Origin of the sequence: Nonomuraea sp. NPDC048882, assembly GCF_040649755.1 — a bacterium.
GTDB lineage: Bacteria > Actinomycetota > Actinomycetes > Streptosporangiales > Streptosporangiaceae > Nonomuraea > Nonomuraea maheshkhaliensis.
The window spans coordinates 57,672-109,101 of record NZ_JBEZGB010000030.1 but is presented as its reverse complement, the minus strand read 5'-3'; the positions used below and the strand labels follow the sequence as shown (position 1 = coordinate 109,101).

The window sequence follows — 51,430 nt, the reverse complement described above, 5'->3', positions numbered from 1 at the left end:
GTGCCCTTGAGGAAGCCGGTCGTCGGGCTGCCGCCCGCGACCCAGGCACGCTCCGCGGGGGTGGCGAAGCCCCAGCCGAAGGTCTTGTCCAGGAATGCCCAGAGGAAGGTCCAGCCGAGCGCGATCCGGGCGAGGGCCCAGACGTAGCCGGCGGCGGGGCGGGGCGTCGCGGTGGTGGCGTTCACGACGGGGCTGTTGATGGTGGCGGCCATGACGGCCCCCTTTCAAGGGGTGATCTACCGTTTCGCTGTCACCCCAAGCACACCGTCTTCGCGGTTCGCGCGGCAGTGCCGGACAGCCCGCACAGCCCGGGACCTTCGTCACTTCACCGGCATCGGGCCCTCTTGGGGACGATCTCCGCCGAGTGGTGTGGCCGACGGCCGCGTTTTGCCTGCTCTTGGTGGCCGTCCTGCCACCGTGGAGTATGCGAACCTCGAGGGAAGATCGGTGGCTCAGCGCCCTTCGCAACCACGCCGCCCAGCTCGCGTTCCCGGACTGGACACCCCAGAGCGGCGACTGGGCACACCTGTACACGGGCTTCGTGGACGACGGCACGCCGTACACGGAGGTGTCCGTCTACCGGGCGGGTGACGGCGGGGGCCATGTCCGCATCCACTATCAGCGGTACATCGGCGACGAGCTGACGGCGTTCTGGACGCACTTGGTCGACGAGATCGCCGAATGAGCGGGTGGGTTCGTGGGTGGCGCCGATCAGCGGGTGTGCGGCGAGGGCGCGCCGCGGTCCGCGGCGAAGACGTAGAGGTACGGGTGGCGTGAGCGCAGCTCGCCGCGGGCGGCGGCTCTGGCCAGGGCGAGCGCCCCGTCCACCGAGGTGCCCAGCGGCGGCGTGGGACGGGCCTCGGGCAGCAGGGCCCGTACGGCGGCCAGGAACGGCTCCATCAGCAGGTCACCCGCGTCGAAGAGGCGTCCGCCCCAGGAGATGACCGGCTCGACCCCGGTCGCGGCGGCGACGGCGGCCTGGCCGAGCTGCCGGCCGGCCTCGTCCCAGATGGCCCGCGCGACCTGGTCCCCCTCGTGGGCCGCGTCGGCCACGGACGGGGCGAACGAGGCCAGGTGGTGGGCGGGCGAGGCCGACTCGTAGACGAGCGCCACCAGGTCCAGGGGGTGGCCGAAACGGGCGGTCAGGCGTTCCAGCAGGGCGGGCGACCCGCCGCCGCGGCCGTCGTGGGCGCGCAGGGCGGCCTGGAGCCCGTACATGCCGATCCACGCGCCGCTGCCGTGGTCGCCGAGCAGGTGGCCCCAGCCGTCCGACTGGTTCCAGACGCGGTCGAGGTCGGTGCCCAGCGTGATGACGCCGGTCCCGGCGGCGACGACGACTCCCGGCCGGAACCCGAGCGCGCCGACGTGCGTGGTCACCGTGTCGCCCGCGACCGCGAGCGCGCCCAGCTCGAAGCGTTCGCGCAGGGCGTGCCACAGCGGCTCCGGCTCCCTGACCAGGCCGGGCATTCCGGTCACCCCGATGGCCATCCCGGCCAGCCGCCCCGGCCCCCGGCCCGTTCCCGCCTGCCCGCCGGCGCGGGTGGCGTTCTCGATGACCGTGGTGATGCCGGCGGCCAGCCGGTCGAGGTCCACCCGGCCCCCGGCGCGCGGCGCCGGGGAGGTGTCCTCGCCGTGAGCGGCCCCCTCGCCGCTCTCGACGCGGGCCCTGATGCCGCCGCCGCCGACGTCCACGCCCGCGAAGCCGAGCCCGCTCATCCGGCCTGCCCGCCCAGGGCGGCGACGGCCGCGCGGACGCCGGGATGCGCGGCGAGCGCGGCACGCGCCCGGTCGGGCGGGCAGCCCGTGAGCAGCCGGACGAGCGCCTCCGGGATCCGCCCGCCGGCCTCGGCCAGGGCGTCCCGGCAGACCGCCGCGTCCTCCCCCGTCGCCTCCACGAGCAGGCTCACGGCCCGCGTCCGCAGCTTGGCGTTGGTGGCCACGAGCCCGACCATGAGGTTCGAGTACGTACGTCCCGCCTTGATCATGAGTGCCGTCGAGAACGCGTTGAGCAGGACCTTGGTGGCCGTGCCCGCCTTCAGCCGGGTGGACCCGGTGAGCGCCTCCTCGCCGGTGTCGGCGACGACGACGATCTCGGCCGACTCGCGCAGCGGCGCGCCGGGATCGCAGGTGATCAGCACGGTGAGCGCGCCCGCCGCGCGGGCCGCCCGCAACGCCCCGGCCACGTACGGGGTGGTCCCCGACGCGGTGATGCCGATGGCCACGCTGTTCTCGCCGAGCTCGGCGCCGGCCGCGTCGGCGGCACCGAGCTCCTCGGCGTCCTCCCGGTCGACGGACGCGTCGGTGAGCGCGCCGGGCCCGCCGGCGAAGTGGGCCGTGAACAGGCCGGGGGCCACTCCGAACGTCGGCGTGATCTCGGTGGCGTCGAGCACCGCCAGCCGCCCCGACGCGCCGGCGCCGAAGTAGTGCACGCCGCCGCCGCGGGCCAGCCGTACATGCGTCTCCTCCACCGCCCGGGCGAGCGGCCCGGTGGCGGCGCGGGCGGCCTCGACGGCTCTGGCGTCCTCGTCGAGCAGCAGCCGGAGGGCGGCTTCAGGATCCAGGGTGTCGATCCCGGTGGTGCGCGGGTTGCGGCGTTCTGTCGGCGGGGCCGGCTGGGGCATCGTGCTCCTGCTCCTCATCAGTCGTGGTCCGTGGACTGGGCGTTCGAGCCGGTCTGGGCCGGCGGGCGGGTCTGGGCGAGCGGGCCGGTCCGGCCCGCGTACGCGGTGAGGAGTCGGCGCGACTCCGTGGCCAGGTCGCCCAGGTCACGCGGGGCCGGCGGCGGGCCCTCCCGCAGGAAGAGCTCGGCGCGTTCGCGCAGCCGTTCCCGCAGCTCGGCCTCCACGCCATCGCCGGGTCCTGAGAGCGCGCGATCGGCGCCGCGGTCAGGAGTGTGATCGAGGGCACGGTCGAGGCCGCTCGCCCACAACGCCCAGCGGTCGCGGTAGTAGCCGCCGACGAGCCCGCTCCAGTGCCGGCCGGCGTAGTCGTCGAGCAGCGGGCTGTCCGACGTGCCCCATACCGTGATCATGCGGCGGGCATTGTCGGCCAGGATCTCGCGCTCCGCGGCGTCGGCGGCGTGCGCCAGCGCCTTCGACTCCCAGTGCAGGAAGGTGTACTCGGGGCGGCAGGCCAGCATCCGGTCCAGGTCGTCGAAGACCCGCAGGAACCGTTCGAGCTCGGGCCCGGCGGCGGCGCCGAGCCGGATCGAGCGTTCGACGGCGTCGAGGTGGCAGCGGTCGGCGACCCTGGCCATGTAGGCCACGCCCACCTCGGCGAGGTCGTGCCCGAGCGGTCCCGCCAGCAGGTCGCGGTCGTGCTCGGCCACCTCGATCAGCCGTTCCCAGGCCCGCGCCAGCACGTCAGGCCGGTACCAGAGGACACGGACGGCGTCGGCACGGAGCTCGGCCAGGCCGCCGGGGATCCGCGCGTAGGAGGGGGCGGCGGTGATGACGCCCTTGAACTGGTCGGGGGCGATCCGTACGCCCCGCGCGTCGTAGACGGTGCCGAGCAGCCCCCGCCAGGCCGCCCGCAGCTCGTCCGCCCACCTGCCCCCGGTGCCGTAGCGCTGGGAGACGAAGGCGTCGAGCCAGGCGTCGAGGTCGGGCACCTCGTTCCAGATCTGGTCGGCGACGAGCTCGAAGAAGACGGGGTTGTTGCGGGTAGCCTCCATGGACAGGCCGATCCCCGCGGGCGGGCTCGGCGCCGCCAGGGCCGCGTCCATCCCGGCCGGGACGCCGCGCAGGTCGGCGCCGGGATCGGTGCGCCCGCCGAAGTTGAGCAGCGCGCACCAGAGCCAGGGCTTGCCGGAGAACTCGCGGAAGCGGCCCCACAGCGGGTCGTGCTCCGCCCACAGGTCGGCCACGAGCATCCGGTCGTCCGGGATCGCGTCGAGGAAGGCGTTGACGCGCTCCTCGGTCCAGAAGTCCCGTTGGTAGGAGAACGGCCACGCCTGCATGAGCCAGACCGCGTCCGGGTCGGCGGCCTGGAGGGCGGCCAGCGTCGCCGCCGCGACGGCGCCGGGGAAGGCGGGGTCGGCGTCGATGGGGATCATCTCGATGAACGGGTCGGCGGCGTACAGGTGGTCGGTGCCGAAGAGCGTGATCTGCGTGCGGGCGATCTCGGCGCCGATCCGCTCGTACAGGGGGTCGGCCGGGTCGAGGACCCAGGTCTCGAACCCCTGCCAGGTGCGGCGGCCGGCCCGTGCCGTGGCCGCGACCTCGGGCGGGACGTGCCCGGTGAAGGCCGGGAGCACGGGCGTCATGCCGAAGGCGCGCTCACGGCCGATGATGCGCGCCCCGAGATCGCGGTGGCCGTCGAGCCAGGACGCGGGCAGCGGGCCGGCGAAGCCGTCCAGGCATCCCATGAACTGGAACGGCAGGTAGCCTGGGCCGCCCAGGAAGGCGCGGATCCGCTGGTCGTCGAGGCCGAGCGCGGAGTAGGCGGCGTGCAGCACGGCCTCGTGCCCGGTGATGGCGAGCGGCATGGTGATGCCGTGCAGGGCCATCCAGTCGATCTCGCGTTCCCAGTCGGCCCAGTCCCAGTAGGGCATCGTGTAGCTGAAGGTGCAGAAGTTGAAGTAGTAGCCCTCCCTGACCCGGGCCGTGCCCTCGCGCGGCGGGGCGTCGGGCAGGGACGTCAGGCCGAGGGGCAGCGCCGTGTCCCAGCCGACGGAGGCGCCGCAGCGCTCGCGGAGGTAGTGGTGCAGCGCCACCGAGGCGCTCACCCCGTCCGTGGCGGCGATGGTCAGCACGCCGCCGGCCGCCTCGTAGGTGTACGCGCGCTCGTCACCGTCGCGGGCGGCGAACCGTACCGAATCGGCCGCGGGCCCGAGCACGCGGTGGGCCAGGCCACCGACGGTGTCCGCCCACGGCGGGCCATCACCGGACGACATCTGCAGGTCACACCCCTCGACTAATTAGTTCCGTACAGTACATAATTATTATGCTAGCGTACCGGCAACCGAACGCGAGGAGGCAGAGCATGGAGCAGGTCGTGGCCGCCGGCACGCAGTTCATGCGCGAGGTCAACTCCGTCGCCGTCGTGCGCAGACTGCGGACCGAGGGCAGGATGAGCGTCTCCGCGCTGGCCAAGGCGGTGGGGCTGTCCCGCCAGGCGGTCACCCGCTCGCTCAACGCGCTCGCCGCCGAGGGCCTGGTCGAGTTCGGCCCCGTCGATCGCGACTCCACCCGGGCCGGGCGGCCGGCGCAGCTCGTGCGGTTCAGGGCCGAGGCCGGCCACGTGCTGGGCGTGTCCATCAGCCCGCAGGACGTGCGCGTGGCGGTCGCGGACCTGGCCGGCGCGGTCACGGCCGCCGACGCGGTGCAGCTCGGCGCCCGTCTCGGCGGTGAGGAAGTGGTGGAGACGCTCCTGTCCACAGTGGACGGCACGCTGCGCACTGCTGGGATCGCTGCGGGGACCACTGCGGGGACCACAGCGGAGACCACGGCAGGCGGCCTATGGTTCGCCTCGGTCGGCACCCCCGGTATCGTCGACCCGGCGGCCGGGGTCATCAAGCTCATCCCGAGCATGCCCGGCCTGGCCGGCGACCTCCTCGTCCGCCGGCTGACCCAGGCGCTCGGCTGCCCCGTCTACCTGGACAACGACGTCAAGCTGGCCACGCAGGGCGAGCGGCGGCGCGACGCGGACCGGCGCGAGGACTCCCTGGTGATGATCCACTGGGGCGAGCGGGTCGGCGCCGGGATCGTGCTGAACGGCGAGCTCTACCGCGGCGCGTCCAACGACTCCGGCGACGTCGGGTTCCTCGACCTGCTCGGCGCCGGCCCGGCCGAGGAGACCCGGTCCTCGCGGGGTCTGGGCCCGTTCGAGGATCGGGTCGGCGGCGCGGAGATCGTGCGCCAGGCCGCCGCGGCGGCGGAACGCGCCGGCGAGACGGAGCTGCTGTCCCGGATCGAGGCCATGGGCGAGCACGCCCTCGAAGCCGTGCTCGACGCCGTCGTGGCCGGCAGCCCGGCGGCGCTGGAGGCGATCGACGTGGTGGCCTGCCGCTTCGCCAAGGGCATCGCCGCGATCAGAGCGGTCCTCGACCCGCGGCTCGTGGTCATCGGCGGGCCCCTGGCCAGGTGCGGCGAGCCGCTGCTCGCGGCACTGCGGCGGCATCTGGCGGGCGAGCCGCTGGAGCAGCCGGCGCTGGAGGTCTCGGCGCTCCAGCAGGACGCCGTCGTCCACGGCGCGCTGCTCCACTCGCTGGACGAGATCGAACGGACCAGGTTCGGCCTGGTGAGACCGGGCTCGGCCTGGTGAGGAACGGTCGTCATGAGCACCCGTCGCGCGAACGACGCGCCCCCTGATTGAGGAGACCGGAATGAGGAGACAAGCCATGCCCGGGATGACGAGACCGGCCAGGCGTGCGGCGGCCGTGGCGCTCAGCGTCACGACGGCGTTCGCGCTCACGTCCTGTGCGGGCGCGAGCAGCTCGGGAGGAGGTACGGCGCCCAAGATCGAGGTGTCGACCACCATCCCCCAGGACCCGGTGACGCTCACCCTGGCCTACAGCAACGACCCGCCCACCAAGACGCTCATCGACGGCTTCACCAAGAAGCATCCGAACGTCACCATCAAGCCCCAGATGACGCCGTTCAACGACTACATCAAGTCCATCAAGCTCGCGATGTCGTCCGGCTCGGCGCCGGACATCGCCCAGTACAACCCGGGCGCGATGAACTCCCTGGTCCCGGCCGGTCTCATCCTCGACCTGAGCCCGTGGTCCAAGGCGTACGGCTGGGCCGGGAAGTTCCCGCCGGCCAGCCTGGAGGTGCTCAGCTCCGACAAGTCGGCCAAGCAGTTCGGCACCGGCAGCCTGTACGCCGTGCCCGGCGGGCTGTCGGTGCTCGGCGTCTTCTACAACAAGAAGATCGTCACCGAGGTGCCGAAGACGCTGGCCGACTTCGAGGCCGCGATGGCGAAGGCCAAGGCCGCCGGCCGGACCCCGCTGAGCATGGGCGCGCTGCAGGTCGGCGGCTTCCAGCTGTGGAACGCGCTGCTCAACGTGACCGGCGACGTCGCCGACTACCGGTCGTGGGTGTACGGCAAGCCGGGCGGGACGATCGAGAACCCGGCCGCCCGGCAGGCCGCCCAGACCATCATCGACTGGGCGAAGAAGGGGTACATCCCCAGCGGGGCGAGCGCCACGTCGGACCCCGACGCGCTGGCGAGCTTCGCCAAGGGCGACACCGCGTTCGTGATCACCGGCAACTGGGCCGCCCAGACGCTGGAGACGGAGATGAAGGAGGACGTGGGCTTCTTCCTGATGCCCGGGCCGTCGGCGGACAAGCCGGCCCAGGTCGCCTCGGGCGCGAGCGTGGCGTACGCGATCTCGTCGAAGTCGAAGCACCCGAACGTCGCGGCGGCGTTCCTCGACTACCTGAGCTCGCCGGAGGCGGCGAAGATCGAGTTCGACGGCGGGTTCATGCCGGTCGACACCAAGGCCGAGCTCGGGGCGACGGGGCTGCGCGGCGAGATCGCGAGCGTCTTCGCGCCGGTGGCGCAGGGCAACGGGATCGTGCCGTTCCCCGACTACGCCTCCCCCGGCATGATCGACAAGCTGACTCCCGGCATCCAGGGCCTGATCAACAGCAAGCTGACGCCCGACGCCTTCCTGCGGTCCCTCCAGGAATCGTGGGACGCGCACCATGGCTCGTGAGCCGAGCGCGGCCGTCTCCCCACCGCGGGCCGCTCCCGCCCGCGGCGGGGAGACGGGCGGCGGGCCCGCCCGGCCGCCGCGGCGGCCGGGACGGCGGGCGCGGGGCTGGCTCTACGTGCTGCCCGCGCTCGCGGTCTACCTCGGCTTCGCCATCTGGCCGGCGCTGAACACGCTCCGCCTGTCGCTCCTGACCTGGGACGGCATCCTGCCGCCGGCCTGGGCAGGCTTCTCCAACTACGTCAAGATTTTTCGTGATCCGGCGCTGTACGAGGCGATTCTGCACAGCCTCGCGCTGATCGTCTTCTTCTCGGGCATCCCCATCGGCGTCGGGCTGCTCATGACGGCGCTGCTGATGGGCAAGGTGCGCCGGGGCATGACGTTCTTCCGTGTCGTCTTCTTCCTCCCCCAGGTGCTGCCGCTCGTCGCCGTCGGCATCACCTGGCGCTGGCTCTACAGCGAGAACGGCGCCGTCAACCAGCTTCTCGACGCGGTCGGGCTGGCCTCGATCACCCGCGCCTGGCTGGGCGACTACGGTCTGGCCCTGATCGCGCTCGGCCTCATCGGGACCTGGGTCATGAGCGGGCTGTGCATGATGCTCTTCCTGGCCGGCGCGCAGAAGATCGACCCGTCCCTGTACGAGGCGGCCCGGCTCGACGGCGCGGGCGCGCTGCGGCAGTTCCGGCACGTCACCGTGCCCGGGGTGCGCAGGGAGATCACGGTCGCCGGCGTCATCACCACGATCGCCGCCCTGGCCAGCTTCGACCTCGTCTTCGTCACGACCAACGGCGGCCCGGCGGGGCAGACCAACGTGCCCGGCCTGCTCGTCTACCGGCTGGCCTTCAACGAGGGCGACATCGGCGGCGCCAGCGCCCTGGCGGTCGTGCTGACCGTCATCGTGATCGCCGTCGTCTCCGCCGTCCGGCACTTCACCAGGGATGAGGAGAGTTGAGCATGCGCGGCGGTGTCAGTCTCCGGTACGGCGTCCTCGTCCTGCTGGCGGTCATGGTCCTGGTGCCCTTCGCGGGCATCGTGCTGGCCGCCCTGCATCCCTCGGGCGCGCAGCTCGACGGGCTGAGCATCCCCGACCGATGGTCGTGGGAGACCTTCGCACTGGCCTGGGAGCGGGGCAACTTCACCAACCTCATGCGGTCCAGCGTGCTGATCGCGGTCTGCGTGGTGCCGCTCTCCGTGGTGCTGGCCACGCTGGCCGGGTACGGGCTGGCGGTGCTCAGGGTGTGGGGGCACCGGACGTTGTCGTTCGCGTTCGTGATGGGGCTCACGCTGCCGATCGAGGTGATCGTGGTGGCCCTCTACTTCAACCTGCGCGAGGTCGGCCTCACCGACTCGTACGTGGGCGTCATCCTGGCCGAGGCGGCGCTGTTCATGCCGTTCGGGGTGTACTGGATGCAGACGCACTTCTCGAACGTGCCCGAGGAACTGGTCGAGGCGGCGCGCATCGACGGCGCCAGGGACCTCGTGGTGCTGGCGCGGGTGCTGCTGCCGATCTCATGGCCCGCGGTCACCACGCTGTCCGTTCTGTACTTCATGTGGTCGTGGAACCAGTTCATGCTGGTGCTGGTCATGATGCAGGACCCCGACCGGCGTACGGCACCGAGCGGGCTCGGGCTCTTCGTCGGCCAGTACACGACGGACATCCCGCTGCTCGCGGCGGCCTGTCTGATCGTCATCGCGCCCATCGTCGTCGTGTACCTCCTCTTCCAGCGCAGCTTCGTCAGCGGCATCACCCAGGGCGCCATCAAGGGCTGAGAGGACCCGGCGGAGGCGGCCCGCGCGTGGTCCCCGCGTCAGCGGAGGGGGTCGAAGTCGGTCAGGGCGGCGGGCTGCTTGCCGGTGGTGATCTGCTCGGCCAGCAGCCGGCCCGTGATCGGGCCGTGGGCCATGCCCCACATGCCGTGCCCGCCCGCGACGTACACGGTGGGGGCGCTGGTCGCGCCGACGAGCGGCCGGCCGTCAGGGGTGACGGGGCGGGGGCCCACCCAGACGTCGGTACGCTCCTCCCAGCGCACCCCGCGCAGCAGCGGCCTGGCGGAGGCGATGATGGCGTCCAGCCGGGCGGGCACCTGCGGGGCGTCCGGGTCGCGGAACTCCATGGTGCCCGCCACCCGCAGCCCGTCGCGGTAAGGCGTGCACGCGACGCGCACGTCGGGCAGGTAGATCGGCCCGGGCACGGGATGATCGACCGGCACCGTGAAAGAGTAGCCACGCCCCGCCCGCACCGGCACGCGTACGCCCCACTGCCTGGCCAGGCGCGGCAGCCAGGCGCCGGTGGCCAGCACCACCGCGTCGGCCGACAGCACGGTTCCGTTGGCGGAGCGGACGACCGCCTTGCCGCCTTCGGCGCGCACGTCGTCGACCTCGACGGCGTACACGGTCGCGCCGCGCTTCATGACGGCCTGGCCCAGGGCGTGCACGAATGCGCCCGGGTCCACGTAGCGCTGCCCGTCGAGACGTACGCCGGCCGTCAGCGCCGCGCCGGCCAGCGGAACCTGCTCGGCCAGCCGGTCCCGGTCGAGCACGGTGTGCTCGACCCGCTGCCCGGCCTCCTGGAGCCGGCGCAGCTCGGCCAGCAGGCTCCCGGCCTGGCGCCGCGTGCGGAACGCGGCGGTGATGGGCGCCGCGACGACCGGCGCGGACACGCCGTTGGCGGCCAGCACCTCGTACGCCTCGACGGCCTCGTCGTTCAGCGGCAGGTTGGCCCGCGCCGCGCGGGTCCACGACGACCAGCGGCTGTTGGCGGCGAACCTGGCCAGGAACGCCCACAGGCCCGGGTCGAGGCTCGCGGGCACGTGCAGCGGCGCCGCCGGGTTGAGCAGCGAGCGCAGGCCGTACCGCAGCACGGCGGGCTCGTTGAGCGGGACGGCCAGGCCCGGCGCGATCCAGCCGGCGTTGCCCCAGGACGCGCCGGCCGCCACGCCTCCGCGATCGACCACGTCCACCCGCACGCCACGTTCCTGCAGGAACCACGCGGTCGACAGGCCCACAATGCCCGCGCCCACCACGACCACCGACCGCGGCTCGTTGCCGCTCATGCCGACCTCCAACGCTCTGCCTGTTTCCGCTGTCGTGCACAGCATCGCCCCAGCGTGGGCCGGCCGCGTTGTGGGCGGACGACAATCGCGGCGCCGCCGTTGTGGACGGGCTACAACCGGAGTTCGTCCTCCATGGCCGCCAGCATGATCGTCATCGCCAGCCGCTGGCGGGCGTCGTCGAGGTCCAGCGGGGTGAGCTCGCCCATCTTGCGCAGCCGGTTGCGTACGGTGTTGGGATGCACCTGGAGGCGTTCGGCCGCCAGCGTGAGATCTCCCTGGGATTCCAGCCAGGCCCGCAGCGTGGGGACAAAACGGGTGCCATGCCGCGTGTCGTACCGCAGCAGCGTGCTCACCGGGCCGCGGGCAGGCGTCCTGCCCGTCCGAGCGGCCGCGCGGAGCCGGCGCAGCAGCAGGTCGTCCCAGGACTCGTCATAGGCGGGCGGGACGGAGCCGGGTGCGGCGCTCTCGTGCAGCGCCAGGCACTCGTCCGCCTCCTGGCGGCCCGCGGGCAGCTCCGCCACCTCGGCGGGCGCGCCGATCCCGGCCGCGACCCGCACCCGTGCGGGCAGCTCGGCATGCAGAGCCGTGATCCACCGCCGGGCCGCGCCGGGCTCCTCGGCGCGCAGGACGGTGTAGAGCGTGTCGCCGAGCAGCGCGCTGCGTCCCGGACGCGACCAGCCGAAACCGGTGGTGGCCTGCTCGAAGGCGAGCAGCAGCGCGGCGTGACGGTCGTCGGCGGTGTCGGCGCGTACGGCGATCACCCGCAGATCGTGCGGCGCCAGGCCCAGCCGGCTGGCCGTCGTCGCGGCGTCGGCGCTGCCTTCCAGCAGCCGGATGACCAGGTCCGACTCCACCTGCCGTTCGAGGTCGGCGCTGGCGCGGGAGCGCAGCAGGTGCAGCGCGACGGTACGCGCGCCGTCGGCCAGGGCGCGGCGGTGGTCGCCGGTCAGCGGGGCGGCACAGCTGATCCACACCGAGCCCAGCAGCTCGCGGCCGGCCCGCACCGCCACCACCATCCGCCCGGTCAGACCGTTCGCGGCGTCGGCGGGCACGAACAGGGGCTCGTCCGTCGCTGCCAGGTGCGCGAACACACCCCGCCGCTGCAGCAGCTCGCGCAGCCGGTCGGGGACGCGCCGGCCGAGGATGGTCTCCAGCCTGGCCGGGTCGCCTGCCTGCTGGGAGCGGGAGTAGGCGAGCACCCGCGAGTGCCGGTCCTCGATGGTGACCGCGCCTCCGACCACGTCGGCCAGGTTGTCGGCGAGCGCGAACAGGTCGGTCGGGCCCCGGCCGGAGGCCGTCTCGCGGCTCTCCAGGACCAGCCCGTACACCATGCCGGCCAGCTGGCTCCAGGAGACGGCGGGGTCGGCCAGCAGCACGGCCACGCCATACCGGTCGCCGAGCGCGGCGGCCCGTCGTTCGAGGTCGGCGGGCTCCGCGGGGGCGCGAGACTCGCCGGCTTCGGGCTCCTCGGGGAGGCGAGGCTCATCGGCTTCGGGCTCCTCAAGGCGTACCAGGACCGCTGTGGCCTGGGCGGCGGCCGCCCACCGTACGGCGTCGTCCAGGCCGGCGGCACCGACGGCCAGCAGCAGGTCACCGGCGGCGTGCCGGTCGGCGGTCTCGGGCATCGCCACGCCGCGCAGCCACATCGTGCGCGCCTCGGGACGGCCGCACAGCCGCACGCCGTACCCGCCGAGCACGTTCACCAGGCGGTCCAATGTGATCATCATCAGCTCCGGGTCGCCGGAAGGGGGCGGGACTCCCCGCCCCCTTCCGCGTTGTCAGGCGGCTTCGTGCCGCCGCTGGCAGTCGATGCAGGTACGCGCCAGCGGCCGGACCTTGAGCCGCTCGAACGGGATGGCCTCCGCGCAGTGGGCGCAGCGGCCGTACTCGCCGTTCGTCAGCCTGGCGAAGGCCTGGGACAGCTCGGCGATGGCCCGCTCGGCGGTGGTGATCGAGACGATCAGCTCCTGCCAGGTGCCGTCGGCGCCGCTGCCGTCCTGCTCCTGGACGCGAAGGCTGCTCAACTGCCGTGTGCGCTGCTCCAGCTGCTCCTCCAGATCCTGTCGGAGCGCCTGGAGCTGGACGCTGCTGAGGTGTGGCGTCGGGTGACTGTCGGTCATGACCAGGTGGTCCTTTCTGCGAAGGGTATGCGTCACGTACGTGCGGGGCGAGGAGGCCCGCACGAGAAGGTGGCCCGCGTCGCGACCGGTGGCCGCGTGCGGTGATATAGGCCGGTCAGCGAGCGTGATGCCGGTCGGCGCTCGCGGCCGGTCAGCGGGTGGACAAGGCCTGGCTGGAGGCCAGCTCAGGTTGCAGGCACAGCCGCATCAGGCCGCGGATGGTGGCGTGCTGCGGCTGGGGCGCCGCGCTGACCGGTAGCCGCAGCGCGCCGCGTAGCCGGCGCAGCAGCAGTTCCTGCTGTGCACCACCGCCGGTCACCAGCAGCCCCCTGGCGCGCGCGGCCGGGCGGACGTCCTCGGGCAGGCGACGTTGCAAGCTCGCCGTCATGTCGACGACGCTCTCCAGCGCGTACGAGGCCAGCCCCGCTCCGGTCGTGGCACTGAGCTGAAGGGCAGCCGCGTCGATCACGACTCCCGCACGGATCGCCACGGCCTCGACGATGCCCGCCCCGACATCCAGCAGCAGACACGGACGCGGATCGAGCACGTCGATGCCGACACCGACGGCCGCGGCCAGCGGCTCCTCCACCAGCCGCACCTCACATCCGGCGACCTCGGCCACAGCGGCCCGGACCGCCGCCCGATCGCTGGGCGAGGCCGCCACCGGCACCCCGGCCAGCACCAGCTCCAGCGGCCGGATGTCGTAGTGGCGAGTGTCCTGCACCGCCATCCGCACCAGCCGAAGGCACGCGCCGGGATCGGCCACCATGCCATGCCGAATGGGCGAGGCGACGTCCGTCCGGCCGGGACCGGGCAAGCACCGCACGATGGCCGACGGCCGGTCAGCGATGGCATGCCCGCCGACGGCCAGCGACCGCGTACGGGCGGTGCCCAGATCAAGCGCCAGAAAACGCCGAGCCGGGCTCATCTCGCCCTCCCCCGCGTCCGCGCGAGCTCCGGCCACGGATGGGCGTGGACATCAACGACAACTGCCATGACGATGATCGGCTCCTAACAACGTCAGCGGAACGGCGGCAGACCGGAGCGACCCCATGCCAAGGGGCGCTGGACGCAGGGACAGACCTGCCCGTTTCTCCTGCCGGATTGACGACCGCGAGACGTCTTCAGCGCGTGGCGACACACCTGGGACGGACACCGTTCAAGGCATCAGATGAGCGTGCGTGAGCGCAACGCGCGTCACCGGACTCCGCGGCACGGTTCGGCGGCGGAGTCCGGTGCGGGAAGACGTCGGCTACGCCTGCGGCGGGCTGCGCGATCCCGCGGTGCGATGCGCCAGTTGCTGGGGATCGCGACGCGTGTCCGCGTCGGACCCGAGCGACGGCAACAGAACCAGATGGGCGAGATCGGCCTGGCGCTCACCGCGCAGGGGCGGCCAGAACGACAGCACGTGATGCTCGCGAGCGCTGCCCGCCTGCGGCGGCAGACTGGACAGATCGGCGCCGGATCCACCCGCACTCCACACGGGCCCGGACTGCGCGGCTCCCGGAACGGCGTTGCTCGCCGGGCCGGTGGCACTGGCCACGACCAGGGACAGCAGGACCAGGACCATCGCGCCGAGGTACGCGATGGACCCTTGTGGTGTTCTCCACGGTCCCGTCATACGGCCGACCATAGCCCAGACCTCAGGAAAAGGCATTTCCGTTACTGACCGGCGACGAAAACCCGCTCCGGCCAGGACCAAAAGCAGCATGGCCAGGCCCGGAGCCGGTGCGAGCGGGGCCGCCAATCACGGCCGCGCCGACGTACCCGATGCGCTGGAGACCACCTCGTACGCTCAGCCTGTGCTGACCTTCGCGCTGGTGAGGCCGGGCACGATTTCACTCCTCTACGAGCCGGGCCGCCCCGCCGCCCGGCTCGTCGAGGTGTGCGGTTCGTCGGTTCAGGCGAGCGCCGGTTCTCCGGAGGGCGGGCGGGGTGTGGTCGCCGGTGCCTCGTGGAGTGGCTGCGGGGCGGCGTTGAGGATCTCCTCGTCGATCCGGCCCTCGCCCCTGGCGACGAGGACCGGCACCACGATCTGCCCGGCGACGTTGGTGGCGGTGCGGATCATGTCGAGGATCGGGTCGATGGCCAGCAGCAGGCCGACGCCTTCCAGGGGCAGTCCCAGGGTGCTCAACGTGAGGGTGAGCATGACGGTCGCGCCGGTCAGGCCCGCTGTGGCGGCTGAGCCGACCACCGAGACGAACGCGATCAGCAGGTAGTCGCCGACCCCGAGTTGAACTCCGAAGACCTGGGCCACGAAGATGGCCGCCAGCGCCGGATAGACGGAGGCGCAGCCGTCCATCTTGGTGGTCGCGCCGAACGGGACGGCGAAGGCGGCGTAGTCGCGGTCGACTCCCAGGCGCTCGATCGTGACCTTCTGGGTCACCGGCAGCGTCCCGACCGAGGAGCGGGAGACGAAGGCCAGCTCGATCGCGGGCCAGGCGTTGCGGAAGAACGTGATCGGGTTGACCCGGCCGACCAGCGACAGCAGCGCCGGGTAGACGGCCAGCAGGACGATGAAGCAGCCCACGTAGACGCCGGCGCTGAACTTGGCCAGCGGGGCGAGCAGGTCCCACCCGTACGTGGCGACGGACTTGCCGATCAGGCCGGCGGTGCCGATGGGGGCCAGGCGGATGACCCACCACAGCGCCTTCTGTACCAGTTCGAGCACGGAACGGGAGAGACCGAGGAACGGCTCGGCCTTGTCGCCGAGTGCGATGGCCGCCGCGCCGAGGACGACCCCCAGGAAGACGATCTGGAGGACGTTGAGCTCGGTGAAGGCGGTGACGATGTTCGTCGGGACGATGCCGGTGAGGAAGTCGACCCAGGTCCCGACGTGCTCGGGCGCCTTGGCTCCCTCCGTGCTCAGGGTGACGCCCTGGCCGGGGTTGATGACCAGGCCGAGGGCGATGCCGACGATGACGGCGATCAGTCCTGTGGCCAGGAACCAGAACAGCGTCTTGCCCGCCAGCCTGGCGGCGCCGTTCACGTTGCGCAGGTTGGCGACGCTGACCACGACGGCCGCGAACACCAGCGGCGGCACCGCCAGCTTGAGCAGCTGAACGAAGATCGATCCGACTTCGGTGAGGGTGTCGGCCAGCCAGGCGAGGCCCCAGACGCGGGCGGCGAAGCCGAGGGCGACGCCCACGACCAGGCCCAGCAGCAACTGCAGGGAGAAAGAGAAGTTCTTCACGGTGAGGAACGCTCCGGAAGGGGGGCATGCCGGTCCTGGCATGCCGGAGGGAGGGGGTGAGTGGTAGGAGATCACGGGTCGTCCTCTATTGTCCATAAAACCTATTGGTTGTATAGGTATGTGGGACACAGAAAGGACCACGATCATGACCACGGCCGCCGCCCTGCCGAGCACGGACGCGACGGCGCACCCGCTCGACGACGCGACCCGCCTCTCCCTGACCGGGCCGCACGCCCATTTCGCCGAACGGCGCGGCGACGTGCTGCGTTATCCGCCCGACGTGGCGTCGTTCGCGGCTCTTCCCCCGGATCCGGCCGAAAGCGACTGGGCCGACGTCGCCGCGCTGGCGGGGCCGGGCGGGCAGGTCGCGTACACGGGCGACGGCGTCCTGCCGCCGGACGGATGGGAGGTGGTGGCGCGGGGCCCGGGCGTGCAGATGGTCGATGACGGCGTGGCCGCGGCTCCCGACCCGGAGGCGGTCAGGCTCACCGCCGCCGACGTCCCCGAGATGCTCGCCCTGGTCGGGCTGACCAGCCCGGGGCCGTTCCTGCCGCGTACCGTCGAACTGGGCGTCTACCTCGGCATCCGCCACCGCGGCGAGCTGGTCGCGATGGCGGGCGAGCGCCTGCACCCGCCCGGCTGGACCGAGATCAGCGCCGTCTGCACCCATCCCGCCCACCGCGGGCAGGGCCTGGCCACGCGCCTCGTGCTCGCCGTCGCGGCCGGCATCCGGGCTCGCGGCGAGACGCCGTTCCTGCACGCCGCCGCGAGCAACACGAACGCGATCAGCCTGTACGAACGCCTTGGCTTCCGATTGCGCCGCACTACGACGTTCCAGTTCGTCCGGGCACCCGGCGGCTGACCCCACCCAAGTTCGTCCAGGCACCCCGCGGCTGAACCCACCCCAGGGCTTCCGGGCGCCCGGCCGGCCCCGCGCCGGGACTTCCGGGTTCCCGGACGGCCCGGCGCCGGACGGGCGGCCTCAGTCGGTGCCGCGTAGCTCGTTCAGCCGTTCCTCGGCGAACGAGCGGATCTCGTCCTCCTCGACCATGACCGCGTGCTCCAGCAGGTTCGTGTCCTGCTCGTCGGACAGGCTCGCGGCGGCCGCCGTCGCGAACAGCCGGGTCACCGCGTCGCCGTCCTCCAATCGCTGGACGATCCCCGTCAGATCGGGCTCTTCGCCGTCCTGGAGGATCAGCCACTCGGTCAGGTCCTTGAGCTGACCGGGCGGCAGGCAGGCCGCTCCCGCCTCAAGCTGCTCGATCGAAGCCTCGGTCAGGAATTCGAGCGCCTTCCAGCGGACGCCGCTCTCAGGATCGCGGCTCAGCTCGATCACCTTGGCGATGAGGGGCCCGTGCCGCTCGTCGGCGATCACCAGCGCCGCCGCGATGGCATCGTACCGGGTGCTGCGGACCGGGTGGGACAGCAGCGGCGGCAACTCGTCGACCAGCGGCGCGGCGAGGTCGGTGAGCTCGGACAGCAGCCAGGCGGCCGTCGGCAGGATCCGGTCGTCGCCGCTGTGCAGCAGCCTGCGCAGGTTCTCGACCGGGAATCCCGCGTACAGCTCGCTGAGCAGGTCGTTGGCCGCCGGGCCGACGAGGTCGGCGTCGCCCGGGTGCGCGAGGATGCGCTCGATCAGGTCCTCGCCCGTCTGCGTCTGCACCGGCTCTCCTACCTCCTGTTGCTCTTCTGCTGCTCTCACTGACCGTACTGCCGTTTGATGTCCTCTTTCAGCTGGCGCAGCGCTGCTTCCTCGCGCCTGAGCCGCTCGGCGTGCCCGGCCTCCCAGCCCTTCCTCTCCTCCTCCGCCTTCCTGGCCTTGATGCTCTTCTCCAGCATCTCCTGGGCCTTCTTGGCCTCCGCCTCGCTCATGCCCCTGGCGCTGGTGGGCGGATCGCCGTGGACTCTTCCGTCGTGGCGCGAGCCCTGGTTCGAGTTGCGGGAGAAGAAGCCGCCGCCGCCGCGCCCGCCGCCACTCCCCCGGCCGCCGCTGTTGCCCCGGCCGCCGCGCCGGTTGCCGCGGGCCATCTGCATCATGCCGTCCTTGACGGACCGGGGCCCAGTCGGGTTGCGCAGGCCGGACGGCCGCAGCGGGACTCCGCCGCGAGGGCCGGCCATGGCCAGGCGTGGCCCGGGGGGCCGCAGGTCGTCCAGGATGCGGCGCATCGGCTCGGTGACCCGGCGGCGCACGATGGGGGCGATCACCTTGCCGGTGCCCTCGCTGCCCTCGCGCAGGATCTTCCTGACCGCCTGGCGCGAGGCCAGGATCCGGGCCGTCGCGACGGTCGCCCCGACCGCCCCGCCGAACGCCAGCGCCTTGGCCACCCCGACCGCGGTGAACACCGCCTGCGTGCCCGCCGCCACCTTGACCGCCGACACCACGGTGGCGGTGCCGTCCAGGGCCGCCGGCATCACCCGCATCGCCGCGTTCGCCTGCGCGACGTGGCCGCCCTGGGCGCCGGTCCTGTTCCAGTGGGTCTCCATGCCGGCGGCGGACTGGCCGCGGTAGACCTGCTGCGTGTTGCGTACGGCGGCGTCGGCGCCGCCCGCGGCGGGGGCCGTACCGGCCTGGGCCACCCGCGCGGCGTTGCCCTCGGCCCTGACCTCGTCCTCGTTCATGTTCGGCCAGGGGCCGAGCAGCTGCATGATCCCGGCCGCCGCCGGGGGAAGCACTACAGCCATGAGCGATCGAGCTTCTGGACGCTCTCGGTGCTCGCGGCCTCGCCCTCCTGCGTGTTCCTGATCACCGCGTGCAGGTTGTCGCCGGTGCCGGCGATCGTCCCTGACAACCCGTCGAGCGCGGCCATCGACACGGCGCGGCACTCGGCGTACATGCTGGTGAACATGCCGAACAGACCGTCGTCCCCGAACGAGGACACCCCGTCGCCGCGCTCCTTCAGCGGGGAGAGCGCGGCGTTGTAGTCCTCACCGTGGGCCCTGACCCGGGTGGCTTGCTGCCCCACCGCCCCCAAGGCGATCTCAAGTCCCGTCATGGCGCAGCACAATATCGTCACTTGTCAGGATCTTCGTGATGTTTGTCGTTCATGAGACGTGAATCTCCGTGTCATGAAACACGGCCGGATGTGTCTAAACTGGTCGGCCGTCCGCTCTCCTCACCGCCGGAGGTCCTACATGCGGCCACCCACACCCGACAACGACGACGAATACCTCCACGAATACTTCGCCCAGGGCCAGCGGGTCATCCGCGACCTTCAGCAGGCGCAGGACGCCATGCGGCGGGTGGAGGGTGTGGCCAGGAGCAAGGACGGGCTGATCGAGGCGGCCGCCGTCGGCGAGGGCGAGCCGACCCGGTTGCGCATCGACCCGAGGGCGCTACGACTCGAAGAGGCGGCACTCGCCCGTGAGGTGACCGCCGTGCTCCGGGCGGCCCAGGACGAGGCGGCGCGCAAGGCGCAGGAGATCGCGGACGCGGCCGAGGGCGCCGCCGCCCTGCCCCAGCCGCTCGACGAGACGTTCGTCCGCGGCCGGGTCGAGCAGGTCGCCCGCGACCTGCTCGGATGACCCGCGCCCGGACGACCCGCCCCATCGCGGCTCGGACGACCCGCCCCATCGCGGCTCGGATGACCCGCCCCATCGCGGCTCGGATGACCCGCCCCATCTCGTACGGCCCGCTCACCCAGGACAGCCCGCCCCTGTTGGACGGCTCGCTGATCAGGCACGGAGGAAGCAGCGTGCACCACCACCCCCAGTTCGACCCCGCCGACATCACCGAGCAGCACATCGAGGAGATCGCCCGCGAGGGCGAGCGGGTGCTGGCCTGGCTGGAGACGGCACAGGAGGACCTCGACCAGATCGTGGGAGCGGGCGAGACGGCGGGAGGCCAGGTCAAGGCGACCACGGACGTGAACGGCCGCGTCCTCGCCGTCACCTACGGCCCCCGCGCGAAGCGGATGAACAGCCAGGAACTGGCCGATCAGACCCTCGCGGCGGTACGGGCGGCCCGCGCCGACGCCCAGGACCAGACGCACGAGCTCATGCGCGCGGCCATGCCGGACTTCGACCCGATCCAGGCGAACGAGCAGTTCCAGCGCCTGCTGTCCGCCTGGCAGTGACCCGCCCGCACCCCGCCCGATCTCGGGGCGTACGGGAGCGTCAGAGGAGGGTTCCGCCGGAGGCGTCCAGCCAGTGGCCGGTCACCCAGCGGCTGTCGTCGCGGGCCAGGAAGGCCACCGCGCCGGCCACGTCCTCGGGGGTGCCCACTCGGCCCATGGGGGACAGCGACGACACCCAGGCCAGCGCGTCCCCGACGAGTCTGCCCTGGTGCATGTCGGTGTCGATGACGCCGGGCGCCACGGTGTTGACGGTGATCGCGCGCGGGCCGAGCTGCTTGGCGAGGGTCGAGGTGAGCACGTCGAGCGCGCCCTTGGACATGGCGTAGCTGATGGACTGCGGCATGAACGCGCCCCGGGTCAGCATCGTGGAGATGTTGACGATCCGGCCGCCGTCGCGCAGCCGGGGCAGGGCGAGCTGGGTGACGAAGAACGGGGCAGTGGCGTTGACCGCGAAGATCCGCTCGAACTGCCCCCTGGTGACGTGCTCGATTCCGGGCTCGTCGTTGAGGATGCCGGCGTTGTTGACCAGGATGTCCAGTTCGGCGGCGTGTTCGTCGAAGGCGGCCCACAGGCGGTCGGCGTCGCCGGGCGTGCCCAGTTCGGCGCGCAGGGCGAAGGCCTGCCCGCCGGCCGCCTCGATGGCGGCGACGGTTTCCGCGGCGGCCCGCTCGTCGCCGCCGTAGTGGACGGCGACGCGGGCGCCGTCACCGGCCAGGCGCTGGGCGATGGCCCGGCCGATGCCCCTGCTCGCGCCGGTGACGAGAGCGGTCTTGCCATGGAGAGTACGCATGGTGTCTTCCTGCTGGGGGTGAGGTGGAGAAGAGCCTTCGGAAGGACGGCGGGCGCGGTCGTACGCGCGTCCGGCATCTAGGCGCCGGAGCGTCATCCACGCAGGAGGGTCAGGCGCGCGGGTCGTTCTGGAGGAAGTCCATGCTGGCCAGTTCGTCCACGGTCGCCTGGAGCCGATCGATCCGGGAACGTCCCATCCGGATGAGTTCCTCACCCGCGCCGACCCACAGACCGAGATCGCCGGAGAGGGGCGGGATGCCGGCGAGGATCTCGGCGCTCTCCTTGAGCGTGATGCCGACCCGTTGCGCGGCGAGGGCGAGCCTGATGCGGCAGATCGCGTCGACGGTGAAGCGGCGGGCGTTGCCGCCGTTGCGGTGGGCGTTGATCACGCCGTAGCGCTCGTAGAAGCGGACGGCGTTGGCCGTGACCCCGGCGGCCTTGGCCACCTGCCCGACCGTCAGCTCGGTGACGGTCATGTCCCACCTCTCGCCTTCGTCGCGGCCGGCTCTCGCCGCTCCAGTATCGCCGACGCCCGCTCCGGGGAGCGCAACCGTACGACCAGGGCCAGCGCCATCAGGACGAGGGCCGCCACCTGGGCCCAGCGCAGCGCGTCGGTGACGGCGACCGCCTGGGCGGCGCGCTCCGCCGTCCCCGGGCCGGCCAGGGCCGCGAGCGAGGCGCCGCCGGTCATGGCGCCCGTCAGCGCGGTGAACAGCGTGCTGATCAGTACGGTGCCCATGCCGTTGGCGATCGTGCTCACCAGCGACAGCAGTGCGGAGCCCGAGGCCAGGTCGGGGCCGTGCAGATTACGGCTGGAACTGGACATCGTCGGCATCATGATCGCGCCGGTGCTGGCTCCCTGGACGAATCCGAGCAGGCCGAGCAGCGGGTACGGGGTGTCCGGCCGCAGGATGATCACCTGGACGAGCCCGGACGTGATCGCGAGGCCGAGCCCGGTGCCGACGACCAGGCGGGCGCCGAGCCGTTCCAGCAGCCTGGCCGCGACCTGGAGGCTGAGGCCCATGCCGGCCGCGCCGGGGATCATCAGCGCGGCCGTGACCGAGGCGCTGTCGAGCCGCAGCGTCTGTACGTACGTCGGCATCAGCAGGGCCGAGCCGAAGTACGGGGCCGCGTACAGGGCGAGCACCGCGACGCCCCTGCCGAACGCCGGATCGCCGAACAGGCGGATCCGCAGCAGCGGCTCCGGACGGGTCAGCGCCCGGACCGAGAACGCCGCGACCAGCGCCGCGCCGGCGGCCACCGTGGCGATCCGTGCCCAGGCGGCGCTGTCGTTCGCGCCGATCCCGTACGCCACCGCGACGATGCCCGGCACCAGCAGCAGCGCCCCGGGCAGGTCGAGCCGGACCCGCTGCCGCCGTGCGGGATCGGCCGGCAGCCAGGCCAGCGTGCCGACGGCCCCCACCAGCGCCAGCGGCACGGTGAGGAAGAACAGCGCCCGCCACGACCCGGCGCCCAGGAGCGCCGCGCCGAGCACCGGGCCCAGGATCGGCCCGATCAGCAGCGGCAGGCCGCTGACCGCCGCCATCCGGCCGCGTCGTTCCGGCGCGACCGCGCCGAACCCGATCGCCATCCCCAGCGGCGTCATCAGCCCGCCGCCGAGCCCCTGCGCCGCCCGCGCGGCGATCAGCCAGCCCAGGTCGCCGGCCGCCCCGGCGACGGCCGAGGCGACCGCGAAGCCGGCCAGCGCCACCAGGTAGACGCGCCGGGCGCCCCAGCGGGCGGCGAGCCCGGGGGCGAGCGGCATCGTCGCCACCATGCCCAGCGTGTACGCGGTGATGATCCACTGGACGGAGGTCAGCGACGTGCCGAACGCCGCCATCAGCCGCGGCAGCGCCACCACGACGATCGTGGCGTCCAGCACCGCCATCAGCCCGCCGAACGCCAGCACGACCGCGGCGCGCAGTTCGGGCCTGGTCAGCTTGTTCACTGCCGGCCGGCCAGGTCGGGGATCCGGACGGAACGCAACGCACTCGCCCAGGTCCGCAGCTCGCCCATCGTCACGTGCAGCGCCTGCGCGGTGCCGGGCGGCGGGACGAACCGGCCGTCGGCGTCCAGGTGCTCCCACGCCATCGGGATCAGCACCGCCTCCCGGATCGTGGTGGCCCGCAGTTCGGGCATGACGCCGCGCAACTGCTCCACGGCCCTGATGCCGCCGGAGGCGCCGTATCCGATGAAAGCGACCGGCTTGTACGCCCATTCGGTGAAATGCCAGTTGTCGGTCATGGCGACGACGCTAGAAGTTCGCCTATGGGCGAACTCAAGCCACCGGACGACCGCCGTGGATCAGACCGCTCGCAGCCAGTGGTCGAGGGCGATGAAGTCGTCGTCGGTGAGGCCCCGGGGCGACAGGACGTGATGGAGGAGGGCCCGGCCGGGATGGTGTGCGGACACCCAGTCGCGATCGGCGTCGGTGATCGCGTCGTCGACCCAGACGAACGAGCGCCCCTTCGCCCACGCCACCAGCGTCCTGGTCTTCCAGCACAGCCCGAACCACCGGTCCTCGCGTTCGGCCTCGGCGGAGGGCTCGGGCCAGTTCACGACCGGCAGCCGTGGCAGCCCGAGCCGAGGGGCGATCTCGGCGTTCGCCTGGTCCTCCCAGGTCGTGGCCCAGACCAGGTCGCACGGCAGCGCCGCCAGCCGGAGCCCCACCTGCGGGTCGAGCCGGGCCAGGTGCCCGCCACCCGACGGCGGAGGCCGTGAGCCATCGCCGAACGGCAGGAGCGGCCCGTCGACGTCGAGGAAGAGGAGGGGGCGTTCCCGGTGGCTTGGCGGTTCCATCTGCACCGTGCTTCGGAGGTGGCCATAAATGCGAGCGGGGTCTCGATGATCGTATCTACACTGGCCGCATGCCGCTGGTGTGGGTGACGGGGAATTCCGGCACCGGTAAGTCCACGGTCTGCGGGATGTTGCGGGCTCGCGGCCACGTCGCGTTCGACGCCGATGACGACGGCTTCAGCCGCTGGATGGATCGGGACAACGGCGAGGTGGTGACCGACCCTCCGGATCCGGTTCCCGAGGGCTGGCTCGATCGGCATGCGTGGGTGATCGTCCGTGAGCGCGTCGAGGCTCTCGCCGAGGAGTCCCGTTCCCGGGTCGCGTTCCTGTGCGGGTCGGTGGAGAACGAAGCGGACGTACGTGATCTGTTCGACCTCATCGTGTGCCTGGTGATCGACGACGACACCCTCCGCCACCGCCTCGCCACCCGGACGACGAACACGTTCGGCCGGCACCCCGAGGAGCTGGCGGCAGCCCTGATGTGGAACCCTCGGCTGCAACCGATCTACGAGCGCCGTGGCGCGACGATCGTCGACGCGTCCGAGCCGCTGGCCGAGGTCGTGGAGCGGGTGATCGGCGCGGGCCACGACCTGGCGGAGCCGGGCCGGTAGCCCGCCGAAGGGCTCAGGTGCGGGTCCAGCGCTGGTTCGCGCCGCCGTGGCAGGTGTAGAGCTGGAGCCGGACACCGTTGGCGGTGCCCTGGCCCACCGCGTCCAGGCACAGCCCAGACTGCACTCCGGTGATGCTGCCATCGGAGTTCAGCCGCCAGCGCTGGTTCGCGCCGCCGTGGCAGGCGTAGATCTGGATGCCGGCGCCGTTGCCCGCGCCGGCCGCGTCGAGGCACTTGCCGCCGTAGATCCGGAGCTCACCGGCCGCGGTGGCGGTCCACTGCTGGTTGGCGCGCCCGTTGCAGTCCCACAGCTGCACCTGGGTGCCGTCGGCGGTGGCCGCGCTGGGCACGTCCAGGCAGCGCCCGGAGCCGACGCCCCTGATCTGCGCGGCGGGCGGCGGGGTCGGCGTGGTGGTGGACGAGCCGTCGTCCAGGCCGAAGAAGCGGATGGCGTGCGCGGCCATCCCGGGGTGGGGCAGGTTGTGGCCGGCGCCGCTGATCGTGTACGTCTCCACCTGCCCGGACCCGTACACCCGCCGGGTCCAGCCGGACTGCGGGCTGTCCGTGGCGGTGGGGGTCTGACTCAGCCCGTGCACGTCGGTCCACTGGTCGGTCTCCTCCTGCAGCATCGTGTACGGCAGCACGTCGTCGGCGGTGCCGTGCCAGGCCATCACCCGCGGCCGGGGCCCGGTGTAGCCGGGGTAGGCGTCCCTGACCAGGTCGCCCCACTGCCGCGGGGTCTTGTCGCCGCAGCCGGCGGGGCCGAGGCACCCGTACGGGACCCCCGCGAACGGCGCGCCGGCCTGGAACACGTCCGGGTACGTGGCGAGCAGGTTGAGCGTCTCCATCGCGCCGGAGGAGAAGCCGGTGGCGAAGACCCGCCGCGGGTCGCCGTTGTAGCGCTGCAGCACGTAGTTCGTCATGGAGACGATCGACACCGGGTCGCTGCCGCCGCCGTGCCGCAGCGCCTCGGCCGACCAGACGTCGAAGCAGTTGGACAGGCCGTTGGCGCTCTTGTTCGCCTGCGGGTAGATGACCACGAAGCCGTGCCGGTCGGCGAGGGAGGCGAACTCGGTGCCCTGGTGGAAGGACGGAGCCCAGCCGTTGCAGCCGTGCATCGCCACCAGCACGCCGGGTCTGGCCGCCACCCCGTCCGGGACGTACACGTACATCCGCAGGCCGCCGGGGTTGGCGCCGAAGCCTGTCACCTCGGTTAACGCCGCGGCCGAGGCGCCCGGCGTGGCCGTCAGGAACATGGCCAGCGCGGTGATCCCCGCCGTGAGCAGCGCCACCACAGCGGCGCCGACGCCCACGTACCGGCTCGTTCGCGGTTCGCCTCGGTTCATGGTTCCGCCTCTCCGCTGTTAGCGCTAACGCCGACGGGCCGAGCTCCTTGAAGGCAGTGGCGGAAGGTAGCGAACATGAGGCGGAAAGATACTGTCAAGAGCGCCTTAGCTTACGGTGACGGCGATGAACCCCGGCCACCTCGGGATGGGCCAGGTAGAGGCGATCAATCGAGCATGACGGGGCGATGAAAGTTTCACAGAAGCTCGGCCGGCCCAGTGGTCGATCCGAAACATTTCAACGGCCCTGGCCACCCAACGCACCAGCACAAAGCCCCTCTCGAGGAACGAGCTGTTACGAAAGTTTCACTTGATTCTTGACAACTTTCGGCGACCTTCACACACTGAGTGCCCGAGGTGAGCTCCCCCACCTCCAGTACGCGCTCCGACGACAAGCTCGTACCGCACCCATGATTCGCCCCTGGAGGCTCAAGCATGGCTGTACCCGACATGCCCCCACTCACCGCCAGGCGACCTCAACGCGCCCGCCGCCGAGCACTGATCACCGGCGCGATCGGCGCACTCGGCCTGATCACGGCACTGGCGACGGCGTTCCCGGCCGTTGCCGCGGAGAGCACGCTGGGCGCGGCGGCGCAGCAGAGCGGCCGCTACTTCGGCACCGCCATCGCCTCGGGCAAACTCGGCGACTCCGCCTACACGACCATCGCCGGCCGCGAGTTCGACATGGTCACGGCCGAGAACGAGATGAAGATCGACGCCACCGAGCCCAACCGGGGACAGTTCAACTTCTCCGCCGGGGACCGGGTCTACAACTGGGCCGTGCAGAACGGCAAGCGGGTTCGCGGGCACACCCTGGCCTGGCACAACCAGCAGCCGGGCTGGATGCAGGGCCTGTCGGGCGGCACGCTGCGCCAGGCGATGATCGATCACATCAACGGCGTCATGAACCACTACCGGGGCAAGATCTACGCCTGGGACGTGGTCAACGAGGCCTACGCCGACGGCAACTCCGGCGGCCGGCGTGACTCCAACCTGCAGCGCACCGGCAACGACTGGATCGAGGTGGCCTTCCGCACCGCGCGCGCCGCCGATCCGGCCGCCAAGCTCTGCTACAACGACTACAACATCGACAACTGGTCCTGGGCCAAGACGCAGGGCGTCTACAACATGGTCCGCGACTTCAAGTCGCGTGGTGTGCCGATCGACTGCGTTGGCCTGCAGTCGCACTTCAACGGCAACAGCCCGTACAACAGCAACTACCGTACGACCATCCAGAGCTTCGCCGCGCTGGGCGTCGACGTGCAGATCACCGAGCTGGACATCCAGGGCGGCTCGGCCACCACGTACGCCAACGTCGTCAACGACTGCCTGGCGGTGCCGCGGTGCACCGGCATCTCGGTCTGGGGCGTGCGCGACACCGACTCCTGGCTCGGCTCCGGCGCCAGTGCGCTGCTCTTCGACGGCAACGGCAACAAGAAGGCCGCGTACACCGCCGTGCTGAACGCGCTCAACGGCGGCACCACGACGCCGCCGCCCGGCGGCGGAGACGAGGGGCAGCTCAAGAGCACGGCCTCCGGCCGCTGTGTGGACGTGCCCAACGCCGGCACCGCCGACGGCACCGCGGTGCAGTTGTGGGACTGCAACGGCCAGACCAACCAGCAATGGGCGCAGACCTCGTCCGGTGAGCTGCGGGTTTACGGCAACAAGTGCCTGGACGCCGCGGGCACGGGCAACGGCGCCCGGATCCAGATCTACTCCTGCTGGGGCGGCGACAACCAGAAGTGGCGGGTCAACTCCGACGGCACGATCGTGGGCGTCCAGTCCGGGCTCTGCCTCGACGCCGTCGGCGGCGGCACCGGCAACGGCACGGGCCTGCAGCTCTACAGCTGCTGGGGCGGCAGCAACCAGAAGTGGACCTACAACGCGAGCTGATCCCCCTGGCCCCTGAGGACAGCGGCCACACCCGTCCGCACCGGGAGCGGACGGGTGTGGCCGCACGGCGTGCTCGCGCCACCGGTCCGTCCCGCCTCCCCTGACCAGACTGCCGCCATGACCACAGAGTCGTCCCGCCTCCCCTGACTAGACTGCCGCCATGACCACGGAGTCGTCCCCTCTCACCATCGCCCAGCTCGCCGAGCTGGCCGGCGTCTCCACCGCGACGGTCTCCAAGGTCGTGAACGGCCGCGCCGAGGTGTCGTCCAAGACCCGCGCCGCCGTCGAGGAACTCATCAGCCGGCACGGCTATCGCCGCCAGCGCCGCCGCTCCACCCCGACGGCCCTGGTGGAGCTGGTCTTCCACGCCCTCGAAGGCGACTACCCCGTCGAGATCACCAAGGGCGTGGCGAACGTCGCGCGCGAGCACGACCTTACGGTCGGCATCTCCGACCTGCGCCGCGACCAGTCCACCGCGGACGCCTGGCTGGAGGGCGTGCTGCGGCGCCGCCCGAGCGGCGTGATCGCCGTGTTCTCCGGCCTGACCGAGATCCAGCACGAGCAGCTCGCCCGCCGCGAGATCCCGCTGGTCCTGCTCGATCCGGCGGACGTGCCCAGCGGGAACATCCCCTCGGTCGGCGTCGGCAACTGGAACGGCGGCCTCACCGCCACCCGTCATCTCCTCGAACTCGGGCACCGCCGCATCGCCATCATCACCGGCCCCGACGCCGCCCTGTCCAGCCGGGCCCGGCTCGACGGCTACCGCACCGCCCTCGACATGGCCGGCCTGCCCGCCGACCCCGAGCTCATCGGCCGCGGGGACTTCCTCATCGAAGGCGGCCTGGCGGCGGCGCACCGCATGCTCCGCCTGCCCGACCGGCCCACCGCCATCTTCGCCACCAACGACGGCCAGGCCATCGGCGCCTACCACGCGGCTCACCAGCTCGGCCTGCGCATCCCCGACGACCTCAGCGTCGTCGGCTTCGACGACATGCCGTCGGTGCGATGGGCGATCCCGCCGCTGACCAGCATCCGCCAGCCGCTGACCGCTATGGCCGCCGCCGCCACGACCATGCTGCTGGCCCTGGCCCAGGGCGAGCCGCCGGCGCAGAACCGGGTCGAGCTGGCCACGGAGCTCGTCGTCCGCGCCAGCACCGCTCCGCCCCCGCCCGCCTGAGCCGGCCTCGCGGCTACCGCAGGCCGCCGACGGACGATCCTCCCCGCCAGTGCCGCTGGAGGCTGAAGAAGGCGATGACGAGCGGGACGACCGAGACGAGAGCACCCAGGATGATCAGGCTCCAGAGTGAGGTGCTGCCCGCGTTGTTGGCCGACGCGATGCCCTGCCAGAGGCCGAGCCCGACGGTGACGGGGAAGAGCCGGTTGTCCGACAGCATGGCGAGGGGCAGGAAGTAGTTGTTCCACGAGGCCACGGCCGACAGGAGCAGCACCGTGACCACCGCGGGCCGCATCATCGGCGTTCTGCTTGTTGAAGTTGTCGACGACGAGCTGCATGTTGGGGTACCAGCCCCACATCGTCACGACCGGCAGCTCCTTCTTGGGGATCGTGTTCGTGCAGTTGCTGGCGCCGCCGCCGCTCGCGGTGGTCGCGCCGCCCCTCCTGCGCCGGAGGAGCAGGCCGTGAGCGTGGTCGCGGCGGCCAGCACGGCCACCGCGGCAGAGATCCGGTTCTTGTTCATTCGCATATTTCCCTTGCGGATCGCGGCGCACGAAGGTCGTGCGCCGCCGTGGAGACCGAGCGATCGGGCGGGGACGGGGCCCGGGTGGAGAGCACCCGGGCCCCGTCCGTCGCGCCGATCTTCATGTGAGCGCTAACAGCACGCCCAGGCGATCTCGCTCAGCGCTTGCGGCTCAGCGTTGGACGATCAGCGCTTGAACAGGCGCGGAGCGAGATCGATGAGGTTCTTCTGCCACTCGTCCCAGCCGTGCGGCCCGGGGGTGACCCCGTCGAACTCGTAGCGGATGCCGAGCGTGTTCAGGGTGTCCAGGGACGCCATGAACGACGGGTAGACGAAGTCCGTCCGGTCGCCGACGTACAGGCGCAGCAGCCTGGTGCCGTCGTTGATCGCCTGCGTGTCGACGCCGGCGCCGCTGCCGAACCCGGCCGAGAAGGCCGCGACGTAGGCGAAGCGGCCGGGGTTCGCCTTGAGCATCCCGAACGTCTGCCCGTCTCCCATCGACAGACCGGCGAGGGCCTGCCGCGAGGGGTCGCTGGAGATCGGCACCAGGTTCCCGTCGAGGAAGTGGTGGTCGAGGATCTGCCTGGCCCGGCCGAGGTCGAGCCAGTCAGTGGCGCTCACGCCGTCGCCCGGCTGCAGGAACAGCACGGGGTAGGGCTCGCCCGTGACCCGGTACGAGTACAGCCCGGGCTTGAGCGGGCCGAGGACGCCCGACCAGGCGTCGCCCCGCCGGGTGAGGCCGAACTCCGCCCAGGTGGACGAGGGGCCGATGTTGCCCTCGATGACGACCTGCGACACCGGGCCCACAGCGGCCTCGACGGCGGCCATCGGAACGGTGAAGGACGCGTAGCCGTCCTCGGAGACCGTCAGCCACGGCGTGTCCGCCGCCGGCCGCGGCACGAGCAGCACCGCCGCGATCGTCAGGAGCGCGGCGGTGATCGCGGCGAACCCGCGCCCGCCGCTCTGAGGGTGTGACCTGCCGTGACAGCCTAAAAATGGCAGGTAAAAACTCCTTTGATGGTCGGCCACGGTTGGTGCCCGAGCAGCCGACCGGATGTCTACGGTGGATCCTCAGTGGCCGGTGTTCGCACCTCCCATCCCATCGTCGGGGTCGTCAGCTTGCCCACCTGACCCTCCTGGGCGAACTCGTGCGCGACAGCCCGTATCCCGAGGCGGAGATCCACATCAGCGAGTGGTCCACGTCTCCTTCGGCCCGTGACTTCATCCACGACACGCCGTTCGCGGCGGCCTACATCACCCGGTCGTACCTGCGGTGCGCGTCCCTGGCCGACTCCATCTCGTACTGGACGTTCACGGACGTGTTCGAGGAGGGCGGTGCCGGGATCGGGCCGTTCCACGGCGGGTTCGGGCTGGTGAACGAGGGCGGCATCCACAAGCCCACGTTCCACGCGTTCACGATGCTGGGGCGGCTCGGCGACCGGCTGCTGCTCTCGACGCCCCACGGGGTCGTCACCCGGGACAGCCGGACGTCGGCCGTGTCGGCGGTGTTCTTCAACTGTCCCGAGGACATGGAGATGAAGGGCGTCGCCGCGTGCGGCTCCTACCCGGCGGCCCGCGCGCTGGCCGAACGGGGACCCGCCAGGCGCGTCCGCCATCCGATCGGCGGCCTGCGGCCCGGCGGGACGTTCCTCGTCGAGATCCTGGACTGGGAGCACGGCAACGTCGCCGAGGCGTGGTACCGGCTCGGCTCGCCGCTCAACCTGTCCCGGGCCGAGCACGACCACCTGAGCGGCGTCGCCGACGCGCTCCTGCGGTACACGCTGATCGTGCCCGACGACGGGGTGCTCGACCTGGACGTCGAACTCGCTCCATGGGCGGTGATGTCGCTGACGCAGGCGTCCTGACCATGGTGCGGACCGTCGCCAGGGGATGCCGGTGACGGCCCGCGCCATGGCCGGGGTCAGGTACGGGTCCAGCGCTGGTTGGCGCCGCCGTGGCACGACCAGATGGTCAGCTTAGTGCCGTTGGCGGTGGCGTTGCCGGGCACGTCCAGGCACTTGTTCGCGCCGACGGCGGTGATGGTGCCGTCGGCGTTGAGGCGCCACTTCTGGTTGTTCTGCCCGTTACAGTCCCAGATGATGACCGTGGTGCCGTCGGCCGTGCCTGCGCCGTTCACGTCCAGGCACTTGCCGCCGTAGACCCGCAACTCGCCCGCGCTGGTCGTGGTCCACTGCTGGTTCGCCTGCCCGTTGCAGTCCCAGATCTGCGCCTGCGTGCCGTTGGCCTGCGAGGACCCGGCGTCCAGGCACCGGCCCGACCCGGCGCCTCGCAGCGCGCTCGTGGTGTCCGGGGGCGAGCCGTCGCCCTGGCCGACGCCCCTGCCGTTGAAAGTGATGGAGTCCAGGTCGAACGCGTTCGCGGACGGCGCCTTGAACACGACGTGGACATTGCGCGTGCCGCCGGGGTCGGTGACCCGCACCGCGGGCAGCGACACGTAGGTGTTCCAGCCCCCGGTCGCCGGCACGGTGCTGGTGGCGAGGAGGGCCCCGGTCGGCGAGTCGGCGCGCAGTTCGATGGAGGCCCCGGTGCCGGACGGCGCCGAGACGCGGAAGGACACCGTGTCGATGCCGGACAGGCTGATCGGGGTGAAGGAGATCCAGTCGTTGTTGGAGACGTCACCGATGCGCCTGCCGCCTTCGGCTCCGGACTCGTCGATGACGCGGATCCCGGACGAGCCGGTGAAGTGCTCGGCCTGCTTGTGCTTGGGCTGCAGGGTGATGCCGGCGGAGCCCTTCAGACCGCCGGAGTCGGTGTAGTCGGCGGACAGGGCGTAGTAGACGTTGGAGGCCTCGTCATGGCCGGAGGCCGTGGTCGTGACCGTCCCGGTGCACCCGGTGTACTGGCCGGTGTCGTGGGCGTGCTGGTCGTGGCCGAGCGCGGTGATCACGTTGACCTTGGCGCAGTCGGCGGCGCCGTCCTCGGCGTCGGTGACGTTGACCGTGTAGTCCACCTCGTCGCCGAAGTCGATGAACCCGCCGTCGGGCGGAGCCGAGAAGGCCACCTTGGGACGGGTGTTGCCGACGACGACGGGCACCGTGACGCTGCCCGTCTTGCTGCCCGCGTCCCGTACGGTCAGCTTGGCGGTGTAGGTGCCGTTGGCGTTGTAGGTGTGGGAGGGGTTGGCGCTGGTGGAGGTCGCGCCGTCGCCGAACTCCCAGGCGAAGGTGATGGCGTCGCCGTCGGGGTCGGCCGAGCCGGCCGAGGAGAACGCCACCGTCAGCGGCGCCGCGCCCGAGTCGGGGCTGGCGCTCGCCTTGGCCAGGGGCGCGCGGTTTCCGGCCACGTAGTCGATGCGGTAGATGCTGTCGTCGGTGTTCGCGTGGCCGAAGCCGTTGCCCCAGTCGGCCATGTAGAGGGCGCCGTCCGGGCCGAACTTCATGTCGATCGGCGCCCGCGGGGCGAGCTGCGCCACGTAGGGGTTGATCTTCAGGAGGTTGCCCGAGGAGTCCAGGCGGAACTCCTTGACGAAGTTGCGGCTCCATTCGTAGAAGAACGGTGTGCCGTCGTAGTAGGCGGGGAACTTCCGGTCCGAGCCGCCGGTCGCGTCGTAGCGGTAGAAGGGGCCGCCCATCGGGGCGGCGCCGCCGCAGCAGTCGATCTCGGGGAACTCGGCCGAGGCGTGGTAGTTGTACCACACGGTCGCGGCCTTGGCTGCCGGCAGGCTGGTCAGGCCGGTGTTGTTGGGCGAGTTGTTGACCGGCGCCGAGCAGTCGAACTTCGCGCCGGAGGTGCCGGTGGCGAAGTTGTAGTCGTTGAACGGGAGGTTGTTGCCGACGCAGTACGGCCACCCGTAGAAGCCGGGCTGCTTGATCAGATTCCACTCGACGGTGCCCTCGGGGCCGCGGTTGGGGTTCGCGGCGCCCGCGTCGGGACCGTAGTCGCCCACCGAGATCCAGCCTGTCACCTTGTCGACCGCGAAGCGGAACGGGTTGCGGAAGCCCATCGCGTAGATCTCCGGCCGGGTCCTGGCGGTGCCGGGCGCGAACAGGTTGCCGGACGGGATCGTGTAGGTGCCGTCGGTCTCGGGGTGGATGCGCAGGATCTTGCCGCGCAGGTCGTTGGTGTTGGCCGAGGACCGCTGGGCGTCGTAGTGCTCCCGGCCCTGCCGCTCGTCGATCGGGGCGTAGCCGCTGGAGCCGTTGGGGTTGGTGTCGTCGCCGGGGCCTATGTACAGGTTCCCGCCCGGCCCGAACGCGAGGTAGCCGCCGGTGTGGCCGGGCTCGTCGACGTTGCGGTACGCCGGAACCTCGATGACCTTCTTCTCGCTCGCCAGGTCGAGGCCGGTGCCGTTGAAGGTGAACCTCGACACCCGGTTCACCTCACCGCCATTGGCGGGCGAGTAGTTGATGTAGATCCAGCCGTTGGTGGCGAAGCCCGGGTCCAGCGCCAGGCCGATGCCGCCGTCCTCGCCGCCGTCGTACACCGGCAGGGTGCCGATGACGCGCGTGCCACCGCCGTTGGCGGGGATGAGGTTCACCTTGCCGGAGCGCGAGATGTAGAAGACCCTGCCGTCGGAGGCCACGTCCAGCTCCATCGGCTGGTCCGGCGCGCCGTCGAGGGTGACCTTCTGGAAGCGGGCCGCGACCGTCCCGCCGCAATCGCCCGGCGCCGCGCCCGCCGCCCACTGCACCGCCCCCAGCAGGTGCTGCCTGAACAGCGGCTCGGCGTAGGAGGACGTCTGGTGGCCCATCGCGGTGGCGAACACCCGGCCGCCCTCCGGGTTGTGACACCAGGAGATCGGGTGGTCGGCGCCCATCCTGCTCGGCCCCGCGTCGTAGGTGGTCTCGTCGGCGGTCACCAGGACGTGGACCGAGCCCCGCGTGTTCTTGTCGAAGTTGTACCACTCCTCCGAGCGCACCCACCGGTCCGGCAGCCCCTTGGTGGCGGGGTGGGCCTTGTCGGCCACCTTGGCGGTGCCCTGCAGGATCGACGAGTGCGCGGTCATGTGGGCGCCGGCCAGGACGATCTGGTCCCACCAGGGGAACTGTGCCTCGATGTTCATGTCGGTGGCGTTGTGGATCGCCACGACGCCGCGGCCGCTGCGCACGTAGGACTGGAAGGCCTGGCGCTGGGCGTCGTTGTCCCACACCATGCCGTTGGTCTGAAACATGATCACCGCGTCGTAGGTGCTCAGCGTCGCGTCGGTGAAGACGGAGGAGTTCTCGCTGTGGTCGAGCTGGAAGTCGTTGTCGGTCGCCAGTTGCTGGAACATCGCGACGCCGGCGGGGATGGAGTCGTGCCGGAAGGCACCGCTCGCCGTCTCGGTGAACAGCAGCACCTTGAACTGGGGCGCGGCCGCGTGCGCGACCGGCGGCGACAAGGACAGCAGCAGCCCTGATAAGGCTGCGACCAGGGCGCGGAACAGGCGTGATCTTCGCATGAAGGATCTCCTGAGGGGGTGCCGGCAACGGTGGGAACTTTCAAAGCGCGCGCAGGTAGGCCAGGCCGTCCACGGCCAGGGCGTCCTGGCTCCGCGCGAGAGGCCGCCAGATGGAGGCCGCGGTGGCAATGGTCCGGTTGTGCGCGGTGAACGACTCGATGACGAGCGGGCCTTCGTAGCCGGCGTCGCGCAGGGCCTCGGCGAAGCCCGGCCAGTCGAAGCGGTCGGCCCCCGGTGTGCCGCGATCGGTGCCGCACACCTGCACGTGCGCGAGGCGATCCGCCGCGGCCCGCACCGCCCGGGCGGGGTCCTTCTCCTCGATGTTGAGGTGGTAGACGTCGAGGGCCAGGTGGCAGTCCTCCGGCAACGCGTCGAGCGCCTGCTCGACGGTGTTGAGGAGGCTGGTCTCGTACCGGTTGAGCGGCTCGACCGCGAGCTTGATCCCGCGCCCGGCCGCGTGGTCCAGGACGGGACGCAGGTTCTCGCGCAGCTCGGCGTAGACGGCTCGGCGTTCGTCCGGCGAGAGCCGCCAGGTGCGGCCGACCGAGGCGTACGCCGGCCCCGCGATCACCGGGGAGCCGACGGTCACCGCCACGTCGACGCAGTGCCGCAGATAGTCCTGGGTGTCGCGGACGGTCTGCGGGGAGGCGGCCACGAGCTCGCGCCCCGGCGGCATGACCAGCACCACGGACGCGGTCAGCCCGTGCTCGGCCAGCACCGCCGCGGCCTTGCCGGGGTCCCAGTCGCCGGGCCGCTCGACGGGCAACTCGATGACGTCGAACCCCCACCGGGCGACGCGGGGGGCGAGCCGCGCCAGCTCGTCGTCGGTCAGCGGGGAGACCCAGACCCAGGTGTTCACTCCGATGGAGAACATGGCGTCCCTCTTCGTCGTCGTTCGCGGGAAGGAGCCGGTCAGCCCTTCTTCCCGCCCCAGCTCTCCGGGAAGCCGGGCAGGTCCTCACACCCGCACAGCGCGTAGTGCAAGGGCGGCATGTTCGGCTTGAGGTAGGCCGGCAGGTTCTCGCTGGTGACCTTCGGCTGCGGCAGGTTCCATATCCCGGGCACCTCCTCGCCCTTGAGTATCTTCAGCGCGGCGATGACCGGGGTGCGCCACTGGTAGGTGGGGTACGTGGGCGCGACGGCGGTGAGGCCGGTGTCCTTCCACTTCTGCAGAAAGTCCTGCTGGTCCTCGCCGTTGATCGGCGGCACCCGCAGGCCGGCGTCCTCGAACGCCTCGACCGCGGCCACCGCCGTGGCGCCCGCGTCCATCCAGACGCCGTCGATCGTGCCGTGCCGCTGGATGTAGTCGCTGACGATGCTCTTGGTCTTGGCGGCGTCGCCGTCGGTGAACTCCACCCCCACCACCTGGAGGCGGCTCCTGTCGAAGACCACCTTCGCCGCCGACCAGCGAGTCTCCAGCACGTCCACGCCGGGCAGGATGCGCAGCGCCAGCACCTTCCCGCCCGCCGGCACCTTCTCCGCCAGGAACTCGGCGGCGTCGGCGCCGAAGGCGTAGCCACCGATGGGCTTGATGAACGTCACCGGGCAGTCGGTCTCCACGCCCCGGTCGAACACGATGACGGGCACCTTCCCGCAGGCGGCCGTCACGGCCGGGGTGAGCGTGGCCGTGGTGTTCGGCGAGACGATCAGCGCATCGCAGCCCTTGGCCTGCAGCTCGGCGATGTCGGAGATCTGCTTGTCGTCCTTGCCCTCGGCGTCCAGGGCGGTGAACTTCTCGATCTCCTCATGCAGGCCGACCTCGGCCTGCATCGTCTTCCAGCCGACCTGGCGCCAGGGGTTGTTGACCGCCGCGTTGGAGAAGCACAGGTGGTACGGCCCGTCCTTCTTGTACTTCGCCGTGTCGATCATCTTCGGGGCGATGGCCTGCTCCCAGGGCTTGTTCGCGGGGCCCTCAGGCGTCTGGGAGCGCATGGCGAGCTGGGCGTCGAAGTCCGCCTGGACGAAGAACTTCGACTGCGCGCCCGTACCGGAACCCTGAGCGCTCGCGGCGGCCGAGGTGGTGGTGGCCGCCGGCTCGTCGGTGGTACAGGCGGCGACGAGTGCGCCGAGCGCGGTGAGCACGGCGACTGCGGCCTTAGGACGCGGCATGTACGTCTCCTCTTCGGGGGGTGGGCTTCCGGGGAAGCCGGACGGTTCCTGCCGCGACCGCGGCGATGATGATGACGCCCTGCACGGTGAACTCCAGCGCCCCCGAGATCCCGTACAGGTTGAGCAGGGTGAACAGCGCCTCCAGCGTGACCGCCCCGGCCATGGCGGCGAGCACGGAGCCGCGGCCACCGCCGAGCACCACGCCGCCGAGGACGACCGCGGTGATGGCGGAGAACTCCAGCCCCTGGCCCGCCTGCGCCGAGACCCCGGCGAAACCGCCGAGCAGGATCGCCGCGACGGCCGCGGACAGGCCGGAGAGCATGAAGGCGAAGATCTTGGCCCGGTCGACCCGAACCCCGGACAGTGCCGCGGCGCGCTCGTTGTCGCCGGTGGCCATCAGCGTCTTGCCGAAGTCGGCGCGCATGAGCCAGATCGCCGCCGCGCCCACGGCCAGCATGATCATCACCGACCACGGCACAGGCCCGAGGCCGCCGCGGCCGAACGCCCTGAAGCCCTCCGACAGCGCGCCGCGCGGCGCGCCACCGGTCCAGAGGAAGACCGCCCCGCTGAGGACGAGCAGCATGCCGAGCGTCACGATGAACGACGGCACCCGCAGCTTGGTGGTGAGCACGCCGTTGACGAGGCCGACGAGCAGCCCGGCGACGATCAGCAGGGCGAGGACCGGCCAGGTGGCGGACTCGTCGCCGTCGATGAGCCGCGCGGCGATCACCACCTCGGCCGTCACCAGCGAGCCGACCGACAGGTCGAACTCGCCGGAGACGACCACGAAGTACTGTCCAGCGGCGAGGATCACCAGCGGCGCGGCCCGTTTGAGGAACGCCAGGAACCCGGCGGGCTCCAGGAAGAAGGGGTTGGCGACCGCGATCGCGACCAGTAGCACCACGAGGACCGCGAGGATGGGAAGTGCCCGTTTCATGCCACCCGCCTCGTGCCGCGCCGGGCGTAGACGGCCACCGCGATGACGATGACCGCGCCGCGGACCACGTCCTTGGCGAAGGAGTTGACCTCGAGCTGGTTGAAGAGGGTGTCCAGGACGGCCAGCAGCAGGACCCCGCCCACCGTTCCGGCGACCCCGCCCCTGCCTCCGGCCAGCGCGGTCCCGCCGAGCACTACCGCGGCGATGGACTCGAGGTCGTACCCGCCGTCGGTGCCCACCGTGGGCGCTCCCGCCCCGAGCCTGGCGGCCAGCAGCAGGCCCGCGATGCCGGCGCAGACCGAGCAGAGCACGTGGGTGATCACGATGACGCGGGACGTGCGGATCCCGGACAGCCGGGCGACCTCCTCGTCGCCGCCCACCGCGTAGATCCGGTAGCCCAGCCGGGTCCTGCTCAGCAGGAACCAGGCCACGACGGCCACGCCCGCCCAGAGCATGGCGGAGACGGGGATCGGCCCGACGCGCGAGTAGCCGAGGAGCTGGAACGGCTCGGGCACCTTACCCGCCGGGCCGTCGTACAGGTGGTCGACGACGCCCTTGATGATCAGGCCGACGCCGAGTGTGGCGATGAAGGCGTGGACCTGGAGCCGGGTGACGACCAGCCCGTTGACCAGTCCCACCAGCACGCTGATGGCCAGCGCCGCGGCGATCGCCGGCCCGGCGTTCCCGTCCTGGCCCGCCATGATCTCGGCCGCGACCAGCGAGGTCAGGCTGATCAGGTACGCCACCGACAGGTCGAGCGACCCGGCCAGGATCGCCAGCGTCTGCCCGATCGCCACGATGCCGAGGGCCGCGGAACGCTGCTGGATCCCGACGACGCTCTCCAGGGTGAGGAACTGGCCGCCGTCGAGCGCGACGAGGGCCCAGCCGGCCGCGACCAGGCCGAACATCGCGAGGAACACCACCCGCGCGGGGTCGCGCAGGTGGCTCGCCAGGCCGCGCGGCTGGCGGGCGGGGCGGCGGGCGCGCGTGAGCAGGTCCACTCAGCCCACCTCTCCGGCGGCCAGGCGCATGACAGCCTCCTCGGAGGCCCCGGCCGGCAGCGTGCCCGCGACGCGGCCGTCGCGCAGGACGACGACGCGGTCGCTCATGCCGATGAGCTCGGGCAGCTCGGACGAGATCATCATGATGGCCATGCCGTCGTTCGCCAGCTCTCGCATCAGGTCGTGGATCGCGGCCTTGGCCCCTACGTCGATGCCCCGGGTCGGTTCGTCGAGCAGCAGCACCCGTGGCGCCATCGTCATCCATTTGACGAGCACGACCTTCTGCTGATTGCCGCCGGACAGGTAGCGGACCTCCTGTTCCCGCTGCGCAGGCGACAGGCGCACCCGTTCGAGCAGGCCGCGGACACCACCGCGGTTCCCGGCGCCGACCGCGCGGGCGACGAGCAGGACGTTGTCGCGTACAGCCTGGCGCAGCGCGAGCCCTTCGGCCTTGCGGTCCTCGGTCACGAGCCCGATGCCCAGGGCCACGCCCTCCCGGACCGAGCGCGGGCGCGAGGGGGTCATCTCGCCGATGGTGAACGGCTCCGCGCCGAACATCGCCTTGGCGAGCTCCGACCTGCCCGACCCCTGCAGGCCCGCGATGCCGACGATCTCCCCGGCGCGCAGCTCCAGATCGATGTCGCGCAGCTTGTGGTTGCCGGCCGCGCGCAGGCTGAGCCGCACCTCGCCGGCGCCCGCCGAGCGGGGCGGGTAGTAGGTACCGAGGTCGCGGCCCACCATCAGGCGGATCAGCTCGTCGCGGGTCACCTCGCCGATCGGGCGCGTGGTGACGCGCGCGCCGTCCTTGAGCACGGTGACCCGGTCGGCGAGGTCGAACACCTCGCGTAATCGGTGGGAGATGTACACGACGGCGACGCCGCGCTCCCTCAGCCGCCCGATCAGCCGGTAGAGCAGCTCGACCTCGTGCTCGGCGAGCGCCGCGCTGGGCTCGTCCATAACGAGGAGCCGGGCGTTCACCGACAGCGCCTTGACGATCTCGACGATCTGCTGCTGGGCCACCGGTAGGCGCTTGACCGTGTCGCGGGGGCCGAAGGGGCCCTCGCCCAGCTCGTCGAGGAGCCTGGCGGTCGCCTTCTCCATGGCGGCGCGGTCGACCAGGCCGCGCCTGACGGGCTCGCGCCCGAGGAACACGTTCTCGGCGACGGTGCGCTCCGGCAGCAGGTTGAACTCCTGGTGGATGATCGCGATGCCGGAGCGCTGCGCCTCGAGCGGATGGCCGAAGGAGACCGGCCGGCCGTCGATCTCGAACACGCCCTCGTCCGGCGAGTGCACCCCGCAGATGATCTTCATGAGGGTGGATTTGCCGGCGCCGTTCTCGCCGACGACGGCGTGAACCTCGCCGGCGGTCACCTCCAGGTCCACCCCGGACAGCACCCGCACGCCCAGAAAGGTCTTGCCGATGCCGCGCATGCTCAGCACCTGGCCTGCCTTCGTGGCCGAGCGGTGGATCGCAAGCTCATGAGCCTCCTGACGCGGGATGCGGAGAAAGGTGGCCGGCGTGCGCCGGCCACCCGGTGGGGACGGACTGCTTCAGGCACGGGACCAGCGCTGGTTGCTGCCTCCGTTGCAGGTCCAGATGCGTGCCTTGGTGCCGTTGGCGGTGCCGCCGACGTCCAGGCACTTGTTCGCCCCGACGGCGGTGATCGTGCCGTCGGCGTTCAGCCGCCACTTCTGGTTGTTCTGGCCGTTGCAATCCCAGATGATCACCGCGGTGCCGTCCGCCGTGCCGGCGCCGTTCACGTCCAGGCACTTGCCGCCATAAACCCGCAGCTCACCGGCGCTGGTGGAGGTCCATTGCTGGTTCACCTGGCTGTGGCAGTCCCAGATCTGCGCCAGCGCGCCGTTGGCCTGCGAGGCGCCGCTCACGTCCAGGCACCGGTTCGAGCCCACACCACGCAGCGCGCTCGTGCCGCCCGGGTTGCTGGTCAGCTCCTTGACGCGGATGTTGCGGAAGGCCACGACGTCGCCGGGTCCGTGGTTCTGGATGCCGACATGGCCCTGCTGGAGCGAACGGACCGGGTCGGTGTTGGTGAAGTCGTTGACTTTGGCGCCGTTCAGGAACACCTGCAGCCGCTCACCCTCCACCAGCAGCTCGTAGGTGTTCCACTGGCCCGGCGGATTGAGCGCCGCGTCGCGGGCGGCGAGGTCGGCGGACTTGAACCCGTAGATGGCCCCGGTCGTCTTGTCCGCGGTGTCGGTCGCGTCGATCTGCACCTCGTATCCGGTGTTGAGCGCCGCGCCGGGGTCGCTGGTGGCCGGGAACCCGACGATCACGCCGGAGTTGGAGTCGCCGGTCAGCTTCCAGTCGAGCTTGAGGGAGTAGGAGCGGAACTCCTTGGCGTTGTGCCACAACATGCCCATGCCGCCCTGGGAGGTCAGCGTGGCGTCGCTGTTGGCGAACGATCCCGGCCCCGCCTGCGACCAGCCCGCCGTGGAGCCGTTGTACAACGTCGTGTACCCGGTCTCCGGACGGCAGTCGGCGTTGACGGCCTTGGCCGCGTACCGGATCCCGCCGACCAGCAGCGCGCGGAAGTCCGGATCGGCGTACGACTCCTGGGTGTGCCCCAGGCCGGTGTAGAAAGCACGGCCTGAGGACTGCGGGTGGCACCAGGTGATCGGATGATCGCCCATGCCACCGCCGCTGTAGCTGCTCTCGTCCAGGCTCTGCAGCACCCGGACGTTCGGGCGGGGGTTGGTGCGGTAGTTGTACCACTCGTCGGTGCGCGACCAGGTCGCCCCGAGGTGCGCGGTCGCGGCGTGCGCCCGGTCCTCGGTCCGCACGGTGGCCCGCTGGATCGCCGGATGGTTGTTGAACCAGGCCCCCACGAGCTGCCCGTAGTAGGGCCAGTCGTACTCGGTGTCGGCGGCCGCGTGCACGCCGACGTAGCCGCCCCCGCCGTCCACGTACGTCTGGAAGGCGGCCTGCTGGTCGCCGTTCAGCACGTCGCCGGTCGTGCTGAGGAACACCACCGCCTGGTACTGGGCCAGGTTGCCCGTGCTGAAGGCGGCCGAATCCTCGGTGGCGTCCACGGCGAAGTCATTGGCCGCGCCCAGGTCGCGGATGGCCTGGATCCCGGTGGGGATCGAGTCGTGCCGGAAGCCGGCCGTCTTGGAGAACACCAGCACCTTGACGGCGGCGCCCTCGGCGGGGAGGGCGGGGAGCATCGTCGCGGCGAGGCCGATCGCCGCCGCTGTCAGTGTGAGGCGTCGCAGCGTTCTGCGGCCGCTCCCGGGTAAGGCCGAAGTCAGATGTCGCAGCATGGGTGTCCCTTTCAGATGCGGGTCCAGCGCTGGTCGGTTCCTCCGTCGCAGGTCCTGATGCGTGCCTTGGCGCCGTTGGCGGTGCCGGGCACGTCCAGGCACTTGTCCGCGCCGACGGCGGTGACGCTGCCGTCGGCGTTGAGCCGCCACTTCTGGTTGTTCTGGCCGTTGCAGTCCCAGATGATCACCGCGGTGCCGTCCGCCGTGCCGGCACCGTTCACGTCCAGGCACTTGCCACCGTAGACCCGCAGCTCGCCCGCGCTGGTCGTGGTCCACTGCTGGTTCACCTGCCCGTTGCAGTCCCAGATCTGCGCCTGCGCCCCGTTGGCCTGCGAGGCGCCGTTGACGTCCAGGCAGCGATTCGAGCCCACGCCCTTGAGCGCGGTCGTGCCGCCCGGGCCGCCGGTGGACAGGGTGAAGGCGTCCACGTCGAACAGGTAGCCCTGCCCGGCCGGGCCGCGGAAGACGAGGTACAGCGTCGTGGTCCCGGCCGGCGCACCGGCGAGGGACGCCGAGACGTCGGTGAAGACGTCCCAGCCTCCGGTGCTCACCACGGTCGCGGTGCCGAGCAGCGTGCCCGTCGCCGAGCCGGCCCGCACCTCGATCCGGCCGCCCGCGCCGGCCGAGGACACGCGGGCGGTGATTCGCGTGGCGTCCGCCAGCCGGTACGGCTGGAAGGAGATCCAGTCGCCGTCGTCGATGAAGCCGGCTGTCATGCCGCCCTCCGCCGTGGCGTGCTCGGCCGTCTGGACGCCCTGCTGGGCGCCGAAGTGCTCCGCCTGCCGGTGCCGTGGCTGGAGGATGCGGGCGCTGGCCGAGGTCAGGCCGCCGTTGTCGGTGTAGGAGGCCTCGAAGACCCCGTAGATGTTGGCCGCGGCGTCGTGCTCTCCGTCCACGGGCACCGCGATGGAGCCCGAGCAGCCGGTCCTGGAGGTGATCTGGTGGCGGTGGCTGTCGTGGCCGAGGAAGTAGGCGACGGTGACCCCGGCGCAGTCGATCGTGCCGTCCTCCGGGTCGCTGACGGTGACCTGGAAGGGCACGGTGTCGCCGAAGGAGAAGGGCTGTCCGTCGCCCGGGGTGGCGAGGGTGACCGTGGGCGCGGTGTTGCCGACGGTCACGGTCACGCTCGCCGTGCCGGTGAGGCCCTGCGGGTCCCGGACCGTGAGCGTGGCCGTGTAGGAGCCGTTCGCCGAGTAGGTCTTGGTCGGGTTCGCCGCCGTGGAGGTGGTGCCGTCGCCGAAGTTCCACGCGTACGTCAGCGCGCCGCCCTCCGGGTCGGAGCTGCCCGCCGAGGAGAAGGCCACGGTGAGCGGCGCCGGTCCTGACGTCCTGTCGGCGGACGCCTTGGCGATCGGGTTGCGGTCGGCGTCGCCGATGTACTCGATGCGGTAGAGCGCCTGGTTGTTGCTCCCGGTGCCGTAGTCGAGGACGTACAGGGCTCCGTCGGGGCCGAAGGCCATGTCCATCACCTGCGTCCCCGACCAGGGGAACGCCGCGATCTCTCCGTACCCGCCGTCCTGCTCGACCTCGATCGCCTTGATCCAGCGCCGCCCGTACTCACCGGCGAAGTACCGCCCGTCGAGCGACTGGGGGAACTTGACGGCCGAGCTCAGACCGGGATCGTAGCGGTAGACCGGGCCGCCCATGGGCGACTCCGATCCGGAGCCGAACTCCGGCGGGCTTCCCGCGTCCCCCGCGTACCGGATCCAGGCCGGCTTCGCGGCGGGCAGCGTGGCCTGGCCGGTGTTGCGGAAGGAGTTGTTGGCCGGGCCGCCCGCGCAGTCGTACTTGGGGCCGGTGGCGTTGGTGGCGAAGTTCCATTCGTTGTAGGTCTCGGCGGTGGTGTTCGTGCCCGTGCAGTACGGCCATCCGTAGTTGCCCGGACCGGTGACACGGTCGAACTCCACCTGCCCGTTCGGCCCGCGGGCCGAGTTGGTCACGCCAGCGTCGGGCCCGTAGTCGCCGAGGTAGACGATGCCGGTCGCCTTGTCCACGCTCATCCGGAACGGGTTGCGGAAGCCCATCGCGTAGATCTCCGGCCGGGTTCTCGCCGTCCCCGGCGGGAACAGGTTGCCGCTGGGGATGGTGTACGTGCCGTCGGCCTGCGGTTTGATGCGCAGGAGTTTGCCGCGCAGGTCGTTGGTGTTGGCGGCGGAGCGCTGGGCGTCGTACTGCGGATTGCGGCCGGTCCGCTCGTCCAGCGGGGAGTAGCCGGCCGACTCGAACGGGTTGGTGTCGTCTCCGGTGGTCAGGTAGAGGTTGCCGGCGGCGTCGAAGTCGATGTCCCCGCCCACGTGGCAGCACATGCCGCGGTCGTTCTGCACCCGCAGGACCACCTTCTCGCTGGACAGGTCAAGAGTGTCGTCCGTCCTCAGGGTGAACCGGGACAGATACAGCTCGCCCTTCCACTGGTCGAACTGGGACTGCGTGCCGGTGCTCGGCGCATCGCCGCTCGGCGTGCTCAGCCGCGGGGAGTAATAGAGCCACAGGTGCCGGTTGGAGGCGAAGCCGGGATCGGCCGCCACGCCCTGCAGGCCCTCCTCGTCGTGGGTGTAGACGTTGAGCCGGCCGGCCACCTTCGTGGCGCCGGCGGCGTCGGTGATGCGTAACGTGCCGTCGCGTGCCGTGTGCACCACCGACCGGTTCGGCAGCACGGCCAGCGACATCGCCTCGCCCAGCTCCGTGCCGCCCGAGGCGAGCGACACCTGCTGGTAGTCGGACGGCGGGATGTCGAGGGCGTACGCGGGGGTGGCGTCGAGCGCGAGCGCTCCGGGGGCGATCAGCGCCAGCGCGGTCAGCAGAACGCGCCACGGACGTCGGGACATGAGGGTTCCCTCCTGCGACAGGAAGACCGGTCGGACGGTGTCAGGTGCGGGACCACTTCTGGTCGGCGCCGCCGGTACAGGTCCTGATGCGTGCCTTGGCGCCGTTGGCGGTGCCGGGCACGTCCAGGCACTTGTCCGCGCCGACGGCGGTGATCGTGCCGTCGGCGTTGAGCCGCCACTTCTGGTTGTTCTGGCCGTTGCAGTCCCAGATGATCACCGCGGTGCCGTCGGCGGTGCCGGCCCCGTTCACGTCCAGGCACTTGGTGCCGTAGACGCGCAGCTCACCGGCGCCGGTCTGGGTCCACTGCTGGTTGGCCTGGCCGTGGCAGTCCCAGAGCTGGGCCTGCGCGCCGTTGGCCTGTGAGGCGCCGTTGACATCCAGGCAGCGGTTCGACCCCGCGTTCTTCAGCGCGCCGGTGCCGCCGGAAGGTGCGCCTTCGGGCCCGGCGGCGGCGATCACCGCCTGGGCGCCGGCCGGCCAGGATCCGCCGGAGACGGTGACGTTGCCGTTCACCACGTTGCCGCGGTCGCCGTTGGTCACGTTCGTGCTCCCGTTGGTGGACCAGTTGCCGGTGACGGTGAAGTCGCCCATGTTCTCGCCGTACCAGTAGTTGGCGGTGGCCCAGGTACCGGTGCTGGACAGCACGTTGTTCCTGACGGTGTAGTACCTGGAGCCCTCGTCGAAATAGACGCCGAACCAGCCGTTGGTGCGCAGGCAGTGGTTGTCGCTGATCAGCGCGCCCGGGTTCCACGAGAGCGTGTAGATGCAGCCGCCGTCGGTCATCTGACGCATGACGTCGTGCACATAGTTGCCGACGAGCCGGTTGCCGGAGGCGGTGGTGGGCGTGGTGTAGCGGGGCTGGAAGTCGTACAGGCCGCGCTGGGCGTAGTGGTCGCTGCCGCCCGGCTCGTTGGCGCCCCAGCCGTACCCGATCGACATGCCGGTGTAGGGCAGGTTGTAGACCTCGTTGTGGGACACGTCGGTGCCGGTGACGTACGTGGTCAGGACCGAGACGACGCCACGGTGGTCCAGGCCGAGGTCGTGGATGCGGTTGTGACTGACGGTGATGTTCCGGTTGACCATGCGCGGGTCGCCCGGGTGGTGCGCGTCGGCGCGCACGCCGCCGGCCACGATGCCGCCGGCGGAGCTGTGGGCGATCTCCGACCGGGTGACCGTGATGCCGGTGGCGCCCAGGCCGACCCCGCTGGCGTGCGCGTTGGCGTCGTTGCCGATGCCGATGGCGGTCTGTCCCAGGTTGACGAAGCGCGAGCCGGTGAAGGTGATGGTGTCGGCCGCGGAGACCTGCACGGCGGCGGGCATCTGGAACCAGTTCGGCCGGGTCGCCTCGAACTCGCGGCAGCCCTGGTGGCAGGAGGTGAAGGCGGGCCGGTTCCAGTCGCCGGCGATGTAGGCGCCGGTCTGCTGGTCCACGTAGCCCTGGTCGCCGCTCGGGCCGAGCCAGCTGGTGCCGGTGAAGGTGATCCCGCTGAACGTGATGTGGTGCGCGGGCGCGTCATAGGTGCCCCCGACCTGTACCAGCGACTGCAGCACCGGCAGCTCCACGCTGACGTCGGCCATGTTCTGCCCGGCGAGCGGGATGTAGGACAGGGCGCCGGTCGCGGGGTCGAGGTACCACTCCCCCGGCGAGTCGAGGAACTCGTAGGCGTTGACCAGGTAGAGCGGCCCCGCCCGGTGCGGGCTGGTGAAGGTGTCGTAGCCGAAGTTGTTGTTGCTCCAGGCGGGCTGCCGCATGGTGATGAGGTTGCCGCCGATGCTCCGCACGGGCGCGTACCGGTCGGTGAAGGAGCCGACGCTCTCCATCTCGATCCGGCCCTGGCCGGTGAGGTTGTTCAGGTAGCTCAGCGCGCCGCTGGTGAACCTCATTCCGGTGCTGCCGGCGGTGAAGTCGGACCGGTTGACGGCGGTGCGCGCCCGGGTGGCGAGCGCGCCGTCGACGTACAGCTGCCGGGTGTCGATCCCGGCTCCGACGCCGGCGCGCCAGATGTTCCTGCCGGAATCGGCCAGTGACCAGCCGGTGACCGCCCTGGCCCCACTGATGACCGGAACGGCTCCCTCCGCGGCCCGCCACGTGACCGTGTACCCGTTGGAGCCGGAGTCGGCGGCGGTCAGCCGGAGCGGCGCGGAGAGCCGGTACACCCCGCCGGCCAGCTCGACGACGATGTCACCGGACATCCCGGCGTTCAGCGCACGTACCGCCGCCTGCACCGCGGACAGCGCGCACGGCTGGGCGGAGGTGCAGGCGGTGCCGCTGCCGGACGGTGCGGCGTGGAGGGTCGTGGTGGCGGCGAGCGCCGGAGCGGGGGCGATCATGACGAACGCCGCGGCGAGCACGGCGGTCACGAGGCCGATCACGGTGGGTCTCGGCGGCGTGACGGGCGAGGGTGAGGGCACAGTCGTTCCTCCGGGGGGTGGGGGCGCCGGCCTGCCTCCCCATTACCGTCAGATCTTGAGAGCCCGTCAAGGGATTAGGCGGGCTTATCTCCTGGCTCCACGCCCGCACCCTGCGATCTCGGTACTGCGATAGCCGTGTTCATCTGCGATTATTCTGAGAGTGGCGCGTTTCCGCATCGATCGGTCGCGAATGAACCGTTCATATAAGTCGTACTCATCATCGGCCAAGCCTCGGGGATTTCGGTCCATCAGTCATACTCAGGCAGGGAACGGCGAGGAGGGAGCACGGTGACCGACACTCCCCGCGAGAGCGGATACCGGCCGGGCTACGAGGTGGCGGCCGAGCAGGTGCTGGAACTGATCGTCGAGCTCGGCCTGCGTCCTGGCGACCGCATGCCGACCGAGAACGAGCTGGCCCGGCGGCTGGGCACCAGCCGCACCGTGGTGCGCGAGGCGGTGAAGATCCTCTCCGCGCTGGGCCGGGTGCGCGCCCAGAAGGGCCGCGGGCTGTACGTGGCCGACGACGAGGGGATGTTCGGCTCCGGGCGCCGGGGGTCCTTCTTCCTTCCGACCGACCTCGACCACGTCTACATGCTGTTCGAGTTCCGCCAGGCGCAGGAGATGGAGACCAGCCGACTGGCCGCCCGCCGCGCCACCCCGGCCGAGCTGAGGGCCATCGAGGAAGCCGCCGCCCTGTGCCGCCAAGGCTTCGAGACCGGGCGCGAAGACCTGTTCAACGAGGGCGACGACGCCTTCCACACCGCCGTCGCCACCGCCTCGCACAACATGTTCCTCCAGGTCGCCGTGCGGGAGGCGCGCAGGCTGCAAGCGCAGTCGAGCCTCATCGGCCTGCGCGGCTCGGTGGGCGGGCACGCCGCCAAGGCGGTCGAGGAGCACGACGCGATCCACCGCGCCATCCGCGCCGGCGATCCGGAAGCGGCCGCACAGGCGGCGGCCACACACATCGACAACACCCTCGCCGACTACCGCAGGGAGATCCAGCAGCGCCTCTTCTCGGCCCGGTGAGGCGGCCGGTGAGGCGGCCGGTGAGGCGGCCGGCCCGGATCGGCGTGGGCCGCGCGCGGCTGGCGGGGCGGGTCCGAGCGGGCGGGAGCGGGGCCGGCTCATCGTGGTGACCGTGCTGGGAAGGAGTGGTCGGCGACCGCCAGCAGCCGCCGTCCGGCGTGCTCGGGCCTGACGTCGGGGCTCTCCGCCGTCCTGGCGGCCGACCGGTGGAAGGCGCCGACCGCCTGCTCGTCGACCGTGATGCCGAGGCCCGGCGCGTCGCCGAGGACGACCGCGCCGTCTTCGATGTGCAGGTCGAGGGACAGCCCGAGCGGCGGGTGCAGATTCTGTAACTCGCTGGCCAGGTGGTTCGGCACCGACGTGGCGGCGTGCAGCAGCGCGACGGGCGTGCCGCCGATCGGGCTGACCGGCAGGTCGTGCGCGTGCGCCAGCGCGGAGACCCGCAGGAAGTGGGACACCCCCCAGACGACGGCCGTCTGGACGATGTCCACGGCCCCCGCGGCCAGCAGCGGGCGGAACTGCTCCAGCCCGGTGAGGTTCTCCCCGGTGGCGACGGAGGCGCGGATCCCGCGGCCGACGGTGGCCAGGCCCTCGGCGTCCCACCGCCGTACCGGCTCCTCGATCCAGGTGAGATCCAGCGTGCGTTCGAGCTCGCAGACGTGACGGACGGCCTGCTTGCGGGTCCAGGCCTCGTTCACGTCGAGCATGAGGCCCGGCCGCGCGCCCTGCCCGGCCTCGGTCAGGACATCGCGGACCAGCATCAGGCGGCACCGGTCGCGTTCGATGTCGAGGCCACCCTTGATCTTGGCCGCGCGGAGCCCGTGCTGGGCGTAGACCTGGTAGACCGCGACGAGTTCGTCGTCGGTCAGGCCGATGTCGAGGCCGGAGGCGTAGGCGGGCACCCGCCGATCGCGCCCGCCGAGCAGGCGCCAGAGCGGCTCACCGGCCGCCTGGGCCTTGATGTCCCACAGGGCGGTGTCGAGCGCCCCGATCGTGCCGAAGACGGCGCCGGCGTGGCCGGCCTTGAAGGTCCGCCGCAGCATGCGGTCGTAGAGCGCGGTCACCCCGCGCGGGTCCTCACCCTCGATCGCGGCGAAGACGGTGTCGATCTCCACCTGCGGCCCGAGGCCGACTCCAGTGATCCCCTCGTCGGTGTCCACAAGGACGAGCGGCACCGGGACGGTTCCGTCGGCGAAGACGCCGTTGACGTCCCCGACGGGACGGCCCCATTCCTGGACCGTCGTCATGGTGCGATACCCCGTGATCCGCATGTCAGCCTTTCGTGGAACCGGCGGTGACGCCGTCGGCGATCTGCCGCTGGAGGAACAGATAGATCATCAGTACGGGTACCGCGGCGATCAGGACACCCGAGGCGAAGGTGGGAATGTCGCCGGAGTACTGCCCGCGCAGCGCGTTGACCCCGATCATGAGGGTGCGGTGTTCCGGCGACGGCATCATGAGCAGGGCGATGAGCACGTCGTTCCAGCAGAACAGGGCGTCGAGGATGCCGACCGACAGCAGCGCGGGCGCGCCCAGCGGGAGCATGATCCGCCGGTAGACGCCGTACACCGAGTTGCCGTCGATCCTGGCCGCGTCGACGATCTCCGCCGGGATGGTCCGGTAGTGGCTCGTCATCAGGAAGACGGTGAACGGCAGATACTGGGCGACGTAGGCCAGGATCAGCCCTGGATAGGTGTCGACGAGCCCGCTGTCGGCCATGACCCGGGTGAGCGGGACCATGATCACCTGGAACGGGATGAACAGCCCGGCGAGACAGCCCAGGAAGATCATCGAAGAACCGCGGAACCGCAACCGGGCCAGCGCGAAGCCCGCCATCGACCCCAGCAGGAGCAGCAGCGCCACGGCACAGGCGACGACGACGAACGAGTTGACGAAGTAGCGCCCCATCCCGGCGCCGGTCCACGCCTCGGCGATGTTGTCCCAGCGCAAGGCGCCCGCCGGGGCGAACCGGTCGAGGACGTAGTCGCGACGGGTCTTCATCGCGACGTTGGCGGTGAACACGAGCGGATAGATCGTCGCCAGCGCGAGACCGGCCATCGGCACGGTGGCCGCCCACCTGGCCAGGCGTCCCCCGGGCATCAGTCCTGCCTTCCCGCGCGCCGGAGCAGCGTGATCTGCAGCAGCCCGACCACGAGCATGACGACGAAGAGCACCGTCGAGGCGGCGGAGGCGAGCGCCGGCCGGTTCAGCTGTCCCTGCTGATGCCAGATGTAGTACTCCGGCAGATAGGTGGCGCCCTCCGGGCCGCCGCTGGTCATGACGAAGAGCAGGCCGAACATGGACGTCAGCATGCCGATCATCGTCGTCACGAAGACGAACTGGATGGTACGGGTCAGGCTCGGGATGATCACGTGCCAGATCGACTGGCGGAGCGACGCGCCGTCCACGCGGGCGGCGTCCAGCAACGAGGAGTCCAAGGTGCTGAATCCGGCGAGGAACACCACCAGGGCCATCCCGAAGGTCGCCCAGACGTGCACGCCGACGACCGTGAACATGGCGATGCCCGGATCGCCGAGCCAGTCGACGGGGCCGGCGCCGACCGTCCCGAGCAGGAAGTTCAACGGGCCGTCGTACCCGAGCATGAGGTTGAAGATCGCGCCGACGATCACCGGTGAGAGCACGGCCGGGAAGAAGTAGACGCTGCGGTAGACCCGGTGGCCCGGCACACGCAGGTAGATGAAGGTCGCGAGCAGGCCCGGGATCGCCACGGCCACCGGCAGCAGCAGGACCAGCAGCCCGACGTTGCGCAGCGAGACGCGGAACAGCGGGTCGGCGGCCAGCTCCAGGTAGTTGCCCAGTCCGACGGGGGTGCCGTTGAGCTCGCCGTCGCCGGTGAAGGAGAAGTTGACGCCCAGGGCCAGCGGCCACAGCCGCAGCGCCACGATGATCAGCACGGCCGGGGCCACCAGGACGTAGGGTGCCAGGCGCTCCGCCAGCGCTGACGTCGACGGCTCTGCGGTCCGCACGCGGTCAGCCCTTCCGGTCGGAGGCGGCCAGCTGCTCCAGAGCCTTGTCCACGGTGGTCGACCCGCTCAGCAGCTGCTGGGACAGCCGGCCCATCACGTCGAGGGTCTTGGAGGACAGCGCCACGTGCAGGGCGGGCCTGCCGGTCTCGATCTGGGCGGTGATCGTGGCGACGGCCGGGCCGGCCTGCGAGACGTCGATCGTCGTGTCGGACACGATCGCAC

47 protein-coding genes and 1 pseudogene (1 of these 48 running past the window's edge) are annotated in these 51,430 nt (G+C 71.5%); 14 read left to right on the top strand and 34 right to left on the bottom strand.

From position 1 onward, the window contains the following. A pseudogene (locus AB0C27_RS52825) lies at window positions 1–212 on the bottom strand (hypothetical protein); the annotation flags it as partial. Window positions 213–424: 212 nt separating this feature from the next. On the opposite strand from AB0C27_RS52825, the gene AB0C27_RS52820 reads away from it, so the two are divergent. Then, a complete protein-coding gene (locus AB0C27_RS52820; protein ID WP_346115594.1) occupies window positions 425–685 on the top strand; it encodes a hypothetical protein in 261 nt (86 codons plus the stop codon). A gap of 26 nt (window positions 686–711) precedes the next feature. Here AB0C27_RS52820 and AB0C27_RS52815 read toward each other — a convergent pair whose 3' ends face one another. From AB0C27_RS52815 to AB0C27_RS52805, 3 genes are read right to left on the bottom strand one after another with little or no spacing between them, the layout of a single operon-like run. Then, window positions 712–1,716 carry a BadF/BadG/BcrA/BcrD ATPase family protein gene (locus AB0C27_RS52815; RefSeq protein WP_357862327.1) on the bottom strand — a complete coding sequence of 335 codons (1,005 nt, stop codon included), beginning with the start codon at window positions 1,714–1,716 and terminating at the stop codon, window positions 712–714. Continuing rightward, on the bottom strand, window positions 1,713–2,621 hold the full coding sequence (locus AB0C27_RS52810) for an N-acetylmuramic acid 6-phosphate etherase (protein ID WP_357862325.1): 909 nt from the start codon (window positions 2,619–2,621) through the stop codon (window positions 1,713–1,715). Before AB0C27_RS52810 ends, AB0C27_RS52815 begins: the two co-directional genes overlap by 4 nt. Before the next feature lie 17 nt (window positions 2,622–2,638). Continuing rightward, on the bottom strand, window positions 2,639–4,894 hold the full coding sequence (locus tag AB0C27_RS52805) for an alpha-N-acetylglucosaminidase TIM-barrel domain-containing protein (RefSeq protein WP_357862323.1): 2,256 nt from the start codon (window positions 4,892–4,894) through the stop codon (window positions 2,639–2,641). A gap of 89 nt (window positions 4,895–4,983) precedes the next feature. On the opposite strand from AB0C27_RS52805, the gene AB0C27_RS52800 reads away from it, so the two are divergent. From AB0C27_RS52800 to AB0C27_RS52785, 4 genes are all read left to right on the top strand, one after another. Then, window positions 4,984–6,264 (top strand): ROK family transcriptional regulator, encoded by a 1,281-nt coding sequence (locus tag AB0C27_RS52800; RefSeq protein WP_357862321.1) that lies wholly within the window; start codon window positions 4,984–4,986, stop codon window positions 6,262–6,264. Between the two features lie 76 nt (window positions 6,265–6,340). Further along, window positions 6,341–7,663 carry an extracellular solute-binding protein gene (locus tag AB0C27_RS52795; protein WP_357862319.1) on the top strand — a complete coding sequence of 441 codons (1,323 nt, stop codon included), beginning with the start codon at window positions 6,341–6,343 and terminating at the stop codon, window positions 7,661–7,663. Next, window positions 7,653–8,612, top strand: a complete 960-nt coding sequence (locus AB0C27_RS52790) for a sugar ABC transporter permease (protein ID WP_357862317.1) — start codon at window positions 7,653–7,655, stop codon at window positions 8,610–8,612. The genes AB0C27_RS52795 and AB0C27_RS52790 overlap by 11 nt, the downstream gene beginning before the upstream one ends. Before the next feature lie 2 nt (window positions 8,613–8,614). Continuing rightward, window positions 8,615–9,430, top strand: a complete 816-nt coding sequence (locus tag AB0C27_RS52785; RefSeq protein WP_357862315.1) for a carbohydrate ABC transporter permease — start codon at window positions 8,615–8,617, stop codon at window positions 9,428–9,430. 38 nt (window positions 9,431–9,468) lie between these two features. Here the strand turns inward: AB0C27_RS52785 and AB0C27_RS52780 are convergent, their stop codons facing one another. The 6 genes from AB0C27_RS52780 to AB0C27_RS52755 form a co-directional block, all read right to left on the bottom strand. Then, a complete protein-coding gene (locus AB0C27_RS52780) occupies window positions 9,469–10,713 on the bottom strand; it encodes an FAD-dependent oxidoreductase (protein WP_357862313.1) in 1,245 nt (414 codons plus the stop codon). A gap of 110 nt (window positions 10,714–10,823) precedes the next feature. Next, window positions 10,824–12,437 (bottom strand): helix-turn-helix domain-containing protein, encoded by a 1,614-nt coding sequence (locus AB0C27_RS52775; RefSeq protein ID WP_357862311.1) that lies wholly within the window; start codon window positions 12,435–12,437, stop codon window positions 10,824–10,826. Between the two features lie 54 nt (window positions 12,438–12,491). Further along, complete coding sequence (locus AB0C27_RS52770; RefSeq protein WP_357862309.1) at window positions 12,492–12,833, bottom strand: TraR/DksA C4-type zinc finger protein; 342 nt, start codon at window positions 12,831–12,833, stop codon at window positions 12,492–12,494. Window positions 12,834–12,984: 151 nt separating this feature from the next. Continuing rightward, complete coding sequence (locus tag AB0C27_RS52765; RefSeq protein WP_357862307.1) at window positions 12,985–13,761, bottom strand: rod shape-determining protein; 777 nt, start codon at window positions 13,759–13,761, stop codon at window positions 12,985–12,987. A gap of 324 nt (window positions 13,762–14,085) precedes the next feature. Next, entirely contained in the window at window positions 14,086–14,454 is a 369-nt protein-coding gene (locus AB0C27_RS52760) for a hypothetical protein (RefSeq protein WP_357862305.1), read from the bottom strand. 279 nt (window positions 14,455–14,733) lie between these two features. Further along, a complete protein-coding gene (locus AB0C27_RS52755) occupies window positions 14,734–16,026 on the bottom strand; it encodes a dicarboxylate/amino acid:cation symporter (protein ID WP_357862303.1) in 1,293 nt (430 codons plus the stop codon). 145 nt (window positions 16,027–16,171) lie between these two features. Between AB0C27_RS52755 and AB0C27_RS52750 the strand changes: the two genes are divergently transcribed. Further along, window positions 16,172–16,888, top strand: a complete 717-nt coding sequence (locus AB0C27_RS52750) for a GNAT family N-acetyltransferase (protein ID WP_357862301.1) — start codon at window positions 16,172–16,174, stop codon at window positions 16,886–16,888. A gap of 120 nt (window positions 16,889–17,008) precedes the next feature. Here the strand turns inward: AB0C27_RS52750 and AB0C27_RS52745 are convergent, their stop codons facing one another. The 3 genes from AB0C27_RS52745 to AB0C27_RS52735 are packed head-to-tail and all read right to left on the bottom strand — an operon-like array spanning window position 17,009 to window position 19,019. Next, on the bottom strand, window positions 17,009–17,689 hold the full coding sequence (locus AB0C27_RS52745) for a hypothetical protein (protein WP_357862300.1): 681 nt from the start codon (window positions 17,687–17,689) through the stop codon (window positions 17,009–17,011). 35 nt (window positions 17,690–17,724) lie between these two features. Further along, entirely contained in the window at window positions 17,725–18,708 is a 984-nt protein-coding gene (locus AB0C27_RS52740) for a hypothetical protein (protein ID WP_357862298.1), read from the bottom strand. Beyond that, window positions 18,699–19,019, bottom strand: a complete 321-nt coding sequence (locus AB0C27_RS52735; RefSeq protein WP_357862296.1) for a hypothetical protein — start codon at window positions 19,017–19,019, stop codon at window positions 18,699–18,701. The genes AB0C27_RS52740 and AB0C27_RS52735 overlap by 10 nt, the downstream gene beginning before the upstream one ends. A 139-nt stretch (window positions 19,020–19,158) precedes the next feature. Between AB0C27_RS52735 and AB0C27_RS52730 the strand changes: the two genes are divergently transcribed. Together AB0C27_RS52730 and AB0C27_RS52725 are read left to right on the top strand one after the other, a co-directional pair. After that, on the top strand, window positions 19,159–19,548 hold the full coding sequence (locus AB0C27_RS52730; protein WP_357862294.1) for a YbaB/EbfC family nucleoid-associated protein: 390 nt from the start codon (window positions 19,159–19,161) through the stop codon (window positions 19,546–19,548). An 83-nt stretch (window positions 19,549–19,631) separates the two neighbouring features. Then, window positions 19,632–20,099, top strand: a complete 468-nt coding sequence (locus AB0C27_RS52725) for a YbaB/EbfC family nucleoid-associated protein (RefSeq protein WP_357862292.1) — start codon at window positions 19,632–19,634, stop codon at window positions 20,097–20,099. 40 nt (window positions 20,100–20,139) lie between these two features. Here AB0C27_RS52725 and AB0C27_RS52720 read toward each other — a convergent pair whose 3' ends face one another. From AB0C27_RS52720 to AB0C27_RS52700, 5 genes are all read right to left on the bottom strand, one after another. Then, a complete protein-coding gene (locus AB0C27_RS52720; RefSeq protein WP_357862290.1) occupies window positions 20,140–20,889 on the bottom strand; it encodes an SDR family oxidoreductase in 750 nt (249 codons plus the stop codon). 109 nt (window positions 20,890–20,998) lie between these two features. Beyond that, window positions 20,999–21,364 carry a MerR family transcriptional regulator gene (locus tag AB0C27_RS52715; protein WP_357862288.1) on the bottom strand — a complete coding sequence of 122 codons (366 nt, stop codon included), beginning with the start codon at window positions 21,362–21,364 and terminating at the stop codon, window positions 20,999–21,001. Further along, window positions 21,361–22,836: a DHA2 family efflux MFS transporter permease subunit gene (locus tag AB0C27_RS52710; protein WP_357862286.1), complete on the bottom strand. Its 1,476-nt coding sequence runs from the start codon at window positions 22,834–22,836 to the stop codon at window positions 21,361–21,363. The genes AB0C27_RS52715 and AB0C27_RS52710 overlap by 4 nt, the downstream gene beginning before the upstream one ends. After that, window positions 22,833–23,132 (bottom strand): NAD(P)H-dependent oxidoreductase, encoded by a 300-nt coding sequence (locus tag AB0C27_RS52705; RefSeq protein WP_357862284.1) that lies wholly within the window; start codon window positions 23,130–23,132, stop codon window positions 22,833–22,835. Before AB0C27_RS52705 ends, AB0C27_RS52710 begins: the two co-directional genes overlap by 4 nt. Before the next feature lie 60 nt (window positions 23,133–23,192). Further along, window positions 23,193–23,687, bottom strand: coding sequence for an HAD domain-containing protein (locus tag AB0C27_RS52700; protein WP_357862282.1), 495 nt, complete (start codon window positions 23,685–23,687; stop codon window positions 23,193–23,195). A 68-nt stretch (window positions 23,688–23,755) separates the two neighbouring features. Between AB0C27_RS52700 and AB0C27_RS52695 the strand changes: the two genes are divergently transcribed. Beyond that, entirely contained in the window at window positions 23,756–24,295 is a 540-nt protein-coding gene (locus tag AB0C27_RS52695) for an AAA family ATPase (RefSeq protein WP_357862280.1), read from the top strand. Between the two features lie 13 nt (window positions 24,296–24,308). Here AB0C27_RS52695 and AB0C27_RS52690 read toward each other — a convergent pair whose 3' ends face one another. Then, window positions 24,309–25,640 carry a PHB depolymerase family esterase gene (locus AB0C27_RS52690; RefSeq protein ID WP_357862279.1) on the bottom strand — a complete coding sequence of 444 codons (1,332 nt, stop codon included), beginning with the start codon at window positions 25,638–25,640 and terminating at the stop codon, window positions 24,309–24,311. Between the two features lie 432 nt (window positions 25,641–26,072). Between AB0C27_RS52690 and AB0C27_RS52685 the strand changes: the two genes are divergently transcribed. Then, complete coding sequence (locus tag AB0C27_RS52685; protein WP_357862277.1) at window positions 26,073–27,530, top strand: endo-1,4-beta-xylanase; 1,458 nt, start codon at window positions 26,073–26,075, stop codon at window positions 27,528–27,530. Between the two features lie 160 nt (window positions 27,531–27,690). Beyond that, window positions 27,691–28,707: a LacI family DNA-binding transcriptional regulator gene (locus AB0C27_RS52680; protein WP_357862275.1), complete on the top strand. Its 1,017-nt coding sequence runs from the start codon at window positions 27,691–27,693 to the stop codon at window positions 28,705–28,707. Between the two features lie 13 nt (window positions 28,708–28,720). Here AB0C27_RS52680 and AB0C27_RS52675 read toward each other — a convergent pair whose 3' ends face one another. After that, entirely contained in the window at window positions 28,721–29,002 is a 282-nt protein-coding gene (locus AB0C27_RS52675) for a hypothetical protein (protein WP_357862274.1), read from the bottom strand. Between the two features lie 38 nt (window positions 29,003–29,040). Between AB0C27_RS52675 and AB0C27_RS52670 the strand changes: the two genes are divergently transcribed. After that, a complete protein-coding gene (locus tag AB0C27_RS52670; protein WP_357862272.1) occupies window positions 29,041–29,172 on the top strand; it encodes a hypothetical protein in 132 nt (43 codons plus the stop codon). Window positions 29,173–29,413: 241 nt separating this feature from the next. On the opposite strand, the gene AB0C27_RS52665 is transcribed toward AB0C27_RS52670, so the two are convergent. Continuing rightward, complete coding sequence (locus AB0C27_RS52665) at window positions 29,414–30,136, bottom strand: hypothetical protein (protein ID WP_357862270.1); 723 nt, start codon at window positions 30,134–30,136, stop codon at window positions 29,414–29,416. 239 nt (window positions 30,137–30,375) lie between these two features. Between AB0C27_RS52665 and AB0C27_RS52660 the strand changes: the two genes are divergently transcribed. Further along, entirely contained in the window at window positions 30,376–31,092 is a 717-nt protein-coding gene (locus AB0C27_RS52660; RefSeq protein WP_357862268.1) for a hypothetical protein, read from the top strand. Window positions 31,093–31,148: 56 nt separating this feature from the next. On the opposite strand, the gene AB0C27_RS52655 is transcribed toward AB0C27_RS52660, so the two are convergent. The 9 genes from AB0C27_RS52655 to AB0C27_RS52615 form a co-directional block, all read right to left on the bottom strand. Then, the gene (locus AB0C27_RS52655) at window positions 31,149–34,628 is read right to left on the bottom strand and encodes a ThuA domain-containing protein (protein ID WP_357862266.1); all 3,480 of its coding nucleotides are present in this window, start codon (window positions 34,626–34,628) and stop codon (window positions 31,149–31,151) included. 40 nt (window positions 34,629–34,668) lie between these two features. Continuing rightward, window positions 34,669–35,502, bottom strand: coding sequence for a sugar phosphate isomerase/epimerase family protein (locus AB0C27_RS52650; RefSeq protein WP_357862265.1), 834 nt, complete (start codon window positions 35,500–35,502; stop codon window positions 34,669–34,671). A gap of 38 nt (window positions 35,503–35,540) precedes the next feature. Continuing rightward, on the bottom strand, window positions 35,541–36,737 hold the full coding sequence (locus AB0C27_RS52645; protein ID WP_357862263.1) for a substrate-binding domain-containing protein: 1,197 nt from the start codon (window positions 36,735–36,737) through the stop codon (window positions 35,541–35,543). Then, window positions 36,724–37,674, bottom strand: a complete 951-nt coding sequence (locus AB0C27_RS52640; RefSeq protein WP_357862261.1) for an ABC transporter permease — start codon at window positions 37,672–37,674, stop codon at window positions 36,724–36,726. Before AB0C27_RS52640 ends, AB0C27_RS52645 begins: the two co-directional genes overlap by 14 nt. Continuing rightward, on the bottom strand, window positions 37,671–38,675 hold the full coding sequence (locus tag AB0C27_RS52635; protein ID WP_357862259.1) for an ABC transporter permease: 1,005 nt from the start codon (window positions 38,673–38,675) through the stop codon (window positions 37,671–37,673). Before AB0C27_RS52635 ends, AB0C27_RS52640 begins: the two co-directional genes overlap by 4 nt. Continuing rightward, the gene (locus AB0C27_RS52630; protein ID WP_357862257.1) at window positions 38,676–40,106 is read right to left on the bottom strand and encodes a sugar ABC transporter ATP-binding protein; all 1,431 of its coding nucleotides are present in this window, start codon (window positions 40,104–40,106) and stop codon (window positions 38,676–38,678) included. A 120-nt stretch (window positions 40,107–40,226) separates the two neighbouring features. Beyond that, window positions 40,227–41,957: a ThuA domain-containing protein gene (locus AB0C27_RS52625; protein WP_357862255.1), complete on the bottom strand. Its 1,731-nt coding sequence runs from the start codon at window positions 41,955–41,957 to the stop codon at window positions 40,227–40,229. A gap of 11 nt (window positions 41,958–41,968) precedes the next feature. After that, window positions 41,969–44,782: a PQQ-dependent sugar dehydrogenase gene (locus tag AB0C27_RS52620; protein WP_357862253.1), complete on the bottom strand. Its 2,814-nt coding sequence runs from the start codon at window positions 44,780–44,782 to the stop codon at window positions 41,969–41,971. A 40-nt stretch (window positions 44,783–44,822) separates the two neighbouring features. Beyond that, entirely contained in the window at window positions 44,823–47,195 is a 2,373-nt protein-coding gene (locus AB0C27_RS52615; RefSeq protein WP_357862251.1) for an RICIN domain-containing protein, read from the bottom strand. A gap of 288 nt (window positions 47,196–47,483) precedes the next feature. Between AB0C27_RS52615 and AB0C27_RS52610 the strand changes: the two genes are divergently transcribed. Then, window positions 47,484–48,221, top strand: coding sequence for a FadR/GntR family transcriptional regulator (locus tag AB0C27_RS52610; RefSeq protein WP_346105168.1), 738 nt, complete (start codon window positions 47,484–47,486; stop codon window positions 48,219–48,221). Between the two features lie 98 nt (window positions 48,222–48,319). Here the strand turns inward: AB0C27_RS52610 and AB0C27_RS52605 are convergent, their stop codons facing one another. The 4 genes in view from AB0C27_RS52605 to AB0C27_RS52590 are tightly spaced (at most 25 nt apart) and all read right to left on the bottom strand, a layout consistent with a single transcriptional unit that may run on beyond the window. Then, entirely contained in the window at window positions 48,320–49,468 is a 1,149-nt protein-coding gene (locus AB0C27_RS52605; protein ID WP_357862249.1) for a mandelate racemase/muconate lactonizing enzyme family protein, read from the bottom strand. Between the two features lie 25 nt (window positions 49,469–49,493). Beyond that, the gene (locus tag AB0C27_RS52600; RefSeq protein WP_357862247.1) at window positions 49,494–50,321 is read right to left on the bottom strand and encodes a carbohydrate ABC transporter permease; all 828 of its coding nucleotides are present in this window, start codon (window positions 50,319–50,321) and stop codon (window positions 49,494–49,496) included. Then, window positions 50,321–51,208: a sugar ABC transporter permease gene (locus tag AB0C27_RS52595; RefSeq protein ID WP_357862245.1), complete on the bottom strand. Its 888-nt coding sequence runs from the start codon at window positions 51,206–51,208 to the stop codon at window positions 50,321–50,323. The genes AB0C27_RS52600 and AB0C27_RS52595 overlap by 1 nt, the downstream gene beginning before the upstream one ends. 4 nt (window positions 51,209–51,212) lie before the next feature. Beyond that, a protein-coding gene (locus AB0C27_RS52590; protein ID WP_357862243.1) for an extracellular solute-binding protein crosses the window boundary here: on the bottom strand, window positions 51,213–51,430 show its final stretch. It continues 1,030 nt past the right edge of the window; only the last 218 of its 1,248 coding nucleotides appear in the window; the start codon falls outside the window, past its right edge — the gene reads right to left on this strand; its stop codon occupies window positions 51,213–51,215.

Excerpts from the sequence above, each read along its gene's own strand:
- AB0C27_RS52820 (WP_346115594.1), top strand. The coding sequence starts at position 425 with ATGCGAACCTCGAGGGAAGATCGGTGGCTCAGCGCCCTTCGCAACCAC.
- AB0C27_RS52815 (WP_357862327.1), bottom strand. The coding sequence starts at position 1,716 with ATGAGCGGGCTCGGCTTCGCGGGCGTGGACGTCGGCGGCGGCGGCATC.
- AB0C27_RS52810 (WP_357862325.1), bottom strand. The coding sequence starts at position 2,621 with ATGCCCCAGCCGGCCCCGCCGACAGAACGCCGCAACCCGCGCACCACC.
- AB0C27_RS52805 (WP_357862323.1), bottom strand. The coding sequence starts at position 4,894 with ATGTCGTCCGGTGATGGCCCGCCGTGGGCGGACACCGTCGGTGGCCTG.
- AB0C27_RS52800 (WP_357862321.1), top strand. The coding sequence starts at position 4,984 with ATGGAGCAGGTCGTGGCCGCCGGCACGCAGTTCATGCGCGAGGTCAAC.
- AB0C27_RS52795 (WP_357862319.1), top strand. The coding sequence starts at position 6,341 with ATGCCCGGGATGACGAGACCGGCCAGGCGTGCGGCGGCCGTGGCGCTC.
- AB0C27_RS52790 (WP_357862317.1), top strand. The coding sequence starts at position 7,653 with ATGGCTCGTGAGCCGAGCGCGGCCGTCTCCCCACCGCGGGCCGCTCCC.
- AB0C27_RS52785 (WP_357862315.1), top strand. The coding sequence starts at position 8,615 with ATGCGCGGCGGTGTCAGTCTCCGGTACGGCGTCCTCGTCCTGCTGGCG.
- AB0C27_RS52780 (WP_357862313.1), bottom strand. The coding sequence starts at position 10,713 with ATGAGCGGCAACGAGCCGCGGTCGGTGGTCGTGGTGGGCGCGGGCATT.
- AB0C27_RS52775 (WP_357862311.1), bottom strand. The coding sequence starts at position 12,437 with ATGATCACATTGGACCGCCTGGTGAACGTGCTCGGCGGGTACGGCGTG.
- AB0C27_RS52770 (WP_357862309.1), bottom strand. The coding sequence starts at position 12,833 with ATGACCGACAGTCACCCGACGCCACACCTCAGCAGCGTCCAGCTCCAG.
- AB0C27_RS52765 (WP_357862307.1), bottom strand. The coding sequence starts at position 13,761 with ATGAGCCCGGCTCGGCGTTTTCTGGCGCTTGATCTGGGCACCGCCCGT.
- AB0C27_RS52760 (WP_357862305.1), bottom strand. The coding sequence starts at position 14,454 with ATGACGGGACCGTGGAGAACACCACAAGGGTCCATCGCGTACCTCGGC.
- AB0C27_RS52750 (WP_357862301.1), top strand. The coding sequence starts at position 16,172 with ATGACCACGGCCGCCGCCCTGCCGAGCACGGACGCGACGGCGCACCCG.
- AB0C27_RS52740 (WP_357862298.1), bottom strand. The coding sequence starts at position 18,708 with ATGGCTGTAGTGCTTCCCCCGGCGGCGGCCGGGATCATGCAGCTGCTC.
- AB0C27_RS52735 (WP_357862296.1), bottom strand. The coding sequence starts at position 19,019 with ATGACGGGACTTGAGATCGCCTTGGGGGCGGTGGGGCAGCAAGCCACC.
- AB0C27_RS52730 (WP_357862294.1), top strand. The coding sequence starts at position 19,159 with ATGCGGCCACCCACACCCGACAACGACGACGAATACCTCCACGAATAC.
- AB0C27_RS52725 (WP_357862292.1), top strand. The coding sequence starts at position 19,632 with ATGACCCGCCCCATCTCGTACGGCCCGCTCACCCAGGACAGCCCGCCC.
- AB0C27_RS52720 (WP_357862290.1), bottom strand. The coding sequence starts at position 20,889 with ATGCGTACTCTCCATGGCAAGACCGCTCTCGTCACCGGCGCGAGCAGG.
- AB0C27_RS52715 (WP_357862288.1), bottom strand. The coding sequence starts at position 21,364 with ATGACCGTCACCGAGCTGACGGTCGGGCAGGTGGCCAAGGCCGCCGGG.
- AB0C27_RS52705 (WP_357862284.1), bottom strand. The coding sequence starts at position 23,132 with ATGACCGACAACTGGCATTTCACCGAATGGGCGTACAAGCCGGTCGCT.
- AB0C27_RS52700 (WP_357862282.1), bottom strand. The coding sequence starts at position 23,687 with ATGGAACCGCCAAGCCACCGGGAACGCCCCCTCCTCTTCCTCGACGTC.
- AB0C27_RS52695 (WP_357862280.1), top strand. The coding sequence starts at position 23,756 with ATGCCGCTGGTGTGGGTGACGGGGAATTCCGGCACCGGTAAGTCCACG.
- AB0C27_RS52690 (WP_357862279.1), bottom strand. The coding sequence starts at position 25,640 with ATGAACCGAGGCGAACCGCGAACGAGCCGGTACGTGGGCGTCGGCGCC.
- AB0C27_RS52685 (WP_357862277.1), top strand. The coding sequence starts at position 26,073 with ATGGCTGTACCCGACATGCCCCCACTCACCGCCAGGCGACCTCAACGC.
- AB0C27_RS52680 (WP_357862275.1), top strand. The coding sequence starts at position 27,691 with ATGACCACGGAGTCGTCCCCTCTCACCATCGCCCAGCTCGCCGAGCTG.
- AB0C27_RS52675 (WP_357862274.1), bottom strand. The coding sequence starts at position 29,002 with ATGATGCGGCCCGCGGTGGTCACGGTGCTGCTCCTGTCGGCCGTGGCC.
- AB0C27_RS52670 (WP_357862272.1), top strand. The coding sequence starts at position 29,041 with ATGTTGGGGTACCAGCCCCACATCGTCACGACCGGCAGCTCCTTCTTG.
- AB0C27_RS52655 (WP_357862266.1), bottom strand. The coding sequence starts at position 34,628 with ATGCGAAGATCACGCCTGTTCCGCGCCCTGGTCGCAGCCTTATCAGGG.
- AB0C27_RS52650 (WP_357862265.1), bottom strand. The coding sequence starts at position 35,502 with ATGTTCTCCATCGGAGTGAACACCTGGGTCTGGGTCTCCCCGCTGACC.
- AB0C27_RS52645 (WP_357862263.1), bottom strand. The coding sequence starts at position 36,737 with ATGCCGCGTCCTAAGGCCGCAGTCGCCGTGCTCACCGCGCTCGGCGCA.
- AB0C27_RS52640 (WP_357862261.1), bottom strand. The coding sequence starts at position 37,674 with ATGAAACGGGCACTTCCCATCCTCGCGGTCCTCGTGGTGCTACTGGTC.
- AB0C27_RS52630 (WP_357862257.1), bottom strand. The coding sequence starts at position 40,106 with ATGCGCGGCATCGGCAAGACCTTTCTGGGCGTGCGGGTGCTGTCCGGG.
- AB0C27_RS52625 (WP_357862255.1), bottom strand. The coding sequence starts at position 41,957 with ATGCTGCGACATCTGACTTCGGCCTTACCCGGGAGCGGCCGCAGAACG.
- AB0C27_RS52620 (WP_357862253.1), bottom strand. The coding sequence starts at position 44,782 with ATGTCCCGACGTCCGTGGCGCGTTCTGCTGACCGCGCTGGCGCTGATC.
- AB0C27_RS52605 (WP_357862249.1), bottom strand. The coding sequence starts at position 49,468 with ATGACGACGGTCCAGGAATGGGGCCGTCCCGTCGGGGACGTCAACGGC.
- AB0C27_RS52600 (WP_357862247.1), bottom strand. The coding sequence starts at position 50,321 with ATGCCCGGGGGACGCCTGGCCAGGTGGGCGGCCACCGTGCCGATGGCC.